At 49.8% G+C, this 53744-nt stretch carries 45 protein-coding genes and 1 pseudogene (1 of these 46 only partly in view); 15 read left to right on the top strand and 31 right to left on the bottom strand.

The window, feature by feature from the left end:
- The first annotated feature begins 517 nt into the window (after window positions 1–517).
- Window positions 518–805 (top strand): DoxX family protein, encoded by a 288-nt coding sequence (locus tag L6H98_RS08570; RefSeq protein ID WP_236414322.1) that lies wholly within the window; start codon window positions 518–520, stop codon window positions 803–805.
- Window positions 806–983: 178 nt separating this feature from the next.
- On the opposite strand, the gene L6H98_RS08565 is transcribed toward L6H98_RS08570, so the two are convergent.
- Window positions 984–1796, bottom strand: a complete 813-nt coding sequence (locus L6H98_RS08565) for a PaaX family transcriptional regulator C-terminal domain-containing protein (RefSeq protein ID WP_236414320.1) — start codon at window positions 1794–1796, stop codon at window positions 984–986.
- A 136-nt stretch (window positions 1797–1932) separates the two neighbouring features.
- On the opposite strand from L6H98_RS08565, the gene L6H98_RS08560 reads away from it, so the two are divergent.
- Complete coding sequence (locus L6H98_RS08560) at window positions 1933–2910, top strand: YbhB/YbcL family Raf kinase inhibitor-like protein (RefSeq protein ID WP_236414318.1); 978 nt, start codon at window positions 1933–1935, stop codon at window positions 2908–2910.
- A 23-nt stretch (window positions 2911–2933) separates the two neighbouring features.
- The gene (locus L6H98_RS08555; protein ID WP_236414316.1) at window positions 2934–3851 is read left to right on the top strand and encodes an AEC family transporter; all 918 of its coding nucleotides are present in this window, start codon (window positions 2934–2936) and stop codon (window positions 3849–3851) included.
- Window positions 3852–4302: 451 nt separating this feature from the next.
- On the opposite strand, the gene L6H98_RS08550 is transcribed toward L6H98_RS08555, so the two are convergent.
- Window positions 4303–5235 (bottom strand): alpha/beta fold hydrolase, encoded by a 933-nt coding sequence (locus L6H98_RS08550; protein ID WP_236414315.1) that lies wholly within the window; start codon window positions 5233–5235, stop codon window positions 4303–4305.
- Between the two features lie 198 nt (window positions 5236–5433).
- Between L6H98_RS08550 and L6H98_RS08545 the strand changes: the two are divergent.
- A pseudogene (locus L6H98_RS08545) lies at window positions 5434–5793 on the top strand (MerR family transcriptional regulator); the annotation flags it as partial.
- 116 nt (window positions 5794–5909) lie between these two features.
- On the opposite strand, the gene L6H98_RS08540 reads toward L6H98_RS08545, so the two are convergent.
- A complete protein-coding gene (locus L6H98_RS08540) occupies window positions 5910–6158 on the bottom strand; it encodes a hypothetical protein (RefSeq protein WP_236414314.1) in 249 nt (82 codons plus the stop codon).
- A gap of 23 nt (window positions 6159–6181) precedes the next feature.
- Complete coding sequence (locus L6H98_RS31375) at window positions 6182–6769, bottom strand: MFS transporter (RefSeq protein ID WP_356722660.1); 588 nt, start codon at window positions 6767–6769, stop codon at window positions 6182–6184.
- On the opposite strand from L6H98_RS31375, the gene L6H98_RS08535 reads away from it, so the two are divergent.
- Window positions 6660–7148 carry a hypothetical protein gene (locus tag L6H98_RS08535; protein WP_356722659.1) on the top strand — a complete coding sequence of 163 codons (489 nt, stop codon included), beginning with the start codon at window positions 6660–6662 and terminating at the stop codon, window positions 7146–7148. The two genes, L6H98_RS31375 and L6H98_RS08535, sit on opposite strands and share 110 nt — an antisense overlap.
- A 2915-nt stretch (window positions 7149–10063) precedes the next feature.
- Window positions 10064–10573, top strand: a complete 510-nt coding sequence (locus tag L6H98_RS08530) for a hypothetical protein (protein WP_236414312.1) — start codon at window positions 10064–10066, stop codon at window positions 10571–10573.
- Between the two features lie 50 nt (window positions 10574–10623).
- On the opposite strand, the gene L6H98_RS08525 is transcribed toward L6H98_RS08530, so the two are convergent.
- The 12 genes from L6H98_RS08525 to L6H98_RS08470 all read right to left on the bottom strand — a co-directional run bounded on the left by L6H98_RS08525 (window position 10624) and on the right by L6H98_RS08470 (window position 30130).
- The gene (locus L6H98_RS08525; protein ID WP_236414311.1) at window positions 10624–11058 is read right to left on the bottom strand and encodes a hypothetical protein; all 435 of its coding nucleotides are present in this window, start codon (window positions 11056–11058) and stop codon (window positions 10624–10626) included.
- 1184 nt (window positions 11059–12242) lie between these two features.
- Entirely contained in the window at window positions 12243–13976 is a 1734-nt protein-coding gene (locus tag L6H98_RS08520; RefSeq protein ID WP_236414310.1) for an ABC transporter ATP-binding protein, read from the bottom strand.
- Window positions 13977–14360: 384 nt separating this feature from the next.
- Window positions 14361–14840: a hypothetical protein gene (locus tag L6H98_RS08515; protein WP_236414309.1), complete on the bottom strand. Its 480-nt coding sequence runs from the start codon at window positions 14838–14840 to the stop codon at window positions 14361–14363.
- Window positions 14841–15073: 233 nt separating this feature from the next.
- On the bottom strand, window positions 15074–17608 hold the full coding sequence (locus L6H98_RS08510; RefSeq protein WP_236414306.1) for a WG repeat-containing protein: 2535 nt from the start codon (window positions 17606–17608) through the stop codon (window positions 15074–15076).
- Window positions 17609–17706: 98 nt separating this feature from the next.
- Window positions 17707–19083, bottom strand: a complete 1377-nt coding sequence (locus tag L6H98_RS08505; protein WP_236414305.1) for a hypothetical protein — start codon at window positions 19081–19083, stop codon at window positions 17707–17709.
- A gap of 16 nt (window positions 19084–19099) precedes the next feature.
- Complete coding sequence (locus L6H98_RS08500; RefSeq protein WP_236414302.1) at window positions 19100–19642, bottom strand: sigma-70 family RNA polymerase sigma factor; 543 nt, start codon at window positions 19640–19642, stop codon at window positions 19100–19102.
- Window positions 19643–19776: 134 nt separating this feature from the next.
- Window positions 19777–20064 carry a hypothetical protein gene (locus tag L6H98_RS08495; RefSeq protein ID WP_236414300.1) on the bottom strand — a complete coding sequence of 96 codons (288 nt, stop codon included), beginning with the start codon at window positions 20062–20064 and terminating at the stop codon, window positions 19777–19779.
- Window positions 20051–21853, bottom strand: a complete 1803-nt coding sequence (locus L6H98_RS08490; RefSeq protein ID WP_236414298.1) for a hypothetical protein — start codon at window positions 21851–21853, stop codon at window positions 20051–20053. Before L6H98_RS08490 ends, L6H98_RS08495 begins: the two co-directional genes overlap by 14 nt.
- A gap of 4 nt (window positions 21854–21857) precedes the next feature.
- A complete protein-coding gene (locus tag L6H98_RS08485) occupies window positions 21858–25415 on the bottom strand; it encodes a DUF4132 domain-containing protein (RefSeq protein WP_236414296.1) in 3558 nt (1185 codons plus the stop codon).
- Window positions 25416–25479: 64 nt separating this feature from the next.
- Window positions 25480–26658, bottom strand: coding sequence for a VWA domain-containing protein (locus L6H98_RS08480; protein ID WP_236414294.1), 1179 nt, complete (start codon window positions 26656–26658; stop codon window positions 25480–25482).
- Window positions 26643–29042, bottom strand: a complete 2400-nt coding sequence (locus L6H98_RS08475) for a DUF5682 family protein (protein WP_236414292.1) — start codon at window positions 29040–29042, stop codon at window positions 26643–26645. Before L6H98_RS08475 ends, L6H98_RS08480 begins: the two co-directional genes overlap by 16 nt.
- On the bottom strand, window positions 29030–30130 hold the full coding sequence (locus L6H98_RS08470) for an AAA family ATPase (RefSeq protein WP_236414290.1): 1101 nt from the start codon (window positions 30128–30130) through the stop codon (window positions 29030–29032). Before L6H98_RS08470 ends, L6H98_RS08475 begins: the two co-directional genes overlap by 13 nt.
- A gap of 280 nt (window positions 30131–30410) precedes the next feature.
- Between L6H98_RS08470 and L6H98_RS08465 the strand changes: the two genes are divergently transcribed.
- From L6H98_RS08465 to L6H98_RS08450, 4 genes are all read left to right on the top strand, one after another.
- Entirely contained in the window at window positions 30411–31604 is a 1194-nt protein-coding gene (locus L6H98_RS08465; RefSeq protein ID WP_236414288.1) for a cytochrome P450, read from the top strand.
- A gap of 44 nt (window positions 31605–31648) precedes the next feature.
- Entirely contained in the window at window positions 31649–31798 is a 150-nt protein-coding gene (locus L6H98_RS08460; protein ID WP_236414286.1) for a hypothetical protein, read from the top strand.
- A gap of 161 nt (window positions 31799–31959) precedes the next feature.
- Window positions 31960–32244 carry a metalloregulator ArsR/SmtB family transcription factor gene (locus tag L6H98_RS08455; protein ID WP_236414284.1) on the top strand — a complete coding sequence of 95 codons (285 nt, stop codon included), beginning with the start codon at window positions 31960–31962 and terminating at the stop codon, window positions 32242–32244.
- 176 nt (window positions 32245–32420) lie between these two features.
- Complete coding sequence (locus tag L6H98_RS08450; RefSeq protein ID WP_236414283.1) at window positions 32421–33599, top strand: MFS transporter; 1179 nt, start codon at window positions 32421–32423, stop codon at window positions 33597–33599.
- 75 nt (window positions 33600–33674) lie between these two features.
- Here L6H98_RS08450 and L6H98_RS08445 read toward each other — a convergent pair whose 3' ends face one another.
- The 9 genes from L6H98_RS08445 to L6H98_RS08405 all read right to left on the bottom strand — a co-directional run bounded on the left by L6H98_RS08445 (window position 33675) and on the right by L6H98_RS08405 (window position 44294).
- Window positions 33675–34430: a glucose 1-dehydrogenase gene (locus L6H98_RS08445; protein ID WP_236414282.1), complete on the bottom strand. Its 756-nt coding sequence runs from the start codon at window positions 34428–34430 to the stop codon at window positions 33675–33677.
- A gap of 302 nt (window positions 34431–34732) precedes the next feature.
- Window positions 34733–36460 carry a ubiquinone-dependent pyruvate dehydrogenase gene (poxB, locus tag L6H98_RS08440; protein ID WP_236414281.1) on the bottom strand — a complete coding sequence of 576 codons (1728 nt, stop codon included), beginning with the start codon at window positions 36458–36460 and terminating at the stop codon, window positions 34733–34735.
- A 215-nt stretch (window positions 36461–36675) separates the two neighbouring features.
- Complete coding sequence (locus tag L6H98_RS08435; RefSeq protein WP_236414280.1) at window positions 36676–37437, bottom strand: SDR family oxidoreductase; 762 nt, start codon at window positions 37435–37437, stop codon at window positions 36676–36678.
- A 120-nt stretch (window positions 37438–37557) separates the two neighbouring features.
- Window positions 37558–37857 carry a Dabb family protein gene (locus L6H98_RS08430; RefSeq protein WP_236414279.1) on the bottom strand — a complete coding sequence of 100 codons (300 nt, stop codon included), beginning with the start codon at window positions 37855–37857 and terminating at the stop codon, window positions 37558–37560.
- A gap of 167 nt (window positions 37858–38024) precedes the next feature.
- The gene (locus tag L6H98_RS08425; RefSeq protein WP_236414278.1) at window positions 38025–38276 is read right to left on the bottom strand and encodes a type B 50S ribosomal protein L31; all 252 of its coding nucleotides are present in this window, start codon (window positions 38274–38276) and stop codon (window positions 38025–38027) included.
- A gap of 138 nt (window positions 38277–38414) precedes the next feature.
- On the bottom strand, window positions 38415–38681 hold the full coding sequence (locus L6H98_RS08420) for an HPr family phosphocarrier protein (protein WP_236414277.1): 267 nt from the start codon (window positions 38679–38681) through the stop codon (window positions 38415–38417).
- A gap of 223 nt (window positions 38682–38904) precedes the next feature.
- A complete protein-coding gene (locus L6H98_RS08415) occupies window positions 38905–39972 on the bottom strand; it encodes an NAD(P)-dependent alcohol dehydrogenase (protein ID WP_236414276.1) in 1068 nt (355 codons plus the stop codon).
- Between the two features lie 27 nt (window positions 39973–39999).
- Window positions 40000–42117: an alpha-glucuronidase family glycosyl hydrolase gene (locus L6H98_RS08410; RefSeq protein ID WP_236414273.1), complete on the bottom strand. Its 2118-nt coding sequence runs from the start codon at window positions 42115–42117 to the stop codon at window positions 40000–40002.
- Window positions 42114–44294 (bottom strand): glycoside hydrolase family 52 protein, encoded by a 2181-nt coding sequence (locus tag L6H98_RS08405; protein ID WP_236414271.1) that lies wholly within the window; start codon window positions 44292–44294, stop codon window positions 42114–42116. Before L6H98_RS08405 ends, L6H98_RS08410 begins: the two co-directional genes overlap by 4 nt.
- A gap of 240 nt (window positions 44295–44534) precedes the next feature.
- Between L6H98_RS08405 and L6H98_RS08400 the strand changes: the two genes are divergently transcribed.
- Entirely contained in the window at window positions 44535–45446 is a 912-nt protein-coding gene (locus L6H98_RS08400) for an AraC family transcriptional regulator (protein ID WP_236414270.1), read from the top strand.
- 114 nt (window positions 45447–45560) lie between these two features.
- On the opposite strand, the gene L6H98_RS08395 is transcribed toward L6H98_RS08400, so the two are convergent.
- Both L6H98_RS08395 and L6H98_RS08390 read right to left on the bottom strand, forming a co-directional pair.
- Window positions 45561–46961: an aldehyde dehydrogenase gene (locus L6H98_RS08395; RefSeq protein WP_236414269.1), complete on the bottom strand. Its 1401-nt coding sequence runs from the start codon at window positions 46959–46961 to the stop codon at window positions 45561–45563.
- Window positions 46962–46976: 15 nt separating this feature from the next.
- Complete coding sequence (locus tag L6H98_RS08390) at window positions 46977–47279, bottom strand: metalloregulator ArsR/SmtB family transcription factor (protein ID WP_236414268.1); 303 nt, start codon at window positions 47277–47279, stop codon at window positions 46977–46979.
- Window positions 47280–47522: 243 nt separating this feature from the next.
- Between L6H98_RS08390 and uxuA the strand changes: the two genes are divergently transcribed.
- From uxuA to L6H98_RS08370, 4 genes are all read left to right on the top strand, one after another.
- Complete coding sequence (uxuA, locus tag L6H98_RS08385; RefSeq protein ID WP_236414267.1) at window positions 47523–48590, top strand: mannonate dehydratase; 1068 nt, start codon at window positions 47523–47525, stop codon at window positions 48588–48590.
- Window positions 48587–49450, top strand: a complete 864-nt coding sequence (locus L6H98_RS08380; protein WP_236414266.1) for an SDR family oxidoreductase — start codon at window positions 48587–48589, stop codon at window positions 49448–49450. Before uxuA ends, L6H98_RS08380 begins: the two co-directional genes overlap by 4 nt.
- A gap of 183 nt (window positions 49451–49633) precedes the next feature.
- A complete protein-coding gene (locus L6H98_RS08375; RefSeq protein WP_236414265.1) occupies window positions 49634–50362 on the top strand; it encodes a DUF421 domain-containing protein in 729 nt (242 codons plus the stop codon).
- A 30-nt stretch (window positions 50363–50392) separates the two neighbouring features.
- On the top strand, window positions 50393–50764 hold the full coding sequence (locus tag L6H98_RS08370) for a DUF4363 family protein (protein ID WP_236414264.1): 372 nt from the start codon (window positions 50393–50395) through the stop codon (window positions 50762–50764).
- A 99-nt stretch (window positions 50765–50863) separates the two neighbouring features.
- Here the strand turns inward: L6H98_RS08370 and L6H98_RS08365 are convergent, their stop codons facing one another.
- The 4 genes from L6H98_RS08365 to L6H98_RS08350 form a co-directional block, all read right to left on the bottom strand.
- On the bottom strand, window positions 50864–51568 hold the full coding sequence (locus tag L6H98_RS08365) for a M50 family metallopeptidase (RefSeq protein WP_236414263.1): 705 nt from the start codon (window positions 51566–51568) through the stop codon (window positions 50864–50866).
- A 60-nt stretch (window positions 51569–51628) separates the two neighbouring features.
- Entirely contained in the window at window positions 51629–52201 is a 573-nt protein-coding gene (locus tag L6H98_RS08360; RefSeq protein ID WP_236414262.1) for a hypothetical protein, read from the bottom strand.
- 222 nt (window positions 52202–52423) lie between these two features.
- Window positions 52424–52573 (bottom strand): 50S ribosomal protein L33, encoded by a 150-nt coding sequence (gene rpmG / locus L6H98_RS08355; RefSeq protein ID WP_036613813.1) that lies wholly within the window; start codon window positions 52571–52573, stop codon window positions 52424–52426.
- A 74-nt stretch (window positions 52574–52647) separates the two neighbouring features.
- Window positions 52648–53744: the 3' portion of a GTP-binding protein gene (locus L6H98_RS08350; RefSeq protein WP_236414261.1), read on the bottom strand. Its footprint extends 103 nt past the window's final position; the window shows 1097 of its 1200 coding nt (coding positions 104–1200); its start codon lies beyond the right edge, outside the window; the stop codon is at window positions 52648–52650.

Below are 53744 nucleotides of genomic sequence, written 5' to 3'. Positions count from 1 at the left end.
TTCTTGTCCCGAGCGAAGGACAAGAACTTGTACCGATTGCCGGAATGGACAAGAACATAGTCCGATTACCGATTAGATGAACATCTAAATAAAAAGCTCATGCAGATAAACTTCATTAGTATCAAAATATGTATGTTTATCAGCCTGACGATCAAGGACATCAATGCTTCACAAGCTCATACCGTTTGGGAAGAATGCGTCCAGAACCGCGGCGAATGCTCATTAAACCGTTGTTTAAACTGAGGATTAATCATATGAGAGCTTACATGGGCATAGGGTGCCACAATACAAACTATTGCTTTGTGACGGCATATCCGGTATAGCTCTGTTAAGACGGACTGAAGATCGTCAGCATATTTTTCCTAGGGAATAAAACTACGGCAAGCCCATATGGAACACACAACATCCACATGCTTTGTTAGAAGCGGAGCCCGGTTTTCAGCGTTTGCTGAGGTGGGCTTGCTATGCTAATAATACAGTTTAACAGATACATTCATGAACAATAGGAGTGTTAATTTTGAGCATTGTTTCGATCACCTTACAAACGTTGTTAATCCTTATGTTTCTAATGGCGAGCTCTGGGAAACTGAGGGGTGCTAAAACGCCAATTGAAGAATTCGAGAAATTGAGATTACCACAATGGTTCCGTGTAGTCACAGGTATCGTCGAGCTCGTTTCTGCAGCTGCTCTAATTATCGATTTTTGGTATGCAAGTTGGATAGCGGCAGGTGCGCTTCTCATTGTACTAACGGCTTTGGGGGAGTCGTGGCACAAGTACGTATACAAGATTCATTTAAAAATATGATCATTATTATATTAATCGGCGTGATGGCAAGCTTCTTAATTTCTGAACAGTGTATCTGAACTTATAACTTCAATTGGGTTTTAATGGTATTCATGGGACAAGGGCCAATCCCGCAAAGGATGGCCCTTGTCGGACATGCCAGTCGTTTTGTTGCTGCGTAAGTTGGATATGTTCTATCTCACTTTACAAACTTCGCATAAGCGGAGTCGGGAGGGATGGCTTCGATTATTTTGGCGAGGTTCTCTGTCAATCGCTGAAGGATGGATCGTCCGCTCCAATTCGCCGGAAGTAATTCAGGCGGCAGCATAGGATCTAATAGGTAAAGCTCGTTAATCGTTTCCCCCAGCGTCAAAAACAGGACAAACAGTTCCAGCGCATGACTCTCCGATGCTTTAGCGGAAGAGAAATGTTCCAATGAAGAAATAAACAAGGGTTCAAAATATTCCTCGAACCAGAGCTGTTTCTCGTTGTAGATCCGCGTCAATTCACCCAAAGACCAAATTTCCTCAACCTGATCCTCCGTCAGTTTCCCATGCTCCATTTTCCCGGAAAATACGGTTACGAATGGACCGGCATCATGCTTTTGAATGAGCTCCGATAGCTCCTCCCGGTATGGCCATGGTGAAATATACATCCCGCTATATAGTAGTCCAAATCCCGTTTGCAGTAGATCCGCTCGCAAACGGTCGCGTCGTTTACGTTCCGATTCTGGAAATGAAATCAAGACAAGATGCCAGGAGCGATCCCAAACGGTGTTATAAAGCTCCGGTTTACGATTGATCGAGCGAATAAACTCCCTTCCGGCAGCTGTAATACGGTAGGTCGAACGGGAAGGGGTATCGACGTAGCTCTCCTTTTTCAGCCGTGATAAACCATTGCGTATATAAGGGGGCGAGTATCCCCGTTGCTCATAAATTCGAATAAGCTCCTGCGATTGAAGCTCATCTGCCTTGGATAACAGAAAGAGCATTTGCTTTTCTACTGACAGCATCAGGATTCACGCTCCTATTGACAACTCTGCACAAGTGAATATAACATAAATATCGTCGATAACGCAAAAATATGTTACAAAACAGTGCTGTAATTTCATTGTACCTCAAATTCAATTCAAAGGAGACATGATTTTTATGACAAAAGCGAAACTAATAACCGGAAAACTTACAATGATTCTTGGGCTTCTATTTACCGTGTCCATGCCAATCACCGCTGCTGCAGAGGACAATTCCGCGACGTCATCAACGGCCCCAAAGGATGTCGCTAGCAATGTAGCAAGCTACAGTAAATGGAATACGCCATTTAACCTGACGGTAAATGGGAAGAAAATCGAAGCTAAAGGTGAAATGGTGAATACGCGCATGCTGATCCCACTTCGCGCTGTGTTCGAGGCTGCCGGTGCGATTGTCAAATGGGATGCCGCTAAGCAGTCCTGGTTTGCTGAAGGTGAAGGCTTCACTGCATCACAGAAGCTCGGGGAATCTCAAGTTAATGTAAATGGTGTTAGATATGAGCTGGATCATGAGGTTGTTCTTGAAAATGGCAGCGTAATGGTATCCTCCCGACTAATTGAGGTTGCCCTCGGGCTGGAACTGCGCTGGGATTCAGCAAACCGCATGTTAACCGCGTCTTCTGTGTCAACGGCATCGGGATTCCAAGCATGGTCAGATGCATTCGCGGCTTACGGCAACATCCCGGTCAAATACGCCCACGACGGTATGCCGTCCGGACAAAATATCAGTCTGCCAGTCAGTTGGAAAAACGCGCCTGAAGGCACGAAATCCATTGCCGTGGTCATGTATGATGTTCACCCGATTGCAGATAACTTCATTCATTGGAGCGTACTTAACATTCCGGTAGCGGCACAGGGATTAACGGTAGGCGCCTCGGGTCACTTCTCGGACGGTTCTGTAGAATTAAACAGCTATTACGGCGCAGAGCCTCCCCGTTATTCTGGCGATCATCTGTACCGTTTGGCCGTCTATGCGCTTGACACCGACAAGCTGGAACTGCCAGCAACAGCACCGGTATTCTTCGAACAACTGGAACCGCTGCTTCTTGCGCACTCACTTGGCTATTCCAAGCAAGACGGCTTTGTTCATCAAAATTAGTTTGACTGAAGGGAATCCTTGTCATGAATAGTTATATCTCTTTGTTTGGGACGGTAAGCGTACCGATTCTGCTGGCTTGTCTACTTGGATATCTGTATCAGAAGTACAAGTCGCCTGATGCGAAGGTGCTGGCGGACTTGAGCTTGTTCGTTCTTTCGCCCTGCCTTATCGTGAGCGCTGTTTCGGGTAGCGGCTTGAATAACTCGGCATTTGCTCACATTGCGTTATTTACTGTCATTCAGACGGTTCTCTGTTGGGGGGCCTCCCTTGCTGTAGGGAAATTATTTCGATTTGATACGCCTTCATCTCGGGCGATGGAACTCACGTCCATATTCGCTAACTCCAATAATTACGGGTTGCCTTTGCTGCTTCTTGCATTCGGAAATGCCGGCTTCGCCATTGGAGTCACGAATGTAGTCCTTCATATCGTACTCGTGAATACGCTTGGATTATATATTGCCTCTCGCAGTTCCTTTAGTCCACGGCAAGCCGCTGCGAAAATGGTACGGAACCCTCTGATCTATGCTGCGGTTGTTGGCCTGATGCTGTATTTGTTCCAAATCCCGTTGCCGACAAGCTTAAATTCGGGCCTCGAGCTTATTGGCGGAGCTTATGCCGCTATCGTTCTGCTCATGCTGGGTATGCAACTCAGAAAAACAAACTGGCGTGCCAGCATGCGCCGCGAACTGTGGATTTCTATTGTCATGCGAATTGTGGGCGTGCCGCTTCTGTCTTTGCTGACCATTCACCTGCTTGGACTTCATGGTCTTGAAGCATCGGTATTGTTTGTACAATCTTCAATGCCTTCTGCTATTAATTCCGTGGTGCTAATGGAGAAGTATGGGGGAGACAAGGAACTGGTTTCGGTTAACGTTGCAATCACGACGACTGCAAGCTTTCTTTATCTCCCCATTCTGATTTATTGGTCAGGCTGGTTCTAGTTTCGGCATGAGGTACGTCGGCTTACGTGAATTGGGCCGCCAGGGAGTGATTCTGGCGGCCTTTTGATTTCGCTTTATTGATGTTACGGTGAACAGCATCACAGATGACGGCGAAAAATAACCTTGGTGGAGTCCTCAACGTCCCGGTGCATGATTCCACGTGAAGTCTATCGATGTCCGTCTGACGCTGCCGGGCGTGGGTGATAGAGACGGGCAACCGCAGGAGTGAAGGAAAGGCAAAGAATGTACGAATTTTTGGGAAAATATAACGAAAGCGAGCTCGAATTTATTAAACGGCTGTTTGGAGATATGGTTGACTTCTATGCGCTAACGTACCTCAACAAACCGTATCGACAATCTTTTAATTTTTTGCGTGCTGATCAGAAAAAGAGAGTGAGCTCCCTCACAGGCATTGGGCCGGCGGGGGAGCTCACTGTCTTTCTCCAGAGCTTTATTTGGATTCAATTCGACCAATTGAATGGGTCGTCTCGGACAATGCTTGTTTCACTGCTGACCAGTTGGTCTGCTCAATATCGAGTACATGTCGAAGGTAAGCCCATGTAACTTTCTGGATCAGGGCAACTCGTTGTGGGTTTTCGTCTGTTGTTTCTTTAACCTCGTAACCAGCGATCCCTCCAAGTGAGTGTTCTGCGCCAAAAAGGGTGAGCAGGCTCTCGGCTCCCGGGCTGAGGAAGTAAGGGTCGGTCATCCAATCCGGCCCGCGAACGGTCAGCTGATATTTGTTAGGAGTGTCGTCCTGATCCCCGACGACCACGAGGGTGGGCTTGGTCATGTGCTCGAAGCTCACGTTCAGATGCGGCATCTTCTCGGCCGCGAACGGTGTCAGGCTGTCCCCACCTTGCCCGGCGGTGGCGAATAGCACGCCTGCTTTGATGCGTGAGTCGGACAGGTCCTCTTCCTTCTTGGTCTCGGGGTTGAGGACTCGCAAGCCTAGCAAGTTGCCCGCCGTCTGGCCGCCGAAGGAGTGTCCGGCTGTGGCGATGCGGCTTCGGTCAAGGCGCCCGCTGAGGCCGGGAACGGCAGATTCCAGGAAATCAAGCTGATCAAGGATGCGCTTCATGTCTTCCACTCGGAAACGCCATATCCGTGGTGTGCGGGGATCGTCCTGAGGGAGACCTAGTGTCCTTGAGTCGAGATGGGTGGGTTGAATGACTACGAAGCCGTGTGCAGCCCAGAAGTCAACCAAGGGGCCGTAACCCTCCAACGATGAGCCAGAACCGTGTGAGAAAACAATGATAGGTAAGTTACGACCGGTCGTCGGCGCGGAGACTTTCACTTGCAGATTCTCGCCACGGCCCGGGGCTGGAAGCACTATCGGCTTTACCGAGACGACTGGAGAGGGTGCGGTAATCTTTAGTTCCATAATAAATGTTCCTGCCCTTCTTAAGATAGATTGTTGTCGGGAGTTTTCCCCCGCAGATCCCATAATAAAAGTTGGAGTCAAATCCAAGTCAAGGCGCGAAAATAAAAAAATCGCCCAAGGATAAGTGATGGAAATAGGATTGACTTGGAGTCGGCTCCAAAATGTATAATGCTCAAAACAGCAATTTAGGGAGGAGACATAATGGAAGAACAAACTTTTACGATCAAGCAAGTCGCCGAGCAAATCGGTATTTCCGAGGATACAATCCGCTATTACGAAAAGATCATGCTGCTGCCTCGGGCAGAACGGAAGGAAAACAGGCATCGCTTTTATCGAAAAGAGGACATTTATAGGATCAAGCAAATAACCTGCCTCAAAAAAACGGGAATGTCGCTCGAGGCTATGCGGCCATTTTTGGCTGCCTCAGTCGACTCCGATTCCGTTAATTATCCTGAACTGGTGGATCAATTAAGAAGTCAACGTGAACATATTATGATTCAAATTTCCTCGCTTCAGCAGATCGTTGATTTTATTGACATAAAGCTGAAAGAAGGTAGGCCCAATAATTAAAGCTCGATGCGCTAAGTTCCACAATCCCCGGAATGTTCCCTTTAAAGTCTTGCGCACGCTTTATTGCACGCTTTCCTTTATTTGGAGTTCCATTTACAATTCACCTATGATGGAACGGTCGATGCTTTTTGTTTATTTAAGGAGAAGATGGCTGAAATGATTGCTAGAATAACAATCAGTCCGCCAACCCAAGCATTCATTGTGACGGAATAATGGTTGACAATCAGTCCCCCAAGTATTGAACCTGCTGCAACTCCTATGTGTAAAGATGATGTATTAAAGCTTAATTGGATATCCGAAGATTCCGGAGCTGTTTGTACCAGATAGCTTTGAATGGCAGGACTTGGAGCCATATTACATGCACACCAGACTACGGTTACGATGAGTAATAGAAAGATAGAACCTGTAGAATAAGGCAACAAGAATAAAGCGAGCGCATGTAACAGGAGAGTGATGAGATCGTTTTGCTGTTCCCAAGTTTATCTGAGGACCATCCTCCAATCCATCCTCCTGCTATACCTGCTAATCCATATACAAACAGAACAAGACTGATCATATTCGTTGACAGCCCCATCATCTCATGTAAAAAAGGTGTGATGTAGGCGTAGATCGTGAATTGGCCTGTCATCTGTAATATTGAGATTGAATGAGCGGATAAAATTTTGGAGTCCTTTAGCGTTCGAAGCTGTTCTCGCAACTGGACTCCCGGCCGTGGAGCTACCTGTGGAAGATATCGTTTGACTGCCCATGCCACGATTAAGGTAAGGGCCCCGGTCAAAGCAAATGTTGAACGCCATCCCCACATTTCGCCGATGAATGTACCAAGAGGGACACCGATGACAAGAGATGCGCTTATCCCCATAAAAATAATACCGATTGCACGACCTCTTAATTCGGGTGCAACTATACTTGAAGCCATAACAACAGAAAGAACAACCACAATCGAGCAACTTGCTGCAAGTATAATCCGCGAAACAAGAAGAATCGCAAAGGTAGGGCTTACGAATGTTGGTCAGCATTTTATTTTGGAGTCTAACCATGGACCGTTTAAATTGTTTAAAATGCTGTTTTCCGAGATGATTAACCAGCAGGAGCGAGAACGGACAGGCCGGATGTTGGCCGAAGCAACCCCTTCCAATATTAAGATTATGGATTACGTTCTTCAACGGGCCGTACAACGGGGAGAAATCACAACATTCCCACCTAAAGCGACCAAACTCATTCTTTTTGAGCAAATTCGCTATACGTATATGTTTGAAAATGGATTAGTGTCGCATCAGAAATTGGAAGAGATTGTTGATCATGTGGTGTTGCCGGCAATTTTATATTTTTCTAAACTGTGAATAGGCTGGGTTATAGGCTGGCCTAAACAGTGCTGTGATAATATTTTCCAGTTGGTTGAAAATACGAAGCGAACAGCGAACTTGATTCCATCATAGACAGAAAAAGAAGCCGTTCCTTTGTAAAATGGAAGTGTCGAGCAACCATTCAAAGGAGGGCTTCTTTTGTACATTCAATATGCCATGGACCAACTCTATCTGCTAATGGATTTAGAACAGGATATTCCAGAAAATCACCTCGTTCGAGTCGTAAAACGCGGCTGTAAACCGGATCGACGACCAGATTTTTGCTGCTGCTTACCCAGGAGGCGGACGTAACGGCTAGCATCCCAAAATGCTGTAGTGTCAAGGCCGGCAGGAATATGAAGGGAACTATACGGCAATCGGTACAAGTTCTTGTCCTTTAACGGTACAAGTTCTTGTCCCGATCATGGATAATCAAGCATAAGATTACTCCAAAAAATGGTCGACTTCGTCGAGGCCACGCTGTGTTTAAAAGTCCGAATTTAATACTTCCGAAAATCCGACAGGAATGAAGGGAAGATACGGCAATCGGTACATGTTCTTGTCCTCCGACACGAAATCACCATCTGTCGAAGTACAAGAACATGGTCACATTGAAGTCGCTAATTTAGCGGCTTTTTTATTTTATCGGTACAAGTTCTTGTCCCGAGCGAAGGACAAGAACTTGTACCGATTACCGAAATGGACAAGAACATCGTCCGATTGCCGATTAGATGAACATCTAAATAAAAAGCGCGTGCAGATAAACTTCATTAGTATCAAAATATGTATCTTTATCAGCCTGACGATCAAGGACATCAATACTTCACAAGCTTCATCCAAAATGCTTGCCCTAAGCCCGTCTCCGTGTGCAGTTATGAGGAAGAAACGTAGAGCTGCTTATCGACGGTGATAGCAACCGCCCGGTTTACAAAGACAATTACTGTCGCACCGACATGAGTAATCAGCTAGGCGTTCTTGAGCGTTTCGGTGGAAGAATACGAGGGGGAAGGCGAAGAGAGATACAACGATCTGTTCGAAACGGAGTCTTTAGATTTCTCTGACAGCGACAATGACGAATGCCTCGAGGAAAAGAGCCCCTTCCATCGATTACGCCCCTAACGAAGAGGACCCGGAAGCTCGCTGGGATAGAATTAGCGGGACAGCGAGAAGGGGAGGGACCGGAAGGATAGACGCAATCGAATGCCCCCAGTGAGGTGGCCTTTTTAGATACAGACTTGGGGAAAGGATTATGGCTAGCCCATAGGTTTGTGGAGACACATATTCGATAGACCTGCTTAAATATTTTTTAGTGAACAATCCTTATTCTTATGCGATCCGGATCTGGGTGCATATATGCGAGGTATAAAGAAGCGTTTTATTTTGTTAAAAAGCAAAAGACGATCAGATTTGCCTAAGATCGGTGCCAAAAAATCCACGCCGGGAATTGTATTTGCTATCAGCGGCTTAAATATTTCCTCTTTGCGGGTGGCTAACTCTCAGACGTCTGGATAAACAGTTGAGGACGAAATCCTGCCGAGCCGCTGACAAACTTTTTACCGATAGAATAAATCTTGGTTGGGTTACTCAGGATGTCACAGTGTGAGTTCCGGAGGAGATATGTTTATCCTCAACAAAGTTAAAGTGCTACTGGTCCTTAACCACAAAGGGAATAGATTTGTAGTTTGGAAGCCATTTATTTTTGAGATTATTTCTCTTTTATCACATTGGCATTTAGAACATCGTTTTAATGACGCCTATATCACCTGCAGTGATTTGGGTGGGATTAGGCAAAAGAAATTTCTTAAATAGGCGAATAATATGAACGCGTAGTGGATAAAATTGAGACCACCTTAGTCATTCTAATTGGAGTGTTAGAGAGCTTAAATAAAATAAACACACACCCTCGAAAATGTCGGGGAAGATGAAAAAATGAATAGATCGAAAAGGTTGCGAAAAAGGTGTGTAAGAAAAGTTAATTCAGCAATTAGAGAAATTACGGAAAGCCACTTACCTTGTTAAAAGAAAAAAAACAAATCGTGCTAGGAAAGAAGTTGGGGATGCATTACTTCAACTTCATCAATCATTAAGATGTATTAGAGAACTTAAATATCCTAAAACACAGGTTTCAATAGCTGTATCTGATCCAGTCAAAACTACTGATTTGACTGGATCGACTGGAGAAACTGGCGGGACCGGTGCCACCTAAGACGGGATGAAAATTGTAACTGATGAACCCAAAAAAGAACATTATGGCGATTTATTCCAACGTTTAGAGGATGCTCTGAGAAGACACAACGGCTAATACGATTATCAGGACGAGCCAGAAGGTTGGTCCTTTTTAGTTGCCATAAATCATTGGAGATATATCCTATGAACATCAGAATCGTGCCAATCGATCAGATCAAAGCAGCAGCGTATAACCCTCGGTTTGACCTTCTGCCAGGCGATACGAAATATGAAAGCTTCGGAGAAGCATCGAGGAGTTTGGGTACGTCCAGCCTATCGGTGGGCATCGAAGGTATAAGATCATGGTCAACGAGCTTGGCCAAACTGAATTGCAAGTGCTTGTAGTCTTTCTGGCGGGTTAGCAAATGATAAGCAATCGTCATCATGGAATGTGGAACGGCAACTGCCGCTCGCTGCTTTCCTTTGCGGGCTGAGATTTGAGCTCAGAGATCGTTATCAGATCCACGTATGGAGTGGGAGGGGTTCGATGAGGGTGGAACGGAGATACTTGTTGCCTTAGCCTGTTATGGAAGACTTTCGTTTACCGGCGCTTTCGTTATGCCCCGGAACAAGGCCAACCCAAGTCGAATAAATAGTAGGATATACCTATATACGAGAGTTCAAAATATGGATATATTTGTAATTGTAAGGTAAATATTTCAATAAATCGAGTAGGTATTTAATCTATGCTAATCTTCTCCAGAAACTACAAAATTGCTTTCGCTATGTTATTTACATTTTTGCTGTTTATCTCCCCTGTAAATCCGTCCTATGCTGAATCTTCTGAAGATGTATCTTCCAAATTGGTAGTCACAGAGATCGGATCGGCTACTCCCAAATTTGAAACACTAGCGGTTAAGAAGTGGGGACCTTACGCTGTCAGAACACGTAACATAAATGAGTTTGATGGTGCAAGTGTATATACAAACAGTGGTGTGTCATCCTTTGAAATTACTGATGTACAAATGGTAGGCGTTCACGCTGGCGAAAAAGCAAACTTCACCTTGTCAATTACTGACTTTACGACAGGAAACCTCATGTGGAGTAAAACTTTTACTGAAGATGTAACAGGGAGAAGCTGGAACGTGAGCAATGTGGTTCCAGGGAGAACATACCAAGTTGTTATAACATCCAATACAAACAATGACATGGATGGCGGATTTTGGCTCACAGTTGACGGTTACGCATATCAATAAAATCAAAAGGATGCCAATACGTTAATTTCGCGTTTGGCATCCTTTGTTTTTTACTTGATAGTAGAGGCATATTGCATCATGGTATTTTTGTTAAAATGAGAACTACTCATTTCAATAAGAATATTATTTTTAACCCATGTTAGCGTGCCACCATGATTATTTCTAAATGGGCTATAATGGTACTTAACCCCATTCTTTATTATTAGTTCTGTGCTGTCCGATTGATTTATTTCTTGCCCATGGTAATAGCTCTCATAAAGACTTAGTACAGGGTCAGTATCTGACAAGTAAAATATCACAAATGAACCATCAATCTTTTTAGTGACAACCTCAAATTCTCCAGAAATACTTGCGTATAGAGGCTTAAAGTTCACCTTCATATTATCAGACCCTTTTTCTTCCACCTTTAGGGGTTCCGCATTTACTGATGTGTCATAAACAAATATTGAAATCAAACACAAAACAAGAAGCATTCTCTTATTCATGGTTACCTCCACTAAAGTTTTATCTGGTAAATAGCATAAACCTTAGAGAATTAAACTATACATAAAATCCAACAATTGGTTTAATTTCAGGAAAGATGGACGTTTTTTGTGTGTTTAACATCAGGAATATGAAGGGAAGTATACTGCAATCGGTACATAGCCCGTTAAATAGTGACAGAAAGTTTCACCTGTAAAGAGGCATTGATATAAACAATAGGTATGTGCCAATGGATTTCGAGGTGTTTTTTTACACGCAATCCGTTTTTTCATTTTCCTGGTTTTCGTAAGGACCAGCAGAGCACCGACAGGTATATAATCGTAGTAACCATTCAATATAGTAAGGTTGGGGAATATAGAAAGAATACTTCAAAAGTCGCTAATTTGGTCATAACCCTGTCAAGTAGACAATGAAAAAAAGACGATTTTAAGCTGCGACCGTTTCCCGGTATTCCACCGGGGAACGGTCGTTTTGTGCCAGCACAGGAATTTTCATGCTTTCCTCCCGCGTAAGACTTGACCTTCAAGCAATAAATAACGCTCCTGCAGGGCATAGAAAACCGTACCGGTACAAGTTCTTGTCCAACAATACCGGTATTATACATATGTACAAAATACGAGTTTTGTGAAATAGTGTCTAAAAAAATTAGGAATGCTGTTGCATCTGTTGGCTGTATTGTTTTTTGATTATCCGTTGTTTTTGGATTATTCCGTATTGTTTTTTGATTATCCGTTGTTTTTGGATTATTCCGTTCCTTTCCTTTTTCTTCGAAGTTCGATTAGTTCGATTGAGATTATAATCTTTCCAACTTTGTATTTAATGTTTCCCATAAAGAAAACCTGAATCAATGTTTCACTCGGTGTGCATATGTTACATTTTGGTAAAAACACTTTCGATGTGGCCAAAATTTTCACCCAACGATCACCAAGAAATATTCATCATATTTTTCTCGATTATATATGGATAAATGTATCCTTTTATAAATATTACCCTCGAGAAATTTTTCATTCCGTATGGATAAATATGATAATCGTTGTTGTTCTCTTGATGCATCTCTTGATGCTTTTGCCTAAGTACACTCGATCCACAGCAGCTTCTTTATTGCCGAGGACTTCCGCAACAAATTACGAAAATCCTCGGCTTTGCACATCCTTATTTCATCCGATAAATCCAGGCTGCCTAAAACTCAATATAACGAAGCAGACGCACCAGACTCCATGTCTTCTTTCCCCTGTTTGTTCCAAAGCTTCCTAAACATTTCGCAATCGCGAATCAATTCGTCGAAACGGCCTTTCGCGACAATGGAGCCTTGATCCATGACGACAATCTTATCGACGTTTTGAACAAAGTTTAACCGATGAGCTACGATGAGGATCGTTTTGCCGCGGAACTCCCTCAGCATCAGGTCCATCATGCGCTGCTCCGTAATATTGTCAAGTGCGGATACCGGTTCATCCAGAATCAACACGTTTCGGCGTTGAAACAGCACACGGGCAAATGCCAGTCGCTGGCGTTCCCCGCCGGACAGCTTCAGTCCTTTTTCGCCGACCAGCGTATTTAATCCGTCCGGCAGCTGCAGGACTTTTTCCTTTAGATCTACTTTATCCAAAATGGCATAAAGTTCCTCGTCCGTGGCAGGGTGATCGAAAGCGATATTGCCTCGAATCGTTGTATCGAAGATCGGCGAGTCCTGAGACAAATACGAAATATGGCCATAATAGCTGTTCAGGTTTACATCATCAATATCGATGCCGTCCAGCAGGAGCTCGCCTTCTTTCTTTTTCAGCAGACCGATGATCAGTTTGATCATGGTGGACTTTCCCCCTCCGCTCAAGCCGACGAGCGCTACGGAAGTTCCTGAAGGGATGGTTAGCGAAACATCATGCAATATGCGGGCGCTCCCATAGTCAAAGGAAACGTTTTTGAATTCGATTTCACCCTCCAATACGTGTACTTCACGACCGCTATTCAGATTTCGATCCTCCGTCGCCTCGATGAAATCCTGAAACCTGCGATAGGTCACCCGATTCAAGCGATAGTCCACAAACAGCACGTTGAAAATGGCGATCGGCGAATAGATTTTCTCAATGAACATGAACAATGCAACAATCACGCCGATGGAAGATTCACCTTGAATGACGCTCTGGATGCCTACAATCAGAATAATCATTTTAATGATCGTGACGAACAATTCAAAAATCGTGAAAAAAGCTTCATGGATCATGCGCATGCTCGCGCTTTGTTGAATCATTCGACGAGCCGAAGCGCTTAGCTTGGCCAGCTCTGTTTCATACCTTTTATTCGTGCGGAACACCACAAGCTCCATGAATCCGCGTATGGAATGACGGGACATGGACTCCTGCTGACGAAGAACGGCCTCTTTCATGCGGTACAACAATTTCAGGATCAGGTTGGTCACGATAAAAATGACGACATAACCTGCAGCAATCGCCAACATAATCCGTGCGTCATAAAAGCTGATAAACAACAAGCTGAACAATATGGTCGGCAGCAGCTCATGCAACGTTTTCAGAAAAAAACCGTATATGATTTCATTACCGGCTTCCGCCCCGTTTTCGATCACTTTGATCATCTGGCCGGTCCCCAGGTTCTGATAAGCCTGATAGTCCATTCGCGAAATTTTGGACAACGCCATAATCTTCAGTCTTTCGGTAATGCTTTTGGACAGATGCACGCTTGGATATTCATCGACGTAATTCAGGATGACCATCCCGCCAAGCAAAAGCCCGTAGATCCAGATGTGATCCATAATTTCGTCAAAATGCCGAACCTGAACCGCCAGATCCAGCACCTTCTGGAAGTATACAATTCCCAAGCTGCTGAGGAACTGAATACCGCAACCGATCCCTATATAGATAAGTATCCACCATTTCAACTGACGCAGACACGTTTTTAACACAATACTCATACCCCTTATCTTTTGAAAATAGAAAAAGCCAGCACACCCGTGACCGATGGCAAACAAAGAGAACGTTCTTATACAAACGTCTCCTGTTTCCACCCGTTGTCGGTGTCCTGACTTTCACTCAATGAATGCCTGGCACCGTTCAAAGCTCCAGTTCGTGGATCAAAAGGGCAGACCACCCCCTTGATAGCCGGTACGCGTTTTGACCCGGCCCGAGAACTAGTTACTTCGAACGATACGGAATGACATCCACTTCACCTCAATTCAATAGATAAATCCCATTATATCCCTCTCGTTAGCGCAATTCAATGCATTTCACGCAAATCCTCTCCCGATATGACCAATCACCCACCATTAGCAGCCTGGATGTTCCATACATCACTTCATCACGGGTTGATTACGCTGATTACGTTCGTCCACTGCCACAGGTTTATGCCAAACCCAATACTCCAACAAGGCATACACCAGCCCTGCGATCGCAAAAAGCCAGCGTGACGTACTCTGGTTCAAATCATATCCGGTAACAAAATAATCGCTGTACAACTGATGGAAGATCCATCCGCCTCCCCATCCGCCAATCCCCGTGTAAATCATGGCTCTTACTGCAACAATTGGAATCCATCTACGCATGACCCAAGAGAACGGAAACGCCACCAGCATGTAAAATGCCGCCACATAATGACCGAAGGCAAACAGCATTAAAAGAAAATACATGTTCCCTGCATTCATTAAGCCATAGTATTCCGTGGTCCCGATTTTCATGCCCTCAATGGCTTCCAGCGCAAAGGCAGCTCCGAATGCAGCAATCATGAAACACAAACCTTGCAGCAGAAACCGCCGAACGATACTCCCTGCCATTTTTGAAATCACCTCAAATGAATAAACGCCCACGGCCCGAAAATAGTTACGTCCCTACGTACCGTTACATGGTTAAAATGTACGACGGCGACATGGGGGCTAACGTTCACCTGTTCACTTCTTCCACCGGTGCGCGGTGCGGTATCGATGAAGTCCGAGCAAATCGGCGGGAGCGACGATGTTCTGACCATACCAAAAAGCCATATGTTCATATGGCTTCACGGATTTTGATTTTATGGATGATACAGCGTCGGTTCCGGCGCGTGAAAAGCTCTCCAAAACGAGCCCTCGGTATCAATGATCTCACGGATCTGCGCGAATGGAATCGTGAAGGTCGGGAATCCCGCCGCATATGGGGCAATTTCGTAAGGCGCAAAATAAACATGGAGCGCGTCCGCAGTAACAAAAAACGGCTGATCGGGACGGATGCCCTTATACGTATCGGGAAACACATACGAATATTGCGGATCATTTTTAATCTGTTCACCAACGATGTCGCTGAGTACCTTGACATAATCGCTGCCTGGTTTAAATAGATCCTTCAGTTCATACATTTCCCCGGTATCGAGATTGATGATGGCGTAGACCATGGTCGGCATGCCATGAGCGGCGCCAAACGGATAATTGTAACCGGTAAGCTGCAGCTGCAGGAGCTTATATTGATAAAAGGTGATGTCGAAATCGCCCGTATAACTATAATCAAGCTTCTGGTCAGAAGGAATCGGTTTTATCCCGGACATCGCTTTGAGTTTGGTATTGACGTCCTTTTCAACGGCAGGACTCGAAAAGCCTTCGACCTGCGGGTAATACACAAAGTAGTCCGGATTCGGATTGAACTGCCGCTCCACGACGCGAAACGGCGGGCGAAGCGGAACGACGGTATTTTGCTTCCAAATGGTCTGCCCTGCCCTGTTCACATAAGACAAGCGTTGCTGGACGAACACCCGGATGAGATCAGGCTCCAATACCTCCAGCGTTCCGGCTCCTTCAACACGTGGATATCCCTCGGCCGGCTGGCCGTTCAGTTGGATCAGAAAGGTATGTTTGCCGTCGGTTACGGAAGCAAGCCCATGCTTGTAATCCTCCACGCCCGTATACACAAACTTGGTTAGCCTGCGGCCATCCGCATTTGCAATCGCATAAACGGAGCCAAGAAACGGTTCTTCCGCCTTGATCGCTTTGCCCAGCGCAAGCCGGTGTTCACCCAAATCCCGAATGTCGTTATACGAAGGCTGGACGATATATACCCCCTGCGGGTCAATGACGCCATACTTCCAATTGGAATCTTCTGCAATGCTTACGATGGCACGCCCGTTTTTAAAAGGAAATGCCGTATTGAATTTGGGCTCGATGCGGATGCGCCCCTGTTCGTCGATGTAACCGTAAGGACCGGACAATTCCTGCTGAAACGAAAGCAGCCCTTCTCCAAGCGGTCCGACATAGGCGTATGGATACACGGCCAATTTGTGTCCACGTTGATCGATCAGGGCGTATTCCCGTTCTTTCGTCTGAACGACAGCTTTACCTTGTTGGAAATCACCCGCAGCCATAAATTGGGCCAGAATGGCGACTTGACCGGATGCATCCAGATAACCGTAACGAATCTCGCTCGTATTCGCTTGGCCTTGAATGGATTCGTAAAATACAGCCCGGCCATCCTGCAAATCGCCGATATACGGATAGGCTCTGGAAGTGAGCACGCGTCCTTGTTCATCGATCATGTTAAAGCCTTGGGCGTCAATGGCATTTGCCCGGCCTTCCGAAAAAGGATAGATCGAATCATAAACCGGTTGAACAACAAACCGCCCCTGAAGATCGATTATTCCGGCTTTGCCACGACTCTCAACGACGGCCAACCCGTTGGGTTGGAAAGCCTCCGCCCGATCGAGCACGGGTTCCAAGCGGATACGCCCGTCAGCGTCCATATATCCCCACTTGGTACCGTTGGTCGTCCGGACCGAAACGGGATACAGCCACGTCAATGCACGCTCATGGTGGCCATGATGGCCAACCGCTTGTTTAATCTGTTGCTCCAGTGCCAGAAGCGCCGCTCTCGAAGGATAAGGCTGATCGAAGCTAAGGGCCTTTTGTACCGAAATAAGCGCTGCATGCCATAACCCCGCCCGATACTGCGCTTCCGCCAAATAACTCCAATAGAACGGATAATCCGGATGCTGGCGTACCAACTGTTCATAATATTGGACCACTTTTGGAAAGTAATACGGGTAGATGTCCGGGGCCGATACCCAGTGCTGGTGATCCCAGCGAACGACATCTACTCGGTATGCCTCTCCGGTATCATGCACCCATAATGCGATTTCGGCTTTTCCATCTCTTCCGTGTTGGCCAGGCATATCCATAATTTCAGCCATGCTGTAGACCATGTCCTCTGGCGCGAGATCCGTCAGTCCGGATTCGGTCCATTCATAGACGGACAATTTGGACCAGATCGCTCCGATCTGCCATCCTACGATCAAGTTGTTTCGTGCCGTGGAAGTAACTTGTGCGGCTGTAAGAAGCGTAACGCCATAGCCCATGCCTTTCGTCAAGGACATTTTAACCCACTTGCCTGCGATAAACGTCAATACAAGCAGCATCAGCTGCCCGTCCTGCTCATATACGGCCGCAATTTCCGGCGAGCCGTCCCCGGTAAGGTCTGCCGCATAGACAGCCGGGTGTTTGACCGGTTTCTCGATCATGACCATCGTGGCTCCTGCCGGGAGCTGTTCATTCACAATTTGAATCAATAGCGGTTCGCTCATGGACATGCCTGTTTCCTCCCTTATGTCCGCGTACGCCTATCGTATGCGGGATAAGCCAGGATATGACATTTGCTGTTTAATTTGCTGGCAGCGTTTCCTCTTTTTTAATCGTGCAGCGGAACGGATATTCCGTTCAAAATAAGCTCCCTAACGTGGCTCACGGGGATCGTTTCGGTTGAGATCCATTTGACGATTTCCTGATCCAACTGCACAAACCCTGAATCGGCCTCAATGGTTGTTCCGTCCTGTATAACAATTCGCAGATCGAGGCGCTCCGAATCGATTTCAGATAAGTCCCCTGTAAGCGTCACACCTAATTCAGAGACTTCCACGTTCAAGGGCCCTGAATTTGAATGAGTAGAGGCATGCTGGAGCCTTGCCTTTTTTTTGACGGTGCTCTGCTTCAAATCAAACGTGGTCTTCCACGTTCCCTTCACGAATGCATCGTAACTGGTGAACTTTCCTTTCAAATGAAGGCGCTGGAGCTCGCGAATATCCGGAATATCGAAAATATACTCCTCATAATCCCCACCCATTCGAACGCCGTCTTTTTCATAGGAGCCATAGCTGATGGAAGACAAGGGAACATCCTGCTCCTGCCCCTGATCGTCCACAAAGTAAAAATAGCCATGATTATAGGTACCCATTTCAGCATCTGGATTGATCTGAATATGCAGTTTGCCATTAACCATTCCTACGTTGGAGATATACATCCACTCCAGGCCCGGCACGGGAATATGCATTTGATCTGGCTTAAGTACAGGGATCGAGGATTGACTCGTGATTTCCTCATATTGCTGCCCGCCGATGCCGCTAATCTCCCCCTCTTGATGATCCAGAGTAATGATGGAGTCTTCTGTTTGTTGTTCCAACAATGCGGACCAGTTCAAATCCACGTCAATATCTTCATTCGTTTGTGCACCAGTCAGGAAAGAACTGATCTTAACCGTAATTCGGTCTTTGAGATGTTCTCCTTGAACCAGGAATCGCACAATGGCCTTTTTGGTTTTTTCATCGTAATGGACCAACTGCGCGTTGTTTGCTCTACCACCAGTCACACGGAAATCATAGACATCGAGCGTATCGGTTACCCGATGGCCTGTTAGATCTGTAAGGGCGACATATATTTCAGCTGTATCTCCATCGCGAACCGCACCCAGTATATCCATGCGGATGCCTTGATCCTCGCTGGAACGGTTTACGGGAGACAAGATGTCCAAACGGCTTTTGTCCAGGAAATGCAGAACGGCTGACAGATCAACGATGTTCATGGCCGCCGCGGCTCCAGTAAGTACGCCGATCGAAAGGATCGCGACGATGGGGATAGATACGGCTTTGCGCATTCGCGTTCGGCGGAGGGTCGGCTCTTGTTGTTTATGGGGCTTGTCGGGTAACAATCCGGCCTCATCGGTTTTTTCATAAAACCTTCGTTTGATGTTTGCCAGGTTACGTGCGGTGAATGGTTGATTCGGATTGGACATGAAAATCACACCTCCTTTATTTTCGATTTTCCCACCAAGTGCGGAGTCGCTGTTTGGAACGGTATAGCTTGTTATGTACCTGTCTAAGCTGCAAAGACATGGATTCCGATATTTCGCCGGGCTTCTGACCGTCATATAATCGGCGTTTCATAATTTCCCGGTCGGGTTCCGGAAAAAGGTCTATCATTTGTTCCAGTTCTTCCCGATTTTCTTGACGGATGACTTGAGTAAGCACGTCCGGGCTGGACTGAAAATGAGTTTGCTCCTCATATTTGGCCTCTTTGGCTCGCATCAACTTACGATAACGGTCAATCGCTTTGCGTTTGGCCACCATCGCCAAGTAATTTTTCAATGAACTTCTCTCGGGGTCATATGCATCCGGGTTTTGCCAAAACGCAAAAAAGGTGTCTGCCACACACTCCTCCACTTCTTCTTCAGGTGCTAACCGCAAAATGGACCGTACCACGTTCCACAGCAGACCGGAGTATTCGTTCATCAGGGTTTCCATCACATTTGCATCACGCCTGACGATGGCATCCCGTATGTTCTGATCTGACATCGTGAGCCTCCTTTCTTATAGGGTTAAATGCTCAAACCGAATTCACTTTATATACGAATGAAACCTCGAATTTACTTAATGCCAACAAAAAAAGATTTACAGAGGAGTCATCCCCTGCAAATCTTTGATCCTGCCTATTTGTACGAGGATGGCTCTTGCAATCCAAGTCTCACATATTGGGTGATGCGGCAATACAGATCCAGGAGCTGAACCTCATCGCCATCACCCAGCGCCATTTTCCTCCCCTGATCCACGAGGTGACCCACTAACTCTTGCAGGAAAGACGCCTCAAAGCGCTTTACCTGTTCAAGAATCGCTTCCAGTACGTCAACATCCTTCATGCTGAATTGGGTCAGTCCCCGCAGCAGCATTTCTTCACCCCAGCTTTGGATTCGTTCCAATATGGCATTATATTCTTGCAAACCGTCCCATCCTTCCATAACCGGCATCCAGCTTCAGGTTGATCACCTGCTGCCCTTTCAGAAAACTGATGGGACGCAAGCGTCCGGCCTCGACACGCATAAATACGAGGAAATGTTCCAGCTTGGCGATGCCATGCCCGGATTCCAAACGGCTGATCATCGTGCTCCAATCCTTGTCGTAAGGAAACGACAGATCAAGCAGTTCTCCGCGATCGCTCTCTACCGTAAGCGTCAGCTCTTGCTTCTGTTTGTCATAGGCTTGATCGAAAACACGGGTGACTTTTACCAGAGCAAGCTGCTCCTGAGGCATGGAGAACAGTTGATATGATCTTGGCCCTCCACTACCCGAAAGGGCAGAAAACTCTTGTGCAAGGGGGCCAAAATCCATCTCTTCTACCGGCCTTCGTGTCAACAGTTTCAGCTTGGCTCCCTCTCCGGATGAGAGTCTGCGATCTTCGTTGACCTTAATCCCGTGGAAACACAGCTCTTCGCCTGCAAATTCCCGGAAGCTTACGTTGGGCAGCCACGGTATCGTCGAACGGTAATGATCGTCGAACTGGAATTGCTGTTGCTCGTAATATACGGCGCGAACGTCGCTGAAGGTATACATTTGCTGGTCCTGCAGCCCGTAAAAATAGTACGTGATCCCCCGATAACCCGACTGCGTCTCCCAAGCATCTGCCCCAAGTCCATATAGATGCAGATCAGGGACTGTATAATACTTGCTGCGAAAGCTGCCGATCAGCTGGCTTTGCTGCATGGTGGATACCTGCTTCTGTTCCAATACCTGCAGAGCAAGGTACAGCTTCGTGACCCGATCAAGCATGGTTGGCATGGAGAAACGAATATGCCTGGTCAGAAAAAGCTGAAGTTCCCCCTGGATTCCTCGCAAACTGCGTTCGATATCCGGCAGATTGCCGCTGTGGGCTGTGATCGCCAACGTTTCGAGCTGGGCCATGTACGATTCTGGCAAGCGAGCTAACCCTACCCGTAACATTTCAGCTAACATGCGACGACACTCTTTGACCGTCTCCAGCGAGAATTTAGCTTCATATGCCTTTCCGCCAAGCGTGTCCGCATCGTGAAGTCCGTGCTTCTTCCGATAACGAAGCAATGCTTCCAGTTTGGCCATATTCCCGGCAGCCTGTTTCACCTTACATAGCGCTTTGCTTAAACCAGGCTCTTCTGTGAAAGAGACTTCGATGTTTTGCCGAACAAGCCGCACCGTGAGCAAGGAGTCATGAATGACTTCAATGTCTTCGGGATAACTCAGGCGGAACATGACTTCTTCCAGGGCAGAGGCACTGTACGATCGGATCAAAGCAAGCAAGTCGGCGTGCAGCATCCATTCGAACCGGGATCGCGACCGGGCTTCCGGGGCAGCAGCATCCTCACGATCAGCCCCGTCAGTCGCCACATGAGTCTTAACCGATCCGGATTCCGCCTCCGTCAAGGCCTGTTCCGGATTAACGTTATGTGCTTTATCGGCAGGCACCTCGGCTGCGGCATGCGTCTGTTGGTAAAACAAAATGGAGATCAACACATGTTTGCACAAATGATCCGAAGGGCATGAGCAGTTCCAGTGATCCAAGGTGCTTTCCAAGGTGCACGTGATGCCGTCGCCCAGATGGCACGTTACGGCCGTCTCTCCCCATTCGTACTGCACACTCACGCCTTGGGCAATGTCCTTCAAGGAACGCTTGTACAATCCTTTATTGGCATGGCGGATCAAATAATCTTCGGTACAAAGCTCGGCGAATGCCTGAAATTTCCGTTCAAATGACGTCACGTAATCAGCGCCCCGATGCTCTCAAGATGTCATACAACGTTTCACTGAACACGCGCCCCGGGACCTTGCCCAAAGAAATCGCTTTGTGGTCGCTGTAATAATATTGTTTCTGGTTCCCTGGGTTAAAGAAAATCAGGGATTCGAGCGTAATGTCTTCCATTCCTTCATAATACGTAATGCTTGTACCGCTGAATCGCAGCTCTGCAACAAGCTCGCCGTATTCTTTGTAAAATTCGTTAAACCAACCGCCATCCATGGCAGGCCCCTTGATCCAGCCGTATTTCTCCAAAGCTTTCGGAAACGCCGTTGGTGAAAGGTCTGACTCCGGCAGACGATCATATTCGCTCTTCGCCTGATCTTCCTCGTCCACAACATGAATCTCGCGTTCAAGCTGGGCGAACGGCTGGCTGATCTCGTAATCCTCCAGCTGCGTCTTCCATGCGGCAATGTCGGATGCCTCCAATTCAAGCGGATGAACCAGACCAACCTTGAAGGCAGGGTCCAATTCATATTCGTCTTCATCCACCGTATTAAACGTGCCGTCTTCCATATAGCGGAAGGTTGCTGCAAGTTCATTGTCCTCATACACGCCCCAAATTAAGCCTACCGCAAACTTTTGCATGATCACGTTATCGACGAACAGGTTTTTCCACTCCTCCGCCGTCCACAGACGCTGCTTGGACAACGATTCCTCCAAACGTTGAGACTGTATGGTGACCATGGCTTTAAGGTCTTTCTTCAATTGGGCAAAGCTGGCTTTCGCCTTGGCCGCAAGTTCCGGATCGTCTTTTTGCGCAGGCGCGGGCAGCGATTTGACCGATTTTCCGGTTTCTTCGTTCCATACCGCAAGCTGCAAATCGCTGTTCACCTTGATCAAGAAGCTGCGTTCGCCATAACTGAGCCGCTGCGTCCCTTTTTCGTCAAAACCGAGTGAAGTAACCAGCCGATCCTCCAGCTGCTCCGTCGTCAGTCCCATATTTTCGGCGGCCAGCAGCAGCGCTTCCTCAGCGGAGCCCTTGACCTGGCGATTTTTCACCGTACGTTTGATCGAATCGATCGCCATTAGAGCGGCAGGAGCCTTCAAATAAGCCAATACTCTGACCGCATCGGCGGCAATAGCTCCCCGGCTCGACTCGGTCCATTCCTTGATTTGACGCTTGAAAATGGCAACGAGCTGCAAATCGCCGAACAGCACGGACAGATACATTACCCATTTTTCTTTGGCAGGCGCCCCTTCCTGAATCCAAAGCTGCAGCAATTCAACGGCGAAACGGGAGAGCGATTCCACGGTGGCATAGGTACGTACTTCATTCAAGCTTTCATTCGGGGCGGCCGTATAGTCCATGGACTGAAGCAGTACATATTTTTTGATTCGTTCATCGAGCGGCGTTCCTTCGTGATCCATAAGATCAGGCAGATCCTTCAACGACAGCCAGTTCAAACGGGATACTTTTTTGGCATCGGCTTGGTCTGCCAGCGCGGCATGGGCATGTACCGGGCTCAAATCGGCGGTATCCAGCAGAATTTGAATCAATGCTTTCCACTCTGCGGATTTCTCGCTTTGTAGAAGCGTTTGATAGGCCGTTTTGGGATCAGGCAGCCCGCGAATGGCGTTCAACACCATTTCCTTGATGCCGGCCTTTTTCTCCGCACGATAGATGTGAATGTACAGCTCCGCATCCGGCGTGCGGTTGAAGCGCGACGTGGCGAGCGCATTGGCTTTTTTGGACGAATCCTGAAGTCCCAACCGAAGCGCCTGCGACAACTGCTCGACCGAAAGCTCTTGATCTTCCGCAAACGCAATTTCCAGCGCAAGCTGGCGCGTTTCTGCAGGCAGGTTTTTGTACTGCTTGAATGCAGCATCCAGATGGTTTCCGATGATCCGGGTATATTCATCCTGAGGCATCGATCGGTAGCTGTATTCACGAATGCCGTTCAATTGAAGCAAGCTCGAAAGCAGGTTTTCATCGTCCACGTCCGGATCGTTGCTGTACGCATCAAGCAGCTTCTCTCCACTGAACGCATAGGAGGAGTAGAGATCGGACAAAGCCTCCAACGTCCCGGTTTGGGGACGGGAAATCAGGATGGCAAACCGCCGCATCGCTTCGGAACGTACCGGCAGGAACGTAATTGCAATCAGGTTGGCAATACGTTTGGCATCCCGGTTCAAATGGGTGAACAACCCGAGATTCAAGTTGTCTTTCCAATAATCCTCGAGCGAGGTTTCCCCTTTCAAATAACGGGACATGTTCAGACCGTACCGGCCTCCGTCCGTTGGATGGGCCAGTGCGGCGAAGACGGCTTCTTCGATCGTTCCCGATCCGGACGGTAGCGAAATATCATGCTTTTCAAGCACGTAGTGAATATATAATTTGAAATAAGCAGAGCGCGAGAGCGCATACGTGCGCTTTGCCCGCTCAGTGTCGGCCAACACGGCGGCTTCCAGCGACTGCCACGGCACAAAATAACTGTACAGATCCGTGCGCAGCTGCTCGATCAGCTGATAAGGCTCGTCCGTCGGGACCAAGCCGCTCAGCAGCTCATCCACGTTTTTCGCGCGGTAATCCATCGCGAGCAGGTATTGACGCACCTCCAGAGGATAGATTTCGTGCAGTTCTCGCATCGACTCAAGCAAAACGAGGCTCAGCTCGTCTTGATGCTCTAGAAATGCGTTCTTTCCCCCTTGGATGTTGATCACGTATAACAAAGCGCTGCTGATCAGCAGCAGCGTGGAATGGAAATCGCCGGCAGATACCCGATCTTTTTCCCGCAAAACCGTATCCGCATACTTTTCATCGATGAGTTGCTTGCGTTTGGATTCAAGGTATTCATGATCCAGCTCATACCATGATCGATTGTCCTTCGTCTGCATGTAGCCGACCACGAGCGGTTCGCACATCCGGTGCAAAAGCGTACGAAGCTCGGAAACATTTCCCGCGAAGACCGCTTGGAACAGTTCCGGCAAACCTTGATGGAACAGCTGAACCTGTGCGCCGTGCTGTGCATCGCCATTCAGGCCGGCATAGGCACGGAGCAAAAGAAGCGCGTTTACGATGTCATAACAGCTGTTGGATCGATTGGCTTTCTTTTGTTTCAGATGGGTCTGAATCGCTCCCAGCCTGCTTTTCAACTCATCCACGATTTCGCGCTCGCCTGCAAATGCACGAATTTTGTCCAGACGGGCAATAACAGGCCCCATCCGATCTTTGCCTTTGGTCTTGCCTCCCAATCCGTACGCGTTGGCATCTTCGCCAAGACAAACGGAAAAGGCATCCTGTCTCCACGAATTTCGGGAGTATCGGGACTCCAGATGAATGAGAATGGAGCCGGCACGGAAAAAGACGTCCCCCGCATCCCTTTTACCAATTTTCATGAGCGTTTCCATGCTGAAATATGCATAGTGGCTCGATTTGCCCAACATATCCGGAAATTCGTCGGTATTGCCCATAATATAGTCATAGATGGAGCCGCTTCGGTCCGTTTGTACCGAGTATTCCCGCGAACACTCGGTGGCGAATTTTTCGATCAAGGCCTCCAATGCACGATCTGCGGTTAACATCATACATGCCTCCTTTAAAATGTGTAGCTATGGTTCATCCAAACAAGGTTATATAAATTGGACCCATTCAACTTATGATCTCTCCGATCCAATCTGCCAGCTCGTTGGGCGTAATGGCGGCAACGTGCGCCCCCATATTGACGAGTGTCTGGGCTGCATGTTTGTTGTAGACGGAGTCCCCGTTGAAATCAAGCGCCGTCAGCACCAGCAGCTTGCAGCCCGAATCCAGAATATCTTTGCAAGCTTTATACATGTGCTGGATCGGATAACCTTCCTCCAGATCGCTGACGAGGATGTAAATCGTTTTTCCGGGGTTATCGATCAACGTTTCACCATAACGCAGTGCTTTGGCAATATGCGTGCCCCCGCCAAGCTGCACGTTCATTAACAGATCCACCGGATCGTCGAGCCGGTCGCTGAGATCAACAACTTGGGTATCGAAAATGAACAATTTGGTGCGCAGCGCATTGAGCCGGTAAAAAATGCTCGCCATCACTGAACTGTAGATTACCGAGTCCAGCATGCTGCCGCTTTCGTCCACGCCGATGATCACGTTCCACTTATTGTGCGGTTGAATATTGCCGTCGAAATACAACCGGTCTATGATGAACCTTCGATTGACGCGATCGACGTTTTTCAGGTTTTTGGTCACCGTTCGCTTGAAGTTCAGATTGCGCAGCGAGCGAACCGGGCTATGTGCATATCGCGAGCGTTTGCCCATAATGCTGGCGCGCGTTTGCGACTCCAGTTTTCTGCGCAAGTCTTCCACGACTTGCCGCACGATCTCTTTGGCGCTTTTCAACACCTCGCCCTTCATGCGGCCTTTGAACTGCATAATGTTTTTGAGCAAGCCCATATTGGGTTCAAGCGACTCAAGCAATTTTTTGTCCGTCAACAGTTCGGTGAGTCCGTAACGGTCCAATGCCTGTTTTTCCAAAATCTCGACCGTCTGTTTCGGAAACAGCTTCCGAACCTTATGCAGCCATTTGGGTACCGTCAGATTGGAAGGACCTCGGCCCCCTTCTTGCCGATAGCCCTGATCTTCCCCGTATTCGCGGCTGTATAAATAGTCCAGTATTTCATCCACTTCGTTATATTGGAAATGCTGCTCGTCAAAGCCGTCAGCCTGGCATAAACCTTCGCTCGCCGATTCTCCGAGGATCAATCGCCAGCGATTGAGCGCTTCCGATGAACTGCGTTTCGCCGACTCGCCAGCGGCTTCATGCATATTCAGATCAGTTTCCATGCCTCAAACTCCTTTCGGATCGCTTCATCCCAAGCCTTTGCCTGTACCAGCACTCTTTCGTCCATAGCGGGAAGGGAAAGCTCGTCCACCTGAACTTGGAAGAGGCCGGCTACCCGTTCCGCAATCAACGCAACTTCCATCGGCGTAAAAAACGTAAAGGCCAGGCGCAATTCGGGAACCATGCCGATAAAATCCTCCGTAGGCAGCTGCGCCACCAAATAGTTCAATTCCTGCAACAGCTCATCTTCATACAGGAATGCATCGCGCGAAATCGCAAAAACACCTTGCAAATACAGCGCGGTTTGCAGCATTTGCTCCGGTGTACCGCGAATATAAGACCGAGCGCGCTGGGTAATTTCCTGCTTTGGCCTGTCGCCGAGCCCGGAGGATATGGCAACGCAGACCCCTTCCAATTGAGGGGGAAGTCCCTGATCCATAAGCAGATCGTTCAAGTAGGAACGGAACGTTTCGTCCTCGAATGGCTGTTCGGCCGAGTCCGCCAGCATCGATAACAGCTTCAATCCCTGAATGATGGCAGCGTGCTCGTCCTGGTTCGTATGGGCTAGCTGCGGCAGCTTGTCCACCGCATTTCGATATGCCTCCACCACCAGCAATCGCAGCCTGTCATCATTTGCAATTCCGAGCAAGTGGCGATGCTGACGAATCCGGTTCAGCGTGTGCAGGCTGTCGCATAAAGAAAGGAAATGGCCGTCTTTGCGCAAAGCGGCGCGTACCTGACTGTATAACCGTTCGGCGGTATCCTGCAGCCCCATCAACAGGGCACGCAGCATGCGCTGGGCAAGCTCTCCGCTGTGATGATCGGGAATGCCCTGCATCTCTTCTTCCATTTTGCGGGCTGCCGCCTCGCGAAGCGTGCCTCCATAGAGCGAGCTTTCAATCAAACGGGCTTCAACGCGTGATGAATACGCATAGACCCAAGTCTCACGAACCAGGTTCATGTCGCGCCGGGCAACCCAATCCGGACCGGATTGCCGCTCCGCGAAATGCGGCACCAAGTATGTAACGCATTGAAAGAGCTGGCTTAATCGGCGATGTTCCTTTTTCGCATACAGATCCAACACCTTTTTATGCTGGCCCGTCGTTCCGATCTGGAGTTTTAGCTCTTTGCACCAAGCTTTAAAGTCTTCAACGATCGGAACGCTGAAAGGATTCGGTGCCACAGTGCCGATGGCATCTCCGGTCAGCAATTGCTGCAGTTCTTTCATAGGCTGTTCCGTCGCGAGCGTAAGCTCGCCCTTGATAAAGGCGGACAACGCCGCGTCCATGAGCTCATAGACCCCGCCTTCCGTTTTGCCTCGCAGCGCCGCCAGATCCTGAATCATGCGATACGCTTCAATGGCGTCGCTTGTGGACACATGTTCATCGCGACTCCGCAGTTTGCGCGTCAGTTTGGCCAGCAAATCGACGGCGACTCGTTCGTATGGGCGGTTTTTCTTTCGCTGCAAATGTTCCCAGATCCATTCATAATAGCTGACGAAAGGCATGCCGCTGGCATAACCGTTCAACCGATCCGCCTCTGCATAGGTATAAACCATTGGGTAAATCTGATGCGATACGGGAGCTGTCTGAGGTAACGTATCTTGATGTGATGCTCCGCCGCCCGGTGCGGCTGCTGGCTCTATGAGCAAGCCATAGGTATGAAATCCTCCCGTAATCACCAGCACCCGTTCATATGCGCCGGCGGCTTCCGCGATGTGTTCGCGCATCCGGGCTTCCCTTGCCAAATCGCCGGATGCCAGCAGCTGGCTCGGCGTATAGCACATTCTAGAACATGTGCAGTACGTAAATACGTCCAGCACAAATTCGCGCGTCGTTTTGGCCAAACCGCCGATCTCGAACACTTTCTCCCAAAGCTCGTCAAAGCTGCGGCAATTCGCCTTTTGACACAAGCGCTGAATAAACTCCGATCCGGCGAGCAATGTTTCATCCTGGCCCGAGACTTCCCTTCGCTCCGAGGTTTGCGTTCCGGCCAGGTGGTGGTAATCCAGATCGATGAAACGGGCCGGGATGCCGCGCCTGGCTGCCTCCCTGATGGCCACGTACTCCGGAGAATAACGCAGCATGGGATAATAGCAAGCATCTCTGCCGTCTTCATTTTCGTACGTATAATACAGGCTGACCGGAGGAACTGTTGCTTCGTCTGCCAGGACGCCAAGCAGCGGGTTTCCGCTTTCCGGGCCTTCGATCAGGATCATATCCGGCTTATACAAATCAATCAGCTTCAATAAATGGTAGGAACAAGCAGGACTGTGATGCCTCACTGGAAAATACAAGGTTCCGCCGTCCGTATTGAACACGCTGGTGTCAAACAGACGCAGCAGCTCATCCATGTCCAAGCCGGACGCGGCGTTTACCCGATCCATTTTTTCTCCTCATAATACTGCTTCCAAATGCCTTCATCCTTGGAACGCTCCTTGACCACCTTGGAAAAATACGTTTTGAGCACGGACAAGTCCTTGTCGTTTTCCTTGGCGATCGTACCCAGCATGTTCTGCACCAGCCGGTCGAGCGCAATGTCCTTCCCTTCATAATAATGGGATGTCATCGCGCTCTGCACATAAACGGATACCGCTTCGGCCGTGCTCATGGAAGCCTGCGGCGTGTCCAGCTTGTACCCTTCGCGGCTCATGCCCGTGCGAAGCTCCATGAAGGTCGTCGCGAGCAGTTCCACCACGTCGGTATTGATTTCTGCCTCGATGCCGCTATGCATCAGCAGGCTGCGTGCCTGGGATTCGATGATTTTGGCTTCCATCTTCACGCTGTTGATCGGCTTGATCGTTTCAAAGTTGAATCGGCGCTTCAGCGCGCCGCTCATTTCGTTAACGCCTTTGTCCCGGATGTTCGCGGTGGCGATCACGTTGAAGCCCGGTTTGGCGAACAATACTCCGCCATCCAGTTCAGGAATGCTCATGACCTTGTCGCTGAGTATGCTGATCAGGCTATCCTGCGCTTCCGAAGGACAACGCGTAATTTCCTCGAAACGGGTCAGGATGCCTTTTTTCATACCGTTATACAACGGGGATGGCACGAGCGCGGCTTCCGAAGGTCCTTTATCAAGCAGCATCGCGTAGTTCCACGAGTACTTGATCATGTCCTCCGTCGTGCCGGCCGTACCTTGAATGGTGTTCAGGCTGGTGCCTGAAATGGCTGCGGTCAACAGCTCGCTCAGCATCGTTTTGGCCGTTCCCGGTTCCCCGACCAGCATAAGCCCCCGGTTTCCCGCCAGCGTCACCACGGCCCGCTCGATCAGCACGTCGTTGCCGTAAAATTTTCGCGTAATCGGCACCTGCTTGCCGTCCAGCACCGCCGGCTCGTCGCGCCCAATGATGAAGTCCCGCACATGCACAGGCGATAACAGCCAATTTGGAGGCCGCTTGCCCTTGTCTTCTTCCCGCAGTGCACGCAGCTGCTCCTCGTACAATGTCTCGGCCGGTGGTTTAATCATTTCCATCGTGAAGCTTTCTCCTCTCACATAACAGATCGTATGTTCTTATTGATGTTATATTAACATACTCCTTTTCAGCCTACAGGCATAAACGCCAAAAATGGTTGAAATGTCCTTCTTATCAGCATCTATACTAAGCCCTTGGACACAGATCCACGTATAAATACGTAACAGAATTGTCCCTGTCCAGACCAATTCGGGATCATTCGTAGCAACATTTGCATATTGCCCAAGCATCTGGAAAAATAGAGTTGTATCCAAACGAGCAAAGAGAGGGGATATTCATTTGAGCAATCAGCCTGGTTCGAATTATTCCGATTTCTTCACGCCCGAATTCACCCGGAATCCGTATCCCGTTTATGCAAAAATGAGACAACAGGAACCCGTTTTTCGCATCTTGTTCCCCGATGGGCAATACGTCTGGCTTATCACGCAATATGAAGATGCGGTACAAGTGCTTAAAGATCCGCGATTCAGCAAGGACGTGGTCAAACGATACGGGGCGGAACACGCAACCATGATGACGAATAACATGCTGTTCGCCGACCCGCCCGACCATCGACGCCTGCGAGGACTCGTGCAAAAGGCATTTACGCCTAAACTCATTGCGGACATGCGCGATCACATCCAGGAGATTGCCGACGACTTGCTCAACAATCTGTCATCCACGGAACGCGTGGACTTGATCGACGAATATGCATTCCCGCTGCCGATTATCGTCATTAGCGAAATTTTGGGCGTACCCTTGGAGGATCAGGACAAATTCCGGGTCTGGTCCAATGCCATCATTGACGCAAACAGCGCCGAGCATGCGGATACGTTTCAGGAGCATAGCGAGGCATTCAGGGCTTATTTGACCGAATGGTTCGCCAAAGTACGGAAGGAGCCAGGAAAGGATCTGATCAGCCAGCTTGTAGCGGCAGAGGAAGCGGGCGATAAACTGTCCGAAGAAGAGCTGCTTGGCGTTGTCGCCCTGCTCATCATTGCCGGTCACGAAACCACCGTAAACCTGATCGGCAACGGCGTTCTTGCTTTGCTGGAACATCCGGAGCAGCGCGATCTGTTGGTCAAGCAGCCGGAGTTGATCCATCAAGCCGTCGAAGAAATGCTGCGTTATAATGGCCCCGTGGAATTCAGCACAACGCGTTGGGCCTTGGAAGATATTGAATTTCGCGGACAACATATTGCCAAAGGAGAGATTGTCATCGTTGCGCTGGATTCGGCCAACCGGGACGAAGCACGCTTCAGCGATGCAGACCTGTTCGATATCACGCGCGAGAAGAGCCCGCATTTGGCTTTCGGAACAGGCATTCACCTTTGTCTCGGAGCGCCGCTCGCCCGCCTGGAAGGGGAAATCGCCATTGCAACCTTGTTGAAACGATTTCCGCACATGCGTCTTGCATCCGACGTGGATTCGCTGGAATGGCGGGCAGGTCTGATTGTAAGAGGGGTAAAGGCCCTCCCTATTCAACTAAGCTAGAAGCAGAAACCGATCTTTCAACAACAAACCCGGAGCCGGCAGCGTTGTCTGTGGATCAACAAGCGCTGGAGCACAGGCTGATCGAACTTATTCGCGCTGGCAACACAATCAGGGCTATCAAGGAATTGCGCGAGGCAAGAAGGCTGTCGCTCAAGGATGCCAAGGATGTTGTTGAAGCTCTTGAACGAAACTAAAAAGTATCACCCCTACTCCCTGCGGAAATGCTTACGCTCTTGGCATGCATCCTTGCTGTCTAAGACGAATTTTCAGCAGGGAGTTTACATTTTCCTCGATCCATGCTATCTTATTTCTATATTCCTAGAAATAAGAAATAAAGATGAAGGGACTAACCATAATGGTGAATAACCCGATTGATATGGAACAAGCCGTGAAAATTCATAAAGCGTTGGGTGAGCAAACACGGTACAAAATCGTTCAGATCTTGTCCGGTGAAAGCAATCTTTGTCCTGCCGATCTGGAGAACCGCCTTGTAACGGTGGCCCTTTCCACCTTGTCTCACCATTTGAAGCAGCTGTCCGATTGCGGCTTGCTTACATCCCAAAAAAAAGGAACCTATATCTACTACAGCCTGAATACAGACACCGTACAGCGGTATGCTCCCTATCTGTTAAACAGCTAAAAATTTTGATCGTTATTTCTATAAAACTAGAAATATCGAAAATAGGGCTGTTCGGATGAACATCAGCATGTTAGCTCACTCAATGCATTCAATGGACGGTATAGCGGTTTTTCTTTGTCTTTATTTCTATATTTCTAATAATATCAAAAAACTATTATCGAAAGAGGTTGATCTCGTTGTCTAAACAGCTGAAAATCGTTGTTCTCGCTTTGGTCAGTTTTCTTGTCGGCACTTCCGAGTATATCATTGCCGGCATTCTGGATCGCATCGCCGCCACGATGCACATCTCACTGATTGCTGCCGGTCAGCTGATTACCGTATTTTCACTCGTTTACGCCCTCGGTACTCCAGTGATCATCGCCCTGACTTCCCGCTTCGATCGGCGAAAATTGCTGCTTTATTTCCTCGGTCTTTTCGTCATCGCCAATGTGCTAGCCTTCCTGCTGCCAGGATACGAATGGTTTATTGCTGCCCGTATTCTGATGGCGCTTGGCGCCGGAGTGGTTGTCGTTACCGCGCTAACCGTCGCTTCCAAAATCGCCCCTGAGGGTAAACAGGCCAGTGCCATTGCTACGGTCATTACCGGCTTCACCGCTTCCCTGATCGTTGGCGTGCCTTTGGGAAGGCTCGTTGCCGCCTCATGGGATTGGAAACTCGTTTTTGCAGGGATTGCGTTCCTTGGCCTATTATCCATGCTGGTCATTGCATCAACCATTCCGCCATTGGAAGCCGAAGCTCATGTTCCATTGAAAAAACAGTTGTCCCTCTTGAAGCAGCCCCGAATCGGCTTGGCCCTGCTTGTGACCTTTTTCTGGCTGGGCGGTTATTCGATCACCTATACGTACATTTCGCCGTATCTGATCGAAATCTCCGGCATGAGTGAAGCCGTGTTAAGCACCACCTTGCTTGCCTTCGGCATTGCAAGTCTGATCGGCTCCAAGGCAGGAGGTTACAGTGCAGACCGTCAAGGCGTAAAACGCACGCTGCTTGTGGGAATGGCTCTTCATGTGTTTAGCCTTGCGATGTTAAACTGGACATCCCACTCTTCATTCGCCATCGTAGCCGTACTTATTTTGTGGTCTTTTGCGGCCTGGTCGTCCGGTCCGACTCAACAATATCATCTCGTTACTATGGCTCCTGAATCCTCCAGCATCATGCTCAGTCTGAACAGCTCCGTTATGCAGCTCTCCATGGCTGCAGGTGCCGGTATTGGGGGGATTGCCGTCAGCGCCATATCGTTATCGTCCATCACCTGGATCGGTGCAGCCGGAGTCGCCATTGCTTTTGTGGTGGTTGGGGTCTCCTATCGATCCGCACACAGGAAAGTAACTTCAAATGCTTCAAGTGCCGCATAAGGAACAATAATCACTTGGTAATAAGAAAAAGAGAGGCTCTGTCACATACAGCGCCTCTCTTTCTTTGTTCATCCATTATTGTGCCGTTACGGCACCATCAATGGGATATACAGCACCGTTGATGTACGGAGCTTCGTCTCCAAGCAGGAAAGCAACCAGGTTCGCGATTTCTTCCGGCTTGCCGAGGCGTCCCGAAGGGATGCTGTCAACGGTCGCCTTGAACACCTCCGGGTTGTCCTTGCCGAATTGCACAACCATTGGCGTTTCGATCGTTCCCGGCGCAATGGCGTTTACGCGAATTTGATCTTTGCCGTATTCGATAGCCGCCGTACGTGTCAGACCAACCACGCCATGTTTCGTCGCCGCATAAGGAGCCACGGCGGGTACGCCGACTACGCCTGCCGTTGAGGCGGTGTTGACGATCGAACCGCCGCCCGTTTTGAGCATTTCGGTAATGACATATTTCAATCCGTAAAATACGCTTCTCAAGTTAATGTCGATGATTTTGTCAAACTGTTCAATCGTGTGCTCGATCAATTTGACGCCTGGGCCCGCGATTCCGGCATTGTTAAAGAACATGTCGATGCGTCCGAACTCATCGATCGTTTTTTTTACGTAGTTTTCCACGTCCGCAGCCTTGCTCACGTCTGCCTGAACGAAAATGGCTTTTCCGCCAAGGTCCTTGATTTGTTTAACCGTTTCCCGACCTGTCTCTTCTACGAGATCAACGACAACGATGGATGCTCCCTTTTCCGCCAGCTTCAACGCAGCAGCTTGTCCCAAACCGCTTCCTGCTCCAGTAATGATAGCTACTTTTCCGGTGTGACTCATGTTGATCTCCTCCATGTCTGTACGTTTTTCGTCATCGGATGGTTAAGTCGATTTGAAGCAGTGCTCAAACATAACCTATGTAAGATAAAAAAGTATCCTTCCTGACTTACTTATTGTAAATGACTTACGACAAAAAAATCAAATTATATTTATATTGGTACATATAATTTCGTTTCATAAGTATATAAAAATGGTGCGAAGAAGAGAGCGTCCAAAACAGGACATGTTTTGAACCCGCTCCCCCTACGCATCCGATAGGATGATGATGCACAGCATAACGCCTGGAATTTCCCTCCAAGCCGTTAGCGCAGCAAATTCGTTTTGGCCAGCTCGATCAGCTCATCCCCACGCCCGTTAAGTACAGCCTTCATCATCCACAGCGTGAAGCCTTCCGCTTGTTTGATGCTGATTTTTGGTGGCAAGGACAGTTCCTGCCGGTTGACGACTGCGTCGATCAGGACAGGGCCGTCATGCTGCAGTGCCTGCTGGATCGCTCCTTCGACATCGGCCGGATCTTCTACTCGAATGCCTTTGATGCCCATAGCTTCCGCCACCGTCGCAAAGTTGGGATTGACGAGCTCGGTGCCTGATTCCAAAAAACCGGCCGCCTTCATTTCAAGTTCGACGAAACTAAGCGCTCCATTATTGTAAACCACAACCTTCACCGGCAGATTGTGCTGTTTCAGGGTAAGCAGGTCACCCATCAGCATGGCTAATCCGCCGTCGCCGGACAAAGAAATGACCTGCCGGCCAGGATCGGCTACTTGCGCCCCAATGCCTTGAGGCAGTGCGTTGGCCATCGTGCCATGATTGAACGAGCCGAGCAGACGGCGATTTTGGCTCATTTTCAAGTAACGTGCCGCCCATACGGTAGGCGTGCCTACGTCGCACGTAAAAATGGCATTCTCCGCGGCTGCGTCGCTGATCGCTTGCGTAAGGTATTGCGGATGGATCGGCTTTTTGCCGGGTTTGCCCACGGCCAACTCATCCAAGTCTTTACGCACCTTTTCGAAATGTTCCACACTTTTGCGCAGATGTTTGTCGCTGTGCTCTTGTGTCAAATAGGGCAGCAATGCTTCGATGGTAGCCTTCACGTCCCCGCACACCCCATAATCCAGCTTGGTTCTTCGGCCAAGGTGCGAAGCTTGAATGTCCACCTGCAGAACGATGGCCTCCTCGGGATAAAACTGCCGATACGGGAAATCTGTGCCCAACATCAGCAATATATCGCAATCCATCATCGCATGATATCCGGATGAATATCCGATCAATCCGGTCAATCCCACTGAATACGGATTGTCATACTCCAGATGCTCCTTGCCCCGGAGCGCGATGACCATCGGCGATTTCAACCTGTCGCACAGCTGCATCAGCTGCTCATGTGCACCAGCGCATCCGGCCCCGCAGAGTAGCGTTATCTTTCGGTCGCTATTCAAGTACTCTGCAAGTTTTTGCAGTTCGGGAACGGAAGGGTGAACGACGGGTTTGGGGGTTTGGAATACATGCTCGGGTACGGGAAGATTGGCCGCCTCCAGAGCAGCAACATCGCCCGGCAACACAATAACCGAAACGCCCGAACGCGCCACCGCAGTCTGCATGGCCATCGTAATCGAACGCGGCATCTGCTTGGCCGTGGTGACGACCTCGCAATAATGGCTGCATTCCTGAAACAAATATTCCGGATGCGTGGATTGAAAATATTCGCTTCCAATCTCGTCGCTCGGAATATGTGCCGCAATGGCCAGAACGGGAACGCGATTCCGGTGACAGTCGTACAAACCATTGATTAAATGCATATTCCCCGGGCCGCTGCTTCCGGCGCAAACGGCAATGCTCCCGGCAACGGCCGCATCCGCTCCGGCGGCAAACGCCGCGACTTCCTCGTGACGCACGTGGATCCATTCGATTTCACCCGAACGGCGAATGGAATCGAGGATCGCGTTCAACGAGTCTCCAACAATACCATAAATACGTTTAACGCCTGCGTTTAGCAAGGCTTTAATGACAACATCCGCTACTGTCTTCTTCATGGACAATCTCCTTTATTCGCTGAATATGAGTTATGCTTCCACCTCGCCGATATACCTATTCGCATACCCGAAATCATTCAACCCGAACCAGATGACGCAAAAATCCGCCTGTCGCAGAGACAGGCGGATACATATGCGGAACATATATGGAACAGTTGCCCACACGGGCAGCGCACCATGATGAACATATTTCAAATCAAACACAAACTTCGCCATTAAATGGCTGGCATGACATTGCCGCCGCTCACCGGGATGTACGCCCCGGTAATGAACGAAGACAGATCGGAAGCCAAGAAAGCGACGGCATTGGCAATTTCCTGATCCTCGCCTCTGCGTTTCAAGGGAACTTGATCGGCGTAAGCCTGATCGTAACCAGGTTCTGCGGCGCGGTCGCGATCGCTGATGGTCCATCCCGGAGCGACTTGATTGACCGTAATCTGATGCTCCCCCACTTCGCGCGCAAGCACGCGATACAGACCATCCATGCCGCGTTTGCCTGCAGTGTATGCGGACTGCGTGGCAAAATTTTGCATGGCGCATTCCGTGTTGATACCGATGAAACGTCCGCTCCCGGCTTCCTTCATGTGCGGAATGAACGCTTTGGCCAAGTACACGCTCTGCATTACGCAAGACTCGAACTGACTCATGTAATCCTGCGGAGATTGTTCAAGCACCGTCGTCCACGCATACTGAATCACCGCATTGGCAACGACGATATCGACCGGGCCCAAACCCGCCAGGATCTCATCGCGAATCCGAAGGGACGTTTCTTCTTTCGTGATATCCCCTTGCACGGTTAAGGCTTTGCGGCCGGCGGCCTCGATCTGCTGCCGAAGTTCTTCGGCCTGGGCCTGATTGTTTATGTAATGAAGCGCGATATCCGCGCCGCAATCTGCCAGTGTACGTGCAATAACACGTCCCAACTGACCGGTGGAGCCTGTGACAAGCGCGATTTTGCCCGTAAGATCCAAACGCATTGCAGCACCTCCTTTTTCACGTCATATTGTTTCTGGATCCGAGTTCAAAACACCCTCAGTAAAGGGCACTATATAGAAAACGGTTTCGTTTTAGGAATCAATGATTGCTGCAAACCGTTATTATTGATGTTGAATCAGATCGATTTCCTGGAAACGACTGACTTCCTTCAGCCAACGCTCTTCCACATATTTGCGATGCGCTGGATGATCATTATAGCTGTCGTAAGCAGCCTGATCGGCGAATACCATGGAGAATCCGTAGTCGAATTCGTTTTTGGCGCTAATTTGCTTCAATACCTGAAATTGCTCCACACCCGGAATGACCTCGAGCACATTTTTGCTTTCCTGCAAGAAGGCTTCTGCCTCAGCCGTTCCCTTGCCTGCGTACAACGAAAACGTTACCATATGCGTGATGCTCATCTCTAAACTCCTCCTCCAATGTATATATAACGATCTACTTAATAGTACCTCCGAACAGTGTGTAAGCGCAATCTTTATATTTACATCTATTTTCCACTTATTCCCATTAAAACAACAAAAAAGCCTGGGGCAGTGCCCGAGGCTTCCGTATGAACGTCCAACAACATTTAGTTTTTGAGATTGTATTTACGGTTGAAGCGATCCACACGACCGCCCACGTCAACCACTCTTTGTTTGCCTGTAAAGAACGGGTGTGATGCGGAACTGGTGTCCACGCGAATGACGGGATACGTGTTTCCGTCCTCCCATTCCATCGTTTCGTTCGAATGTTTGGTGGAAGAACTGAGGAACTTGTAATCGGCACTGGCGTCATAGAAAATAACGATCTGCGTTTTTGGATGGATATCTGCTTTTGGCATATCTATCTTCACTCCTTGTGATGTGAGTAAGTGTTCCCTTGAATTGAACCAAATTCGATTATACTCCATTTTGCATAAAAAATCAACAATATCTGGAATTTGATGCATGCTGGCTGCAAGCTCTGCAGTGAGTCCAGTCTATGAGTGGCCCTTCTCCAATACGTCCAGGATGTATTCCAGCGCCTCCAGCTCGTCTCTCCCTCTGGTCTGCAATCGGACCACGCTGCCGTGACGAATCGGAAGCATGGCCATGCCGAGCAAGCTTTTGACATCCACCCGATGCTCGTGATCAGTGGTTACGAATGACAAGGAGATGTCCGAGGCAAAACGCGATGCTTGGGATGAAACCGCGATCAGGTCATCCCGGTCAAAATCGGAGTGAATCGTAAACTCGTGTGTTCTCACGACGCTCAGTTCCTTTCAGCAAAAGTTGCGATAATCCATTGTATGCCTATCGTTGCATATTGAATTCTTTCAGCATTATACCACGATATGACAGGTTGTCTAATCCTTGCCGGAAAAAAAGCCCGCAATGGCCATCGAAAAAACATAACAATGGCCAGCTCCAACTGCTGATAGACTCATGAAATGCAAAAGAAGCCCCGGATACAGGGCTTCCTTCATCTCTTTATCGACCGTTTGGATATACCATGACTTTCAGGCTTCCGCTCTTGTTGTGCAGCGCCCGCTCCATCGCTTGCTGCGTCTCTTCAAGGTCGTATCTGTCCGTAATGAGCGACATCACGTCGTGCTGTCCCGAAGCAAGGAACTCGATTCCTGCCGGATACGTGTTGGCATAACGGAAAATGCCGTAGATATCAACCTCGTTATCCGCAATGAACGGCACGTTCAACGCGATCTCGTCCTGGGCGGGCAGCCCGACGATCGCAAGTTTGCCTCCGCGACGAAGCGAGTATAAGGCGGTTTGCAGCGCTTTCGGGTTGCCTGCCGTCTCCCAAGCGGTATCCACGCCGATCCCGTTCGTCAATTCACGAATGGCTTGAACCGCATCCTCCTTACGAACATTGATGGCATGCGTCGCTCCGAGACGGAGGGCAGCCTCCAAACGCACCTCTTCCAGATCCGTCACGATAATGCGGTCCACGCCGAAGGATTTCGCTGCAGCCACGGCCATCAGGCCGACAGGGCCCATGCCCATGATGGCCAGCGTCGTTCCCGGAGCCAGCTTGCTGCGGCGGGCCGCATGAATGCCGACGGAAAACGGCTCGTTCATGGCGGCTTCCTCGAAGCTGAGGTGATCCGGGATAGGGAACACCATGTCCTCCCGAATCGTCATGTACTGCACGAATGCGCCATCCACCGGCGGCGTCGCCAGAAATTGCACATCCGGGCAGAGATTGTAGCGCCCCTCTTTGCACGCTGGACAACGTCCACATGTGACGCCCGGCTCGATGGCTACCCGATCTCCTTCTTTCAGTCGCGTAACGTCTGCGCCGACGGCGGCGATGATGCCCGCGCATTCATGTCCCAGAATGATCGGCTTTTCAACGACGAACCTGCCGATTCGCCCATGCTCGAAGTAATGCACGTCTGAACCGCACACGCCCACTGCCATTACTTTGACAAGCACTTCGTCGGGTGCCGGTTCAGGCACCGGCTGCTCCTCGATGCGGATCGAACCCGGCTCTGTCATGACCGCGGCTTTCATCGTTTCGGGAATCTCTTGATGTCGCATGGTACTCCTCCTTCTGCCTTTTCTTCATTAATATATAGTTCTTCCCCATCGATCCTCGATCCCGCTTTTGCGGTAGAAGTACGTATTGATCATGTCGCGCCATTCCTTTGCATGTTCGGCCTGGCCTTCCTGCAGCGCAGCCACTTTGTTGAATATGGTCGGATCGATCTTGCCCTCAAGCCGCTTCCAATCGTTCAACAATGCTGCTGCCTGATCGGCCCCGTCGAAATGGGTGTCGTAAATATGCTGTATAACCGTTTTGCCGGAGTGCAGCACATGCGTGTAAGGAACATGGTGGAAAAAGAGCAGCAGTTCGTCCGGGCAGGTTTCCAGCGATTCGTATCTGTCCGCATTCGCGGCATGGTACTGCGAAGCATAACCCGTACCGCTTTTCGCCGTCCGATCCACGCCGATGCCATGGCAATCCGCGAAATGATACGTGCCCCATTTGGAATACTCGTAACCGTCTACGTTCGGACCGTAATGGTGTTCCGGATTAACCATCCAGCCTACGCCAAGCGGTGCGGTGTAGCTTTCGTAGATGTCCAGCGAACGGAGCAGCATGCCTGTAATGATAGTTACGATTTCGTCGTCGCTGCCGAACGTCAGCCTCACCCATTCGTCCGCAATCTGTTCGGCGGACAATTCCGGGTTCCATGCGAGACGTCCATACCCGTACAAATTGGCCTGGGCCAACGGATGTCCCGTCCAGCAAGCATCCGCGCCGATATTGGAAACGGCCGCAAAGCCGTTTAGGGACCTGCCATACAACGAACCGTCGGCGATGCGTTTCACTTGCGAACCCTCGCCTTTGGCATGTGTGTCAAAATCCAGAACTTCTTTCCATTGCGGGATCAAATAACAGAGGTGACGCTGCTGGCCCGTATATTCCTGCGTAATTTGGAATTCAAGCACCTGATTTGTATGCTCCATCGCCCCGAACAACGGCGATACCGGTTCGCGGACCTGAAAGTCCATCGGGCCGTTTTTGATCTGCAAAACGACGTTGTCGGCAAACCGTCCGTCGAGCGGTTTGAAATGATCGTATGCTGCACGCGCGCGGTCGGTCGAACGGTCTCTCCAGTCCTGTTTGCAGTTGTACACGAAGCAGCGCCAGATCACGATCCCCCCGAACGGCTGAAGCGCTTCGGCCAGCATGTTGGCCCCGTCGGCATGATCACGGTTATACGTGAAAGGTCCAGGACGGTTTTCGGAATCCGCCTTGATCAGGTATCCGCCGAAGTCCGGAATGGCCGCATAGACCTTGGCGGTCTGCGATTTCCACCACTCCCGCACTTCTTCATCGAGCGGATCTGCCGTATGCAGTCCGCCGATCTCGATGGGGCTTGCATAATTGGCGCTCAGGAACAGCTTGATTCCGTAATCCCTGAATTCCGCGGCTACCCGTGCCACGTCGCCAAGGAATGGTTCCGTCAGGAACAGGCTTTCCCTTTGGTGCACGTTGACGTTATTAATCGCGATCGCGTTCAGCCCTGTCGATGCAAGAAGACGTGCATAATCGCGAATCCGAGCGGTGTCGGATACGATCTCCCCGTTTTCATAGAAGATAGACCTGCCTGCATACCCTCGCTCTATGCTTCCGTCCACGTTATCCCACTGGTTGAGCATGCGCAGCAGGTTGCGCGGCTGCTCGGCAATCTGGCCGAACACCTCCGCGGAGGCCCCATCCGGACGCCCTATGCGAAGCACAAGCTCTCTTAATACATGGAATGAACCGTACAAAACGCCTTGGGGAGTTTCCGAACCGATGTAAAGATGTCCGCGGTCCGCATCTTCGCGAATGACGTAACCTTCGCCATGAACCGAAGCGCGCTCGGCATCGGTAAACGTATTCCGAAGGGTTGCGCTGCCCGCCCATGTACCGATCCATATCCCTGCCGCTGATGCGTGAACATCTCCGGCAGCCGTCGTTTCAGGTTTGCTGCCATACAGCTTTTCCAGTCCGATCGTCAGCTCTGCAGCAGCTGTTTTGACAACCGAATGAGCTTCTTCAGTAATCACCTGGCGAGCCCAGAGCGGTGCCTTGGCCGATCCAGCCCCGTTTTTTCCCGGGACTCCTGCGAGATATCCCAGCCAAGCGTCATATTGCGGTCCGGCCAGCCCGGATTGTACGATTGAACTCATTGTGCCGCCTCCTTGGTTGCATAGATCTGTGTCAGTCGGTTGCCCTTGCCTTCGAGCAGCCATAGTATCGATGTTACGCCGCGCGGGTAATATTTGCTGCCGACCGCTACGCCGGACAGAATCTGATCGCTCCAGCACCAATAGGATTCTGCCGGATGCAGCAGCCAATCGACATGTGCGGCATCCGCCGCTTTTCCTGTTTCGTCCCACTCCACGCCCAGCAGCTCTCTGGCGATGAACTGGGAAAGGTAGATTTTGCTCAGCCACGAATTGTTGCTCGTCGAGGACAGCTTCCAGCCGCCGTCCGCGAAGAGGCAGGTGCCTGGAACAAGAACCGTCTTCAAGTGCGTACGCAGCGCCTGCAAATAAGCGCCGAAGCGGCCGTTTGCGTCCAATGCGCCCTCGCAGCCTGTGAAATACGGGAACACGAGCCCTTCGATCGCCGGAATGATGCGCGAATCGTTATTTTCCGCAATGACGGCCGGAATGTAGCCGCCATCCGTCAATTGCGCCGCGATGCTGGCCGCGCAGCGATCGGCTTGACGACCTGCTTGGTACGACAAGTCGTTAAGCTTTTCCGCAGCGAACAACTTCTCGAGCGCTACATACACCGCCCAGCATTTGCCCGCCAGATAGATGTTGTTACGGGATTGTCCCAGCGACACGTCCAGGCTGTCGTAGGTCGTAATCTCTGCCCCGCCTTTGGTGCGGGTGCTGTCCAGGCCCATCAACCCGTTTCGTTGATTTTCCTCCGGATGATCACGGTTGACCATGCTCTGGAAGCAGTCTTGGATGACAGGCAGCATGTTCTGCACAAAATCCCGATCCCGAGTCTGCTCGATGTACACCGTCGCGCAGCAGAGCCAGTTGACCAATTCCTCATGGCTCATCTGCGAGAAGCAGTCATCGATGCCGGCCAGTTCGTACGCCGAATGTCCGGGTCTCGAAAATACGTTGGCTACGCCGATGTCGTGCGTAAACGTGATTCCCCCAGGATGCGTCTTTTCCTCTCCCGGGAATCGGACCTCATCGGTATAGCTGTACCGTTTCACGAACCACTCCAGTTCATTGCGTACCGTCCACGGATTCATGGCCAATTCGAAATACAGCTGGTCCGCGGTCAAATCGAGCGTGTTCATCATGCGATATTCGCCTTCGTTGACCACCCAGAGCGGTTCTCCATCTGCATCGAGCAGCTGCGTGCTTGCGTAATAACTGTGGACGGAATGCGCCAGCATGAACGACTGATCCTCGGACAATGCGGAAACGCCCAAGCGCCGATCCGCTTCCTCGCACGAAGCTGCCAGTTCATCGAAGCGATTCAGCGCGTATGTTCCCGCCTCCTGGATGTTCGCGAAATACCGGGTATACCAATAGGTCGTGTCCATGCCGGAAGTGACAATGCCTCCGCGATAGAAGCTTACCGCAAAACGGTACGTGCGCTGTTCTCCTGCGGGAACTTCCATAAGCAAAGCGGCTGTGCCGCCAAGGCCGAAGGCCAGATTTTCCACGTGTTTTTCAAGCAAAATCTTCTCCAGCGTAAAACCGAGCGCGGGCCAAAGTCCGCTATCCTTCGAAAGGATCGCCGTATGGCGCCCTTGGCCAATGCCCGTCACGGAACCGCCTTCTGGCCCGCCAATCATACGCATCGCGGAATATGGATCGCTGCCCTGGTAACCGAAGAACGCTCTGCGCGTTTGCTGTCCCTGGCGGTTGTCCAATACAAGCTCGACCAGCACGGCTGGCACCAAGGCATCTTTCAGCGCTTGTTCATCCCCTTCAACCGGGTGAGGCACCGGACGTACCGGCGAATAAATGCGGAAAGTCAGATCACCTGCGGTCCATGTATCCGTGCCGATCGTCAGTTTACGGCTGATGTCCTCGTCGCGAAACGCGGAGACCAACGGTTTGGCCGCTTCGGCCGCCGACGCGTCAGTGTGATCCGGCTTTTCTACGTCATAACGGGCACTTTCGTCTTCGGTTGCTGCAAAAAAGGGCAAAGCCTCGTAATGTTCGCCGTCCCGTGCCTGAAGGCCGATGTAGATGTTTTCGTCGGCAGGCTTGCCCAATTCGAGTCCAAGACCGCCTTTGGCTCCTTTATATCCAAGCGTAAAGCTTGCAAAAGCGCCGATCGGCGCATGGTGGGCATTATAGAAAATCGATTTGGATGTGTTCATGGGATGCGACCCCTCTCAAATGATTTGCATGCGTTTTCATAGCCCCATCCTATCATGGCATTTCCGGCCAGACCATGGTCAAATCAAGCAGATATTTACCCAAATCGGGCTGATGGTTTATAATCGTACTAAAGCGGTTTCATGCTTTGGCGCATGAAGAAATGTTTCAGTACACCGCGGGAAGGTTACGCCGAATCAAGCTTGCATCTTGGCTATGCGCCCGAAAAAAGGAGGTCCCACATGTCTTCCACCTATTTGCCTCCCCAGCTTGGGGAAAGCGTGCACGAAGTGTTCTATCCCGACGTGCAAACGACGGTAAACCTGTTTGCCATCCATCTTCGCAGCGTCGGTTCCGATTGGGACTATCCTGCCCATGAACACCCGCAATACGAGCTTAACTATGTGACCGAAGGCGAGCAGCACATGGTCATCGAAGGTCAATTGTACAGGCAAAAAGCCGGAGAACTGCTTCTGATCCCTCCGGGCAGCGTTCATTCCAGCCATAGCCCTGACGGAAAAGGCTTCACCTATTTTTGCATGCATTTCGATATCGATGATCAGCTGTTTCTCTCTCTGCTTGCCCGCATCAGACAAGTCCTGTTTGGCGCCGACAGCGTCGTTACCCAAAACATCGAACCCGTGCTGCGCAAACTGATGAACTCGGCCACTGCCCCGTCGGCCAGCACCATGGTGCAGCGCATGCAATTGCAATCGGCCGTGTTCGAGCTGTTCGGCCACCTCTGGGAAGCCGTTTCCCAGGAGGTTGCGCATACGTATGCCGACGGTTACGACCGGATCGAGCTTGCCCATCAGATCCGCAATCGTTTGCAGGGGCTGGTGAGCCAGCAGTTCAAACAGGGACATGAATCGGCCAGTCACTATGGCATCGACGACATTGCAGCAGAACTCGGGATCAGCACGTCCCATTGCAACCGCGTATTCAAGCAGGTATTCGGCCAATCCCCACGCGCCATGCTGTCCGAGATGGTTCTGCATGAAGCGAAGATTTTACTCGGAAATCCGGCATTGTCCATTCAAAATATCGCCGTCATGCTAGGTTACAAAGACATCGCCCACTTCAGCCGTCAGTTCAAACGCTGGTCGGGGATATCCCCATCCCGGTACAGGCAGGATCCTCCTGGTTCGGAATAAGTCTTTGGGCCGCAACACTTCGCTTCCGTCGATTCTCGCCGCGCTATGGCTAAGTGTTGACCCTGCCGGGTGGCACTAAGAAACCGAGTTCGTTTGATCCGAAACCCGTATGGCTTATTTCAACAGCCGTTTGATCGTTTGTAATTTGCCGGCATAAGGCGGGTACAAGATCGGCAGATTCAGCCGCGTGCTTTTTCGGAGTATGCTTTTCACATGCGAAAAGGTTTCGAAGCTGTATCGCCCGTGGTATCCGCCGATTCCGGAATTCCCTACCCCGCCAAAAGGCAGCCGCGGGTTGGCCACATGGGTAATCGTATCGTTGATACATCCTCCGCCAAAGGACACTTCCTGCAGCACCTTCTCCTGAACCTGCTTATCGGAAGTGAACAGATACAAAGCCAATGGTTTGGGAAGTTTCAAAATGCCTGCGATGGCTTCGTCAATATCATGATAACTGATAATCGGGAGGATCGGGCCGAAAATTTCGTCTTCCATACTCGCTGCTTCCCAAGACTCCACGTCCAGCAGCGTAGGCGAGATGAAGCGATCTGCCTCGTCCGTTTGTCCTCCAAAAATCAGGTGTGCCTTATCCCGCTCGATCAGATGGCTCAACCGCTTGAAATGGGCTTCATTGACGATCCGGCCATAATCCCGATTATGCCGAACGTCCGAGCCGTAGAAGCTGTGCACGGCCGCCTTCATTTCCTCGATCAACGTTTGCTTCACCCGCTCATGGACGAGCAGATAATCCGGTGCGATGCACGTTTGACCTGTGTTGAGCAGCTTGCCCCACATAATGCGCTGCGCGGCGACTTTGAGGTCGGCATGTTCGTCCACGATGACCGGACTTTTGCCGCCCAGCTCCAGCGTAACCGGAATGAGGTTTTTGGCAGCGGCCTCCATGACGATTTTGCCGACGGGCACACTCCCCGTAAAAAAAATATAATCAAATTTCGCTTGGATGAGAGCCGTCGTCGTATCTTTGGCTCCTTCAATGACCTGGACGTACCCCGGCTCGAATACCGATGTGATGATGTCCCGCACGACGGCCGAAACGGCCGGCGTATGTTCGGATGCCTTCAGCACGGCCGTATTGCCAGCCGCAACGGCACCCACGAGCGGCTCGATCAGCAACTGGAACGGATAGTTGAACGGCCCGATGATGAGAACCGATCCGTAAGGCTCGGGAATGATATAGCTTTTGGAACCGATGAGGGCCAGCTGCGTTTTGACCTTTTTCGGTTTGGCCCAGCGTTTCACGTTCCGAATCGTGTGCGAGATGCTGTCGAGCATAAAACCGATCTCGGTCGTATATGATTCGAATTCGCTTTTGCCGAGATCCTGATACAGCGCTTCGGTCAACGGTTTCTCGTATTTTCGAATCGCATCCTTAAGCCAAATAAGACGTTCAATGCGAGCTTCCGGCGAACGGGTGGAGCCCGAGCGGTAAAATTGCTGCTGCAGCTCCAAAATTTCCTCTACTTCCGGGCTGGTTATTTCCCGTATTTTTGTCATATGATCTGCTCCTCCCTATAAACACTCTTCTTCCAATGCCGCCACCAATTCCTTCAGTAATTGAACCGATGCCTGCAATGAAGCGGAATAATAGCGTTGGGTTCCCTGCTGCTCCACCGAAATCAAGTCTTTGTCCAGCAGCAGCTTGAGATGGTGGGATATAGCCGGGCGCGAGAGGCTGGATTGCTCCGTAATTTCATTGACGGTCATTCTCCCCTTTTCTGTCAGCAGCATCAGGATGGATTGGCGATGTGAGTCGCTGAGCACCTGAAACAAAGGCATGCAGGATTGAAAAATGGATAGTGCTTTTTGTCCCATCGGGTTTCCTTCCTTCTTTCTCTATAAAGTTGATATGTTTAAACATTTAAACCATTGTAGTTATTTTACTTCTTTCCTTCATGATCCACAAGAGTTAAGACCACTTATGAGAGAGAGCTCACATTTTTTTGGGGAAATGTCATCAAATTTTTCCTTAAAAGCGCTTCCAACATTCAAACTTGTATGGTAGTATGGTAATTGAGCGTTGTATTCTTTCCTATATAAAATGATGAGGTGAACGTCATGAGAATGGTTTTTCGCTGGTTTGGCGAAGGCAACGATACGGTATCGCTGGATGACATCCGTCAGATCCCGGGCGTTGAAGGCATTGTATGGGCACTGCACGATGTGCCTGCAGGCGAAGAATGGCCCATGGAGAGCATTTTGGCAATCAAGAAGGCGGCGGATCGGGCCGGACTACATATGGATGTCGTTGAAAGCGTTAACGTCCATGAAGATATCAAACTCGGTCTCCCCACCCGGGACAAATATATCGAAAACTACAAAAAAACGATGGAAAAGCTTGCGCAGGTTGGCGTCAAAGTCATCTGTTATAATTTCATGCCGATCTTCGACTGGCTGCGTACCGACATGTATAAGGAGATGGAGGACGGCTCCACCGCCCTATTCTACGAAAAAAACAAACTCGAAGACATGGACCCGTTCGAACTGGTCCGCCGCATTACGGAAAACTCCGAATTGACGATGCCGGGCTGGGAGCCTGAGCGTCTCCAGTACTTGACAAGCGCGTTCGAAGCATACAAAAATGTCTCGGAAGACGATATGTGGCAGAACGCAAAATACTTTTTGGACGAGATCATCCCTGTCGCGGAGCAGCTTGGCATCAAGATGGCCATCCACCCGGACGATCCGCCATGGTCGATCTTCGGCCTGCCGAAAATCATTACGACCCAGGACAACATTCGCAAATATTTGAATTTGCATGATAGTCCATCCAACTGCGTTACATTGTGCAGCGGCTCGCTCGGAGCGAATCCAGCCAACGATATCATCGGCATGATCCATGAGTTCAAGGATCGGATTCCTTTTGCCCACATCCGCAATGTAAAAGTGTACGAGAATGGCGATTTCATCGAAACGTCGCATCGGACCCAGGACGGAAGCGTTGACATCGTGGGCATCGTGGAAGCCTACCATGACACCGGGTTTACGGGGTACGCCCGACCGGACCATGGACGCCATTTATGGGGAGAGAAATGCAGACCAGGATATGGCCTTTATGATCGCGCGCTGGGTATTATGTATCTGTGGGGCGCCTGGGATTCCCTGCAAAGGAGGGCAAAAGCATGAACGAACTCATTCGCGAGACCTCGTCGAGACTGCAAGGAAAAACGGCGGTCATTACGGGCGGTGCCGGCGTCCTGTGCCGCGCGATGGCCGAGGAACTGGCCAGACATGGTGCTCAAGTCGCGATACTTAACCGCACGGTATCCAAAGGTGAAGAAGTGGCTGCTGCCATTACGGCCACAGGCGGCAAAGCCATTGCCGTTGCTTGCGACGTCACGCAGCCGGATAGCGTCCAGGCGGCCGCGGATGCGGTGCTTGAACGGCTTGGGCCATGCGACATTCTCATTAACGGTGCCGGCGGCAATCATGCCAGCGCCAATACAACGAATGAAATTTTTCGGCTCGAAGACCTGCACCAGGAAAACATCACAACTTTTTTTGACGTAAGCGTAAGCGGATTTCGACAAGTGATGGACTTGAATTTTGTCGGCTCGCTGATTCCTACGCAAATCTTTGCCAGACAAATGATCGAACGCAGCGTACTGGCAACGGTCATCAACATTTCATCGATGAGCGCCCCTTCCCCGATGACCAAGGTGCCTGCCTACAGCGCGGCCAAAGCGGCGATCAATAATTTCACGCAATGGCTGGCCGTTCATCTGGCCGAATCCGGCATTCGGGTAAATGCGATCGCTCCCGGCTTTTTCCTGACGGAGCAAAATCGCAATCTGCTGTTGAATCCGGATGGTTCGCCGACCGAACGCTCCAGCAAAATCATTTCCCATACGCCGATGCGTCGTTTCGGCAAACCGGAAGATCTGCTCGGCACGCTGATGTGGCTTGCCGACGAACGCCAATCCGGATTTGTAACAGGGACCGTCATTCCCGTTGACGGCGGCTTCATGGCCTACTCCGGCGTATAAGACCTAAGATCTTGCGGTCGTCGGAGCACCTTTTTGCCAAATCCATGCACGATGAACGGAATCATTCGTTATGCTCTCACGTTTCAGTCGAAGTCCGGAATTTACATTCCGGGCTTCTTTTTTTTGTGGAATAAGATGTTAAGAGACGGGAAAAGCTGGTATACAAAGGACGGTGATTTCTCGATGATGGAAGAAACATGGGTGGTCGCAGTACGCTCGGTTATCGCTTTTCTGACCCTCATGATTTACACGCGGGTGCTGGGCAAACAGCAAATGGGCAACCTGACGTACTTTGATTACATAAACGGCATTACGATCGGTTCGATTGCGGGAACGTTCGCCACGGACCTTTCCTCCAAAGCATGGATTCATTTCGTCGCGTTGACCATATTTACGTTGGTTACGATTATTTTTCAATATGTGACCTTGAAAAATCGTACCGTGTCCAAATGGTTTGACTCCGATCCTACGCTGGTGATCCAGAGCGGCAAAATTTTGGAACAAAACATGCATAAAATGCGCGTGAAATTCGATGAACTGACGATGATGCTGCGGCAAAAAGACGTGTTCGACATTACGACGGTCGACTATGGCATTCTTGAACCGGACGGCAGTCTCTCCGTTGTCCTGAAGCCGGAGAACCAACCGGTGACGGCCAAGGATATGCACATGAAGACAAGCCCGAACAAGCTCATGACCGAGCTGATCATTGACGGCGTACTGATCAAACAAAATCTCGAAGAACGAAACAAGGACATTCATTGGCTCACCGAGCAGCTTAAAAAGAAAAAAATAACGATCCAAGACATCGCCTTTGCCGCCATTTTGCCCAATGACAAACTGTACATCGACCTTTTCGAAGACAAAATCACGGAGAAAACGGACATGGGCGACTACGAAGGGCCGTTCTAACGGAAAGATTACACTGCAGGAGGGGATACGATGAAAGCACGATTGTGGCTGCTCTATGTGGTTCCCATCGTTCTGATTCTCATCTTTTGCGCCGTCATGGCTACGGGAACGATTCTCAAAAAACCGTGGGGCGAGAATGATCGCTTGGTTGAATCGGTGCAATCGCTGGAGAAACAAGTTGAAGCCAAACAGTGGACCCAAGCCAAGTCAGAAATCGAATATGCCCTGAAGGCGTGGGACCGAATCGTGGATCGCATCCAGTTCAGCGTGGAGCGTGAAACGATTTATGACATTCTGGGCACGCTTGCCCGGATGAAGGGTGGCGTAGCCGCAAAAGACGATAAGGCGATCATGGAAGAAATCTATTATTTTTATGTCCTGTGGGAAAATTTGGGCGATTAATGTACACGAGAAAAGCGCTCCCTTTCAAGGGGGCGCTTTTTGGACTGCGGCGGAAGATTGCTACTCCCTGCCCGCAGGATTTGCTCTTTTCCCATTCAACTATGCACTGCGTTGTCGTACTCTGCGAGAGCGGGCCCCGGATGCGGCGTTTTTGCCAAAAAAGGAAGTCAACGCTCCTTTGGCACACCATAGCGCAAACAAGGCAAAAAGTGTGCCCCAAAACAATGCGGGCATAAAGGTCTGACTGGCCAGATTGGTTGCGTCTCCCGCAGCGGAAGGGTGCGTCCAGGACATCCAGCCCACGTACATGGCGCTAACCACGGATTCTTCCAACGTAAGAAACGCCAGCAAAAGATAATAGAACTTGGCGAATTTGGCGCCAAAAATCATGATGACCGCATTCAGCGCGATAAAACCCGTTAGCCATAACATGCCGAATTCTCCCCGGACATACAGCAGAAGCGAGACGGCAGCGACCGCGGTCATGATCCCGAGTCCCCACATGTGCCGTCCTTTTCGATAAAGAACAAACAACAGCCAGGCAAACAGCGACGCGCACAGATAACCGGCCAGAGAAACCAGGATCGACCTGCCGGGCGTAAGCATCGAGGAATACGTAACGCCGCTATGGTCGGCATACAACTCAATGCGCAGCACTTTGCCGGATAATAGCAGCGTAACAAGCGCGTGGCCGAACTCGTGGATCATCGTATCCAAATTGCGGAACAACGATGAAAACGGAATAAAACGTGTAAGAAACGCCGAGCCCAGCAAAAACAATATCGTCTTGAGCCATTTGTTCAAATGTGGTGCCACCCCCTGCTTTCCATTCAATCATATTCGCGAAAATACGGACGAAGCCGACTATTCGTTTCGGATTTCGAACTGCGCAGCGCAATGCTGCATCCACCAGCAGAAACTGCGGTTATGGCCGATAAAGAAGGATGACAGGTCATAACGGCCGGTGAGCTGATCCAGTGTGACAAGCAGCCTATTTCGCATACGGTTCATCGCAAACTCTACGAATTGGTCAGCCGCCCCATTCTGTACCAGTGTAACATATGCATACAAGGAATGGTCCACAGGTTCATCGAGGGGGCTTACTCCTGCACAAGAATATTCGGTCAGCATTCCTTTTTGAGACATCAGATCCAAGGCAGAAACCAACTGGAAATCCACTTCGATCCCATTCCATAACGTCGTTCGTTTGGGAGAAACGGTTGTTTTATCGCGTTCCGTCCACTGGAGAAGCTCTTGCCTGCGCCTTTTCCAGAGGTGAGCGGGTTGGTTGCTGAACAGCACTTCCTGTTCCGCCGAGGGCGGAAGGATCGTTGCTGCTTCCACCGCACGGGAACGGTTATGTAATGTTGAAGCTGAATCGCTGTCATCCTGAGAATCGGCATTCGAACGGGTCGTTAAACGGGCATCTTCATCCATATCCAAACCTCCTATTACTAAAACGCCCATTGGGCTGTATGCAAAAACAAGAACACGCTTGTGCGCCTCAAGATCGTTTCTTCTGGAACTACACGGTATAGCCAATCCAAAAATAACGAAAGAGCACATTGCTGTGCTCTCAAAAGTTCTGGGAGGGTGCTACCCCCCTGTTACTTGGCTAAATATATTGTACACTTGTTATGTACAAGCTAGCAAACCGGTTTATCTCGTTTCGCGGTGAATCGTCATTTTTTTCAGGCGGGGGGAATACTTTTTCATTTCCAGCCGCTCCGGGTGATTGCGTTTGTTCTTGGTGGTGGTATAGTTGCGGTCCCCGCACTCGGTGCAGGCTAAGGTTACGATGACTCTCATGGGTGATGCCTCCTTCGTCTTCTTAAATCGTAATAATTACTATTTAATCATAGTAGCTGAATTGTTTTCTGTTGTCAATGCCACGTCGGAAACGGATCCTTCAAATCCCTCCAATTCCGCTGCATCTCTTCATCCGTCAGCAGCGTTTCGTCCAGTGTCCGTTCAATCTCCGAACGGTCCATGTCAATGCCGATGAACACAAGCTTGGTTACCCGGTCCCCCCACGTCTCATCCCAATCCGGAATGTTCGGCAGCGTATCGCCAAAATGCAAATGACGTTCCTCCTCACTCATCGCGCCGACCCACAATCCTGCCGGAGCCAACTGCTTCGATGTACCGGCATGGCTAAAGGAAACGGCCATATGGTTGCGCGTCGCAAGCCACATCAGCCCTTTCGAACGAACGATGCTGTCCGGCCACTTGGCAATCCATCGAAGCAGGCGTTCGGGATGGAAAGGACGTTTGCGATGATATACGAACGAGTGAATGCCATACTCCTCCGTCTCGGGCGTATGCTCTTCCTTCATCAATTCCCGGACCCAGCCCGCAGACTGACTTGCCTTTTCGAAGTCGAAACGCCCCGTGTTCAAAATTTCATGCGGATCAATTCGCCCATGCGTCGTTCGGATCAGTTTGGCTGTCGGCTGCATCGCGCGGAGCGCCTTCTCCAGCTTGAGCAATTCCTCTTCCGTCACCAAATCACATTTGTTCAAGACCAATACATCGCAAAACTCGACCTGATCGGTCAACAGGTGCACGATCCCCCGCGTATCTCCTTCACCGGCTTCCTGGCCGCGATCCATCAGCGTCTCCCTTGAATAGAAATCCCGCCAAAATTGGGCTGCATCCACCACAGTTACCATCGTATCGAGGCGTGTAAATTTCGTCAGATCAATCCCGAGTTCTTCGTCGATGTATGTAAACGTCTGAGCAACAGGCACAGGCTCGCCAATCCCTGTCGATTCGATCAAAATATAATCAAAGGAGCCTTCCAAAGCGAGTCGCTCCACCTCTTTCAGCAAATCCTCGCGCAAGGTGCAGCAGATGCACCCATTGGACATTTCCACCAGTTTCTCATCGATACGAGACAAACCTCCGCCATCCCGGATCAACCCAGCGTCGATATTCACCTCGCTCAAATCATTGACGATCACAGCCACTCTCATGCCTT

The organism is Paenibacillus sp. JJ-223, assembly GCF_927798175.1.
GTDB lineage: Bacteria > Bacillota > Bacilli > Paenibacillales > Paenibacillaceae > Paenibacillus > Paenibacillus hubeiensis.
This window is presented reverse-complemented; position numbering and strand designations above follow the sequence as displayed.

Coding starts and splice junctions, on each gene's coding strand:
- L6H98_RS08370 (WP_236414264.1), top strand. CDS start 50,393: ATGAAAGCACGATTGTGGCTGCTCTATGTGGTTCCCATCGTTCTGATT.
- L6H98_RS08425 (WP_236414278.1), bottom strand. CDS start 38,276: ATGCCAAAAGCAGATATCCATCCAAAAACGCAGATCGTTATTTTCTAT.
- rpmG (WP_036613813.1), bottom strand. CDS start 52,573: ATGAGAGTCATCGTAACCTTAGCCTGCACCGAGTGCGGGGACCGCAAC.
- L6H98_RS08515 (WP_236414309.1), bottom strand. CDS start 14,840: ATGGCAGGGAGTATCGTTCGGCGGTTTCTGCTGCAAGGTTTGTGTTTC.
- L6H98_RS08410 (WP_236414273.1), bottom strand. CDS start 42,117: ATGAGTTCAATCGTACAATCCGGGCTGGCCGGACCGCAATATGACGCT.
- L6H98_RS08375 (WP_236414265.1), top strand. CDS start 49,634: ATGATGGAAGAAACATGGGTGGTCGCAGTACGCTCGGTTATCGCTTTT.
- L6H98_RS08555 (WP_236414316.1), top strand. CDS start 2,934: ATGAATAGTTATATCTCTTTGTTTGGGACGGTAAGCGTACCGATTCTG.
- L6H98_RS08510 (WP_236414306.1), bottom strand. CDS start 17,608: ATGTCCATGAGCGAACCGCTATTGATTCAAATTGTGAATGAACAGCTC.
- L6H98_RS08395 (WP_236414269.1), bottom strand. CDS start 46,961: ATGACAAAAATACGGGAAATAACCAGCCCGGAAGTAGAGGAAATTTTG.
- L6H98_RS08415 (WP_236414276.1), bottom strand. CDS start 39,972: ATGCGACATCAAGAGATTCCCGAAACGATGAAAGCCGCGGTCATGACA.
- L6H98_RS08380 (WP_236414266.1), top strand. CDS start 48,587: ATGAACGAACTCATTCGCGAGACCTCGTCGAGACTGCAAGGAAAAACG.
- L6H98_RS08565 (WP_236414320.1), bottom strand. CDS start 1,796: ATGCTGTCAGTAGAAAAGCAAATGCTCTTTCTGTTATCCAAGGCAGAT.
- L6H98_RS08480 (WP_236414294.1), bottom strand. CDS start 26,658: ATGGAAACTGATCTGAATATGCATGAAGCCGCTGGCGAGTCGGCGAAA.
- L6H98_RS08360 (WP_236414262.1), bottom strand. CDS start 52,201: ATGGATGAAGATGCCCGTTTAACGACCCGTTCGAATGCCGATTCTCAG.
- poxB (WP_236414281.1), bottom strand. CDS start 36,460: ATGAAGAAGACAGTAGCGGATGTTGTCATTAAAGCCTTGCTAAACGCA.
- L6H98_RS08505 (WP_236414305.1), bottom strand. CDS start 19,083: ATGTCCAATCCGAATCAACCATTCACCGCACGTAACCTGGCAAACATC.
- L6H98_RS08430 (WP_236414279.1), bottom strand. CDS start 37,857: ATGAGCATCACGCATATGGTAACGTTTTCGTTGTACGCAGGCAAGGGA.
- L6H98_RS08455 (WP_236414284.1), top strand. CDS start 31,960: ATGGTGAATAACCCGATTGATATGGAACAAGCCGTGAAAATTCATAAA.
- L6H98_RS08485 (WP_236414296.1), bottom strand. CDS start 25,415: ATGATGTTAACCGCAGATCGTGCATTGGAGGCCTTGATCGAAAAATTC.
- L6H98_RS08445 (WP_236414282.1), bottom strand. CDS start 34,430: ATGAGTCACACCGGAAAAGTAGCTATCATTACTGGAGCAGGAAGCGGT.
- uxuA (WP_236414267.1), top strand. CDS start 47,523: ATGAGAATGGTTTTTCGCTGGTTTGGCGAAGGCAACGATACGGTATCG.
- L6H98_RS08475 (WP_236414292.1), bottom strand. CDS start 29,042: ATGGATCGGGTAAACGCCGCGTCCGGCTTGGACATGGATGAGCTGCTG.
- L6H98_RS08500 (WP_236414302.1), bottom strand. CDS start 19,642: ATGTCAGATCAGAACATACGGGATGCCATCGTCAGGCGTGATGCAAAT.
- L6H98_RS08405 (WP_236414271.1), bottom strand. CDS start 44,294: ATGAACACATCCAAATCGATTTTCTATAATGCCCACCATGCGCCGATC.
- L6H98_RS08540 (WP_236414314.1), bottom strand. CDS start 6,158: ATGGCTCCAAGTCCTGCCATTCAAAGCTATCTGGTACAAACAGCTCCG.
- L6H98_RS08560 (WP_236414318.1), top strand. CDS start 1,933: ATGACAAAAGCGAAACTAATAACCGGAAAACTTACAATGATTCTTGGG.
- L6H98_RS08470 (WP_236414290.1), bottom strand. CDS start 30,130: ATGGAAATGATTAAACCACCGGCCGAGACATTGTACGAGGAGCAGCTG.
- L6H98_RS08400 (WP_236414270.1), top strand. CDS start 44,535: ATGTCTTCCACCTATTTGCCTCCCCAGCTTGGGGAAAGCGTGCACGAA.
- L6H98_RS08530 (WP_236414312.1), top strand. CDS start 10,064: ATGCTAATCTTCTCCAGAAACTACAAAATTGCTTTCGCTATGTTATTT.
- L6H98_RS08390 (WP_236414268.1), bottom strand. CDS start 47,279: ATGGGACAAAAAGCACTATCCATTTTTCAATCCTGCATGCCTTTGTTT.
- L6H98_RS08550 (WP_236414315.1), bottom strand. CDS start 5,235: ATGGAACTAAAGATTACCGCACCCTCTCCAGTCGTCTCGGTAAAGCCG.
- L6H98_RS08435 (WP_236414280.1), bottom strand. CDS start 37,437: ATGCGTTTGGATCTTACGGGCAAAATCGCGCTTGTCACAGGCTCCACC.
- L6H98_RS08525 (WP_236414311.1), bottom strand. CDS start 11,058: ATGAATAAGAGAATGCTTCTTGTTTTGTGTTTGATTTCAATATTTGTT.